The organism is Paenibacillus phytorum, assembly GCF_013141715.1.
Classification (GTDB): Bacteria; Bacillota; Bacilli; order Paenibacillales; family NBRC-103111; genus Paenibacillus_E; species Paenibacillus_E phytorum.
In genome coordinates, this window is record NZ_WHOA01000023.1 from 113,987 (window position 1) to 171,657 (window position 57,671).

Annotated in this window: 52 protein-coding genes and 1 riboswitch (1 of these 53 cut by a window edge); of the genes, 38 read left to right on the top strand and 14 right to left on the bottom strand. The window is 44.0% G+C overall.

Annotated elements, in window-relative coordinates; translation table 11 throughout:
- The first annotated feature begins 201 nt into the window (after window positions 1-201).
- Both GC098_RS03675 and GC098_RS03680 read left to right on the top strand, forming a co-directional pair.
- Window positions 202-1,392: an NAD(P)/FAD-dependent oxidoreductase gene (locus tag GC098_RS03675; protein WP_047681609.1), complete on the top strand. Its 1,191-nt coding sequence runs from the start codon at window positions 202-204 to the stop codon at window positions 1,390-1,392.
- 27 nt (window positions 1,393-1,419) lie between these two features.
- Window positions 1,420-1,701 (top strand): hypothetical protein, encoded by a 282-nt coding sequence (locus GC098_RS03680; protein ID WP_029194771.1) that lies wholly within the window; start codon window positions 1,420-1,422, stop codon window positions 1,699-1,701.
- A gap of 164 nt (window positions 1,702-1,865) precedes the next feature.
- On the opposite strand, the gene hemQ is transcribed toward GC098_RS03680, so the two are convergent.
- Window positions 1,866-2,612 carry a hydrogen peroxide-dependent heme synthase gene (hemQ, locus tag GC098_RS03685; RefSeq protein ID WP_171641054.1) on the bottom strand — a complete coding sequence of 249 codons (747 nt, stop codon included), beginning with the start codon at window positions 2,610-2,612 and terminating at the stop codon, window positions 1,866-1,868.
- A 190-nt stretch (window positions 2,613-2,802) separates the two neighbouring features.
- Here hemQ and GC098_RS03690 point away from each other — a divergent pair, with 190 nt between their 5' ends.
- The gene (locus GC098_RS03690) at window positions 2,803-3,087 is read left to right on the top strand and encodes a YuiB family protein (protein WP_171641056.1); all 285 of its coding nucleotides are present in this window, start codon (window positions 2,803-2,805) and stop codon (window positions 3,085-3,087) included.
- Window positions 3,088-3,177: 90 nt separating this feature from the next.
- A complete protein-coding gene (locus GC098_RS03695) occupies window positions 3,178-4,035 on the top strand; it encodes an alpha/beta fold hydrolase (protein ID WP_312879979.1) in 858 nt (285 codons plus the stop codon).
- Window positions 4,036-4,096: 61 nt separating this feature from the next.
- Here GC098_RS03695 and GC098_RS03700 read toward each other — a convergent pair whose 3' ends face one another.
- A complete protein-coding gene (locus GC098_RS03700; protein ID WP_246358403.1) occupies window positions 4,097-5,131 on the bottom strand; it encodes a zinc-binding alcohol dehydrogenase family protein in 1,035 nt (344 codons plus the stop codon).
- 127 nt (window positions 5,132-5,258) lie between these two features.
- On the opposite strand from GC098_RS03700, the gene GC098_RS03705 reads away from it, so the two are divergent.
- The 3 genes from GC098_RS03705 to dnaI all read left to right on the top strand — a co-directional run bounded on the left by GC098_RS03705 (window position 5,259) and on the right by dnaI (window position 8,376).
- Window positions 5,259-5,615: a winged helix-turn-helix transcriptional regulator gene (locus GC098_RS03705; RefSeq protein WP_171641059.1), complete on the top strand. Its 357-nt coding sequence runs from the start codon at window positions 5,259-5,261 to the stop codon at window positions 5,613-5,615.
- 171 nt (window positions 5,616-5,786) lie between these two features.
- Window positions 5,787-7,307, top strand: coding sequence for a replication initiation and membrane attachment family protein (locus GC098_RS03710; protein ID WP_171641061.1), 1,521 nt, complete (start codon window positions 5,787-5,789; stop codon window positions 7,305-7,307).
- A gap of 118 nt (window positions 7,308-7,425) precedes the next feature.
- Window positions 7,426-8,376, top strand: a complete 951-nt coding sequence (dnaI, locus tag GC098_RS03715; RefSeq protein ID WP_171641064.1) for a primosomal protein DnaI — start codon at window positions 7,426-7,428, stop codon at window positions 8,374-8,376.
- Between the two features lie 114 nt (window positions 8,377-8,490).
- Here the strand turns inward: dnaI and GC098_RS03720 are convergent, their stop codons facing one another.
- Complete coding sequence (locus tag GC098_RS03720) at window positions 8,491-8,634, bottom strand: YqzM family protein (protein WP_156410805.1); 144 nt, start codon at window positions 8,632-8,634, stop codon at window positions 8,491-8,493.
- Between the two features lie 210 nt (window positions 8,635-8,844).
- On the opposite strand from GC098_RS03720, the gene GC098_RS03725 reads away from it, so the two are divergent.
- The 3 genes from GC098_RS03725 to uvrC all read left to right on the top strand — a co-directional run bounded on the left by GC098_RS03725 (window position 8,845) and on the right by uvrC (window position 11,869).
- Window positions 8,845-9,228 carry a MerR family transcriptional regulator gene (locus tag GC098_RS03725; protein WP_029194766.1) on the top strand — a complete coding sequence of 128 codons (384 nt, stop codon included), beginning with the start codon at window positions 8,845-8,847 and terminating at the stop codon, window positions 9,226-9,228.
- A 142-nt stretch (window positions 9,229-9,370) separates the two neighbouring features.
- The gene (trxA, locus tag GC098_RS03730; protein ID WP_057307540.1) at window positions 9,371-9,685 is read left to right on the top strand and encodes a thioredoxin; all 315 of its coding nucleotides are present in this window, start codon (window positions 9,371-9,373) and stop codon (window positions 9,683-9,685) included.
- A gap of 186 nt (window positions 9,686-9,871) precedes the next feature.
- Window positions 9,872-11,869 carry an excinuclease ABC subunit UvrC gene (gene uvrC, locus GC098_RS03735; protein WP_171641065.1) on the top strand — a complete coding sequence of 666 codons (1,998 nt, stop codon included), beginning with the start codon at window positions 9,872-9,874 and terminating at the stop codon, window positions 11,867-11,869.
- Here the strand turns inward: uvrC and GC098_RS03740 are convergent.
- Entirely contained in the window at window positions 11,829-13,400 is a 1,572-nt protein-coding gene (locus GC098_RS03740; RefSeq protein ID WP_171641067.1) for a CPBP family intramembrane glutamic endopeptidase, read from the bottom strand. The genes uvrC and GC098_RS03740 overlap by 41 nt on opposite strands.
- Before the next feature lie 273 nt (window positions 13,401-13,673).
- On the opposite strand from GC098_RS03740, the gene GC098_RS03745 reads away from it, so the two are divergent.
- The 4 genes from GC098_RS03745 (at window position 13,674) to GC098_RS03760 (ending at window position 17,784) form a co-directional block, all read left to right on the top strand.
- The gene (locus tag GC098_RS03745; RefSeq protein ID WP_171641069.1) at window positions 13,674-15,026 is read left to right on the top strand and encodes a TrkH family potassium uptake protein; all 1,353 of its coding nucleotides are present in this window, start codon (window positions 13,674-13,676) and stop codon (window positions 15,024-15,026) included.
- Between the two features lie 14 nt (window positions 15,027-15,040).
- On the top strand, window positions 15,041-15,703 hold the full coding sequence (locus tag GC098_RS03750; RefSeq protein WP_060647541.1) for a potassium channel family protein: 663 nt from the start codon (window positions 15,041-15,043) through the stop codon (window positions 15,701-15,703).
- Window positions 15,703-16,953 carry a cation:proton antiporter gene (locus tag GC098_RS03755; protein WP_171641071.1) on the top strand — a complete coding sequence of 417 codons (1,251 nt, stop codon included), beginning with the start codon at window positions 15,703-15,705 and terminating at the stop codon, window positions 16,951-16,953. Before GC098_RS03750 ends, GC098_RS03755 begins: the two co-directional genes overlap by 1 nt.
- A 93-nt stretch (window positions 16,954-17,046) precedes the next feature.
- Window positions 17,047-17,784: a response regulator transcription factor gene (locus GC098_RS03760; RefSeq protein WP_171641073.1), complete on the top strand. Its 738-nt coding sequence runs from the start codon at window positions 17,047-17,049 to the stop codon at window positions 17,782-17,784.
- A 50-nt stretch (window positions 17,785-17,834) separates the two neighbouring features.
- Here GC098_RS03760 and GC098_RS03765 read toward each other — a convergent pair whose 3' ends face one another.
- The gene (locus GC098_RS03765) at window positions 17,835-18,731 is read right to left on the bottom strand and encodes a LysR family transcriptional regulator (RefSeq protein ID WP_171641075.1); all 897 of its coding nucleotides are present in this window, start codon (window positions 18,729-18,731) and stop codon (window positions 17,835-17,837) included.
- Window positions 18,732-19,019: 288 nt separating this feature from the next.
- On the opposite strand from GC098_RS03765, the gene GC098_RS03770 reads away from it, so the two are divergent.
- Genes GC098_RS03770 through sdhB form a run of 3 tightly spaced genes read left to right on the top strand, consistent with a single transcriptional unit; the run spans window position 19,020 to window position 22,220 of the window.
- The gene (locus tag GC098_RS03770) at window positions 19,020-19,673 is read left to right on the top strand and encodes a succinate dehydrogenase cytochrome b558 subunit (protein WP_171641077.1); all 654 of its coding nucleotides are present in this window, start codon (window positions 19,020-19,022) and stop codon (window positions 19,671-19,673) included.
- A 16-nt stretch (window positions 19,674-19,689) separates the two neighbouring features.
- Window positions 19,690-21,453: a succinate dehydrogenase flavoprotein subunit gene (gene sdhA / locus GC098_RS03775; RefSeq protein WP_171641079.1), complete on the top strand. Its 1,764-nt coding sequence runs from the start codon at window positions 19,690-19,692 to the stop codon at window positions 21,451-21,453.
- Between the two features lie 2 nt (window positions 21,454-21,455).
- Complete coding sequence (gene sdhB, locus GC098_RS03780; protein WP_047680827.1) at window positions 21,456-22,220, top strand: succinate dehydrogenase iron-sulfur subunit; 765 nt, start codon at window positions 21,456-21,458, stop codon at window positions 22,218-22,220.
- A 600-nt stretch (window positions 22,221-22,820) separates the two neighbouring features.
- Here the strand turns inward: sdhB and GC098_RS03790 are convergent.
- Entirely contained in the window at window positions 22,821-23,006 is a 186-nt protein-coding gene (locus GC098_RS03790) for a hypothetical protein (protein WP_171641083.1), read from the bottom strand.
- Between the two features lie 159 nt (window positions 23,007-23,165).
- A riboswitch (guanidine-I (ykkC/yxkD leader) is annotated at window positions 23,166-23,274 on the top strand.
- 64 nt (window positions 23,275-23,338) lie between these two features.
- Between GC098_RS03790 and GC098_RS03795 the strand changes: the two genes are divergently transcribed.
- From GC098_RS03795 to GC098_RS03805, 3 genes are read left to right on the top strand one after another with little or no spacing between them, the layout of a single operon-like run.
- Window positions 23,339-24,361, top strand: coding sequence for an ABC transporter substrate-binding protein (locus GC098_RS03795; protein ID WP_171641084.1), 1,023 nt, complete (start codon window positions 23,339-23,341; stop codon window positions 24,359-24,361).
- 32 nt (window positions 24,362-24,393) lie between these two features.
- Window positions 24,394-25,203 carry an ABC transporter permease gene (locus tag GC098_RS03800; protein WP_171641207.1) on the top strand — a complete coding sequence of 270 codons (810 nt, stop codon included), beginning with the start codon at window positions 24,394-24,396 and terminating at the stop codon, window positions 25,201-25,203.
- A 3-nt stretch (window positions 25,204-25,206) separates the two neighbouring features.
- On the top strand, window positions 25,207-26,013 hold the full coding sequence (locus tag GC098_RS03805; RefSeq protein ID WP_312879980.1) for an ABC transporter ATP-binding protein: 807 nt from the start codon (window positions 25,207-25,209) through the stop codon (window positions 26,011-26,013).
- Between the two features lie 372 nt (window positions 26,014-26,385).
- Here GC098_RS03805 and GC098_RS03810 read toward each other — a convergent pair whose 3' ends face one another.
- The gene (locus GC098_RS03810) at window positions 26,386-27,279 is read right to left on the bottom strand and encodes an EamA family transporter (RefSeq protein WP_246358404.1); all 894 of its coding nucleotides are present in this window, start codon (window positions 27,277-27,279) and stop codon (window positions 26,386-26,388) included.
- 189 nt (window positions 27,280-27,468) lie between these two features.
- On the opposite strand from GC098_RS03810, the gene GC098_RS03815 reads away from it, so the two are divergent.
- Complete coding sequence (locus GC098_RS03815; protein WP_171641086.1) at window positions 27,469-28,527, top strand: LacI family DNA-binding transcriptional regulator; 1,059 nt, start codon at window positions 27,469-27,471, stop codon at window positions 28,525-28,527.
- A gap of 60 nt (window positions 28,528-28,587) precedes the next feature.
- On the opposite strand, the gene GC098_RS03820 is transcribed toward GC098_RS03815, so the two are convergent.
- From GC098_RS03820 to GC098_RS03835, 4 genes are all read right to left on the bottom strand, one after another.
- Entirely contained in the window at window positions 28,588-29,553 is a 966-nt protein-coding gene (locus GC098_RS03820) for a cation diffusion facilitator family transporter (RefSeq protein ID WP_171641088.1), read from the bottom strand.
- Window positions 29,554-29,700: 147 nt separating this feature from the next.
- Window positions 29,701-29,913, bottom strand: coding sequence for a hypothetical protein (locus GC098_RS03825; protein ID WP_171641090.1), 213 nt, complete (start codon window positions 29,911-29,913; stop codon window positions 29,701-29,703).
- Window positions 29,910-30,191 (bottom strand): alpha amylase N-terminal ig-like domain-containing protein, encoded by a 282-nt coding sequence (locus tag GC098_RS03830; protein WP_171641092.1) that lies wholly within the window; start codon window positions 30,189-30,191, stop codon window positions 29,910-29,912. The genes GC098_RS03825 and GC098_RS03830 overlap by 4 nt, the downstream gene beginning before the upstream one ends.
- Window positions 30,192-30,207: 16 nt before the next feature.
- The gene (locus GC098_RS03835) at window positions 30,208-31,023 is read right to left on the bottom strand and encodes an SDR family oxidoreductase (protein WP_171641094.1); all 816 of its coding nucleotides are present in this window, start codon (window positions 31,021-31,023) and stop codon (window positions 30,208-30,210) included.
- A gap of 585 nt (window positions 31,024-31,608) precedes the next feature.
- On the opposite strand from GC098_RS03835, the gene GC098_RS03840 reads away from it, so the two are divergent.
- The 7 genes from GC098_RS03840 to GC098_RS03870 all read left to right on the top strand — a co-directional run bounded on the left by GC098_RS03840 (window position 31,609) and on the right by GC098_RS03870 (window position 43,329).
- Window positions 31,609-34,773, top strand: coding sequence for an ATP-binding cassette domain-containing protein (locus tag GC098_RS03840; protein ID WP_171641096.1), 3,165 nt, complete (start codon window positions 31,609-31,611; stop codon window positions 34,771-34,773).
- 292 nt (window positions 34,774-35,065) lie between these two features.
- The gene (locus GC098_RS03845; protein ID WP_171641098.1) at window positions 35,066-37,393 is read left to right on the top strand and encodes a helix-turn-helix domain-containing protein; all 2,328 of its coding nucleotides are present in this window, start codon (window positions 35,066-35,068) and stop codon (window positions 37,391-37,393) included.
- Between the two features lie 164 nt (window positions 37,394-37,557).
- On the top strand, window positions 37,558-38,520 hold the full coding sequence (locus GC098_RS03850) for an ABC transporter permease (protein WP_171641101.1): 963 nt from the start codon (window positions 37,558-37,560) through the stop codon (window positions 38,518-38,520).
- 24 nt (window positions 38,521-38,544) lie between these two features.
- Window positions 38,545-39,441 carry a carbohydrate ABC transporter permease gene (locus GC098_RS03855; protein ID WP_171641103.1) on the top strand — a complete coding sequence of 299 codons (897 nt, stop codon included), beginning with the start codon at window positions 38,545-38,547 and terminating at the stop codon, window positions 39,439-39,441.
- Window positions 39,442-39,493: 52 nt separating this feature from the next.
- Window positions 39,494-41,146 carry an ABC transporter substrate-binding protein gene (locus GC098_RS03860; protein WP_171641105.1) on the top strand — a complete coding sequence of 551 codons (1,653 nt, stop codon included), beginning with the start codon at window positions 39,494-39,496 and terminating at the stop codon, window positions 41,144-41,146.
- Between the two features lie 177 nt (window positions 41,147-41,323).
- A complete protein-coding gene (locus GC098_RS03865; RefSeq protein WP_171641107.1) occupies window positions 41,324-42,334 on the top strand; it encodes a zinc-dependent alcohol dehydrogenase in 1,011 nt (336 codons plus the stop codon).
- 116 nt (window positions 42,335-42,450) lie between these two features.
- On the top strand, window positions 42,451-43,329 hold the full coding sequence (locus GC098_RS03870; RefSeq protein WP_171641109.1) for an AraC family transcriptional regulator: 879 nt from the start codon (window positions 42,451-42,453) through the stop codon (window positions 43,327-43,329).
- Between the two features lie 24 nt (window positions 43,330-43,353).
- Here GC098_RS03870 and GC098_RS03875 read toward each other — a convergent pair whose 3' ends face one another.
- A complete protein-coding gene (locus GC098_RS03875; protein WP_171641111.1) occupies window positions 43,354-44,460 on the bottom strand; it encodes a glycoside hydrolase family 172 protein in 1,107 nt (368 codons plus the stop codon).
- 193 nt (window positions 44,461-44,653) lie between these two features.
- Here GC098_RS03875 and GC098_RS03880 point away from each other — a divergent pair, with 193 nt between their 5' ends.
- Window positions 44,654-45,499, top strand: a complete 846-nt coding sequence (locus tag GC098_RS03880) for an AraC family transcriptional regulator (RefSeq protein ID WP_246358405.1) — start codon at window positions 44,654-44,656, stop codon at window positions 45,497-45,499.
- Here GC098_RS03880 and corA read toward each other — a convergent pair.
- Window positions 45,492-46,442: a magnesium/cobalt transporter CorA gene (gene corA, locus GC098_RS03885; RefSeq protein ID WP_171641114.1), complete on the bottom strand. Its 951-nt coding sequence runs from the start codon at window positions 46,440-46,442 to the stop codon at window positions 45,492-45,494. The two genes, GC098_RS03880 and corA, sit on opposite strands and share 8 nt — an antisense overlap.
- Before the next feature lie 266 nt (window positions 46,443-46,708).
- On the bottom strand, window positions 46,709-47,980 hold the full coding sequence (locus GC098_RS03890) for an erythromycin esterase family protein (RefSeq protein ID WP_312879981.1): 1,272 nt from the start codon (window positions 47,978-47,980) through the stop codon (window positions 46,709-46,711).
- Between the two features lie 238 nt (window positions 47,981-48,218).
- Between GC098_RS03890 and GC098_RS03895 the strand changes: the two genes are divergently transcribed.
- The 9 genes from GC098_RS03895 to GC098_RS03935 all read left to right on the top strand — a co-directional run.
- Window positions 48,219-48,764, top strand: coding sequence for a GNAT family N-acetyltransferase (locus GC098_RS03895; protein WP_171641119.1), 546 nt, complete (start codon window positions 48,219-48,221; stop codon window positions 48,762-48,764).
- A 93-nt stretch (window positions 48,765-48,857) separates the two neighbouring features.
- Window positions 48,858-49,352 carry a CYTH domain-containing protein gene (locus GC098_RS03900; RefSeq protein ID WP_171641121.1) on the top strand — a complete coding sequence of 165 codons (495 nt, stop codon included), beginning with the start codon at window positions 48,858-48,860 and terminating at the stop codon, window positions 49,350-49,352.
- A gap of 404 nt (window positions 49,353-49,756) precedes the next feature.
- A complete protein-coding gene (locus tag GC098_RS03905; protein ID WP_171641123.1) occupies window positions 49,757-50,158 on the top strand; it encodes a hypothetical protein in 402 nt (133 codons plus the stop codon).
- 29 nt (window positions 50,159-50,187) lie between these two features.
- Window positions 50,188-51,669 carry a diguanylate cyclase domain-containing protein gene (locus tag GC098_RS03910; protein ID WP_171641125.1) on the top strand — a complete coding sequence of 494 codons (1,482 nt, stop codon included), beginning with the start codon at window positions 50,188-50,190 and terminating at the stop codon, window positions 51,667-51,669.
- Window positions 51,670-51,710: 41 nt separating this feature from the next.
- Window positions 51,711-52,298: an EAL domain-containing protein gene (locus tag GC098_RS03915; protein WP_312879984.1), complete on the top strand. Its 588-nt coding sequence runs from the start codon at window positions 51,711-51,713 to the stop codon at window positions 52,296-52,298.
- Window positions 52,299-52,445: 147 nt separating this feature from the next.
- A complete protein-coding gene (locus tag GC098_RS41095; protein ID WP_171641128.1) occupies window positions 52,446-53,150 on the top strand; it encodes a response regulator transcription factor in 705 nt (234 codons plus the stop codon).
- A 31-nt stretch (window positions 53,151-53,181) separates the two neighbouring features.
- Window positions 53,182-56,430, top strand: a complete 3,249-nt coding sequence (locus tag GC098_RS03925) for a response regulator (protein ID WP_171641130.1) — start codon at window positions 53,182-53,184, stop codon at window positions 56,428-56,430.
- 132 nt (window positions 56,431-56,562) lie between these two features.
- Window positions 56,563-57,306, top strand: a complete 744-nt coding sequence (locus GC098_RS03930; protein WP_171641132.1) for a phytanoyl-CoA dioxygenase family protein — start codon at window positions 56,563-56,565, stop codon at window positions 57,304-57,306.
- Window positions 57,307-57,502: 196 nt separating this feature from the next.
- A protein-coding gene (locus GC098_RS03935; RefSeq protein ID WP_171641134.1) for an amidase family protein crosses the window boundary here: on the top strand, window positions 57,503-57,671 show its start. Its footprint extends 1,337 nt past the window's final position; 169 of the gene's 1,506 nt are visible here — the first part of the coding sequence; it begins with the start codon at window positions 57,503-57,505; its stop codon lies beyond the right edge, outside the window.

Genomic DNA, 57,671 nt, shown 5'->3' on the forward strand with positions numbered 1-57,671 from the left:
TGATATTTACTTATGAAAATTATATTATATCATGAGAATCAGTTTACGCATGTTGTGACTAATTTCATCCTGTTTCATCATAATTCGCTGCGTCTGAGTGCAAACTAGAGGCAGTATACTACTTTTGAAGCTGTTTGTGTAATTTTTCACAAGATAGAGAAACCATAGGACTATAAATACGGATATGGAAGTGAGAGAGAAATGAGTAGAATACCAAGAATCGTTATTTTAGGAGCAGGCTATGGCGGGATTCTATCCGCAATTCGTTTGCAAAAAGAATTAAATTACAATGAAGCTGATGTAACACTTGTAAACAAACATGACTATCATTACATTACTACCCATCTTCACATGCCTGCTGCAGGGACAGATAATCCTGAAAATGCACGCGTGAACATTTTGAAATTGATTGATGAATTTAAAGTTGATTTCGTGAAATCGACAGTTACACAAATCCGTCCGCACGAGAAAAAGGTTATTCTCGAAGATGGAACGCTTTCCTATGACTACCTGGTTATTGGTCTTGGTGGCGAAGCTGAAACTTTCGGTATTCCAGGTCTTAAAGAAAACGCATTGAACATCCGCAGTATCAACAGCGTTCGTTTCATTCGTGAACATATTGAATATCAATTCGCGAAGTACAAGCGTGAGCCAGATCGCAAAGATTACCTGACATTCGTTATCGGTGGAGCAGGGTTTACTGGCATCGAGTTCATTGGTGAGCTTGCTGACCGTATTCCACAGCTTTGCAAAGAATTCGACGTGGATCCTTCTCTTGTGAAGATTTATAATATTGAAGCAGCTCCAACAGCGCTGCCAGGATTCGATCCTGAGCTTGTTGAGTATGCGATGAAAGTTTTGACTGACAAAGGCATTACTTTCAAAATCGGTACAGCAATTAAAGAATGTACACCTGAAGGTGTTCTGATCGCTGGCGATGAGTTCATCAAAGCAGCTACAGTTGTTTGGACAGGCGGTATCCGCGGTAACCATATGCTTGATGAAGCTGGCTTCGAAACGATGCGAGGCAGAATTAAAGTTGATGAGCACCTGCATGCGCCAGGTTTCGATAACATCTATGTTGTTGGTGACTGTTCCATCGTGATGAACGATGAAGGAAGACCATATCCTCCAACAGCTCAAATCGCTATGCAGCAAGGTGAAGCTGTTGCGCACAACCTGATTGCTTCCATTCGCGGTTCGCAAATGAAAACTTTCAAGTACTCCAACAAAGGTACAGTTGCTTCCTTAGGTAAAGGTCAAGCCATTGGTATCGTTGGTTCCCGTAAGCTTAAAGGTAACGTTGCAGCCATGATGAAAAAAGTGGTTGATATGAGATACCTCTACATTATCGGCGGTATTCCACTTGTTATACGTAAGGGACGTTTCTAGTCATCATTAGTAAACGGGGGGATCGCCATGCGGCACTGCAGTGTCCAAGTAAGAGGACTTCTTACCCGGGATGAACTGGATCGTTACAATGCCTTGATCGAGGTCGGTCACTTTCTAGAGACTGAGAAACGTTATGATCATGTAGCCGTTGTGCAAAAGGAAATTGATATCCTCATTCTTCCTGCGATTGAACGCTTGAAGGAAAAAGGTCGTCAGCGTGACCGTGATACGGAAGCGTATCTGGCTCGTAAAGCGCAGATGGAAGCTGAATTAGAGGCTGCCCTGCGTGACGACGAGGATGAGGAGTAATTCATTGATAAGAAAGCTTCGCTCTTCACTGAGCAAGCTTTCTTTTTTTTGCTTCATTCATCTGCAATGGCTGTTTACCCTCTTCCAAAAATGTGCACAATGTTGATTGTACAGGGATGCAAAAAGAGTGAAGGACACGGAGTCCTTCACTCTTGAGTTATCTCTTAAATTTGAATTAATTTAACAAATTTATCAGGTGTCAGCAGGTTACCGACGTAGAAGTCTCCGAACTCACCGAAACGTGCGCTCACTTCGTCGAAACGCATTTCATAAACAAGCTTTTTGAAATGAAGAGGATCATCGGAGAACAGGGTTACGCCCCACTCCCAATCATCAAGTCCTACGGAACCGGTAATGATTTGTTTGACTTTACCTGCGTATGTGCGCCCAATCATACCATGGCTGCGCATCATTGTTTTGCGATCTTCTGCAGGGAGCATGTACCAGTTGTCATTGCCATCGCGACGTTTATTCATCGGATAGAAGCAGATGTGCTTCGATTTAGGCAGGATAGGCTTCAAGCGGGCCTGAATTTCCGGATCTTCCGAAGGATCCACACCTGGCTTAGCTAGATAACTGCTTAATTCTACAATGGATACGTAGGAATAGACCGGGATTGTAAAAGCGGCGAAGCTTGATTTATTAAACGTATTTTCCAATTCATTCAGTTCTTCAAGCGTTTCGCGCATTTGCATGAATACAAAGTCGGCTTTCTGACCAACGATGCTATAAACGCCAGTACTGCCTAGTTTATCGTTCTCGAATTGCTGCCACTGGGACAGAAATGTATTCAGCTCGTCCGTTGCGTGTTTACGCTCCTGAGGGGTTGCGGCATGCCATGCGTTCCAGTCGATCAGACGGAAATCATGGAGCGCATACCAGCCTTCCAGCGTTTGTACGGCTTCACTCATTGGTTTTCCTCCATTCAAGGGCTAATATCCCCTACATTGTATCCAATTCATAGGGAAAGGGCAAATGAACAAAGGGTGAAGAGGGAAATGTTCAATTTGTGTACACTTTACCTGTGACATTTCGTGGATTACAATTATAAGGAAGTCAGATAGATGAACGGCTTCTTACATTGTTAAGGGGGAACATACATTGTTACAAATGGTCATTGCCACTGTCTTAATGATAGTGTTATTTTTTGGGATCGGGTTTATTTTGAATATGCTAATGAAAACAACATGGTTTCCACTTTATGCTTTTATTGCTCTGGTTATTGGTGTTGTTATTTATGGTTCAATAGGAGAGGCGTCTTTTCTTTCCAGCGGAGAGAGCTTCACAATTGTTGATATTGTTCCGGCTATCGGTGGTTTAGTTGGCGCTATTTTAAGTGGATCGGCCATTAAAGCGCTGCGGATTAGAGGCTTCAAAATGTTTTAAGGTTCTCATAGAAATAGGCAGAACTGGTCACTCTAAGGTTGAGTTGCCTAAATTGACCTTTCGGAGGAGACTATTTTGCCTTTGGCCCATGTGAACGGAACCCAATTGAATGTTGAGATTACGGGGACTGGCACCCCAATCGTCTTTATTCATCCACCATTATTAACCTTACAGACGTTTGCTTATCAAAGAGAGCAGCTTTCGGACCATTTCCAAGTCATTACTTTTGATATCAGAGGGCATGGTGCGAGCAAGTCTTCAGAACGTACATTTAGCTATGCGCTTATTGTTGAAGATATAAGACAATTGCTAGATTACCTGGGTATTGAAAAAGCGTTCTTATGTGGTTATTCCACAGGTGGCGCGTTAGTGCTGGAAGCGCTGCTTACGTACCCTAAACGTTTCTTTGGGGGAATAATGGTTAGCGGGATGTCGGAATTAACAGATCCTTATAACAAAAGCAGGGTATGGCTCGCCGCGCGGATGGCCGGTTCTGGTCTCTTTATGAATTTGTTGAAAAAAGCGATCACCTTCGGGAATGCGGATAATGCTTCTACTTATCACGCACTGTACCAAAGCTCCGTTAGCGATGATGCCAAAAATGTGAAGCCGTATTATGAACAGGCCCTTACCTACACCTGTACGCGCCGTCTTCGGGGGATCCAGCATCCGATCCTATTGATTTATGGTCAAAAGGACCGCACATTTCATCGGTATGCGAACATACTCCATGAAGAGCTGCCGCATAGCTCCCTCTATTTCATAAAGGATGCTAAGCATCAAATTCCGATTAAAAACCCTTCAAAGATGAATGACTTGATCCGCCTTTGGGTGGACAGCCTGGAAGATATTCAGACACAGCGTATACAGTTGGACTTAGCGATTGCAAAGAAGCTGAACCCAGACATGTATGGCGAGGACATCAAGGAAAGTCAGCTGCCACTTTGATAGATTGAAGAGCCTGTTGAGAAAACTCAACAGGCTCTGTTTTTATTTAATAAGTCCGAAATTAAAAGTGTTCCAAAACAACCTTTCCAACTGTGTCGCCTGCTTCGATCATAGCGTGGGCCTTCCGCAAATTTGTTGCATCGATAGGCTCCATCCTTACAGCCAAAGTGGTACGGATGGTACCAGAATCGATTAGTTGGGCTACTTCATTTAGCAGTTTATGTTGTTCGATCATATCTGCCGTTTGGAACATCGAGCGGGTGAACATTAATTCCCAGACAAACGTTACGCTTTTATTTTTAAGCAAAGTCAAATTGAGTGGATGGTCCGTCTCAACGATGGAGCAAATTTTGCCTTGCGGCGCAATCGCTTCGGCCATGTTCTGCCAGTGCTGCTCCGTACTATTTAAACACAAGATATAGTCGGTATGCTGTAAGCCGAGAGCGTTCAATTGAGGAACGAAAGAATTGTGGTGGTTGATGACATGATCTGCTCCCATTGTTTTCACCCAATCGATCGAAGTGGGACGGGAAGCCGTACCAATTACTGTCAGGCCGGCATACTTCGCTAGTTGTATTGCAATGGATCCTACACCCCCAGCAGCACCTATGATCAAAATAATCTTACCAGCGTTAACGTCTTTATTGTGGGACACACCTAGTCGGTCAAACAGTGCCTCCCAAGCTGTTATGGCTGTTAATGGCAGTGCTGCCGATTGAGCGAAATCAAGCGTTGACGGTTTTGTTCCGACGATACGTTCATCGACAAGATGAAACTCGCTGTTTCCGCCCGGGCGTGTAATGCTGCCTGCATAATAAACCTCATCGCCTGGTTGAAATAATGTGCATTCCGGTCCTGTTTGTTCCACTACACCCGCGACGTCCCACCCCAGGATTCTTGGTGGTACTTCAGTCTTATCTTTTGGAGCCCTTACTTTGGTATCGACTGGATTTACAGAAATAGCCTTAACTTTGACAAGGAGATCTTTACCTATAGGAACCGGCTTCTCAATTTCCACATCAATCAAGCTTTCCGAATGCTCCACATTTAAATACTTATATAGACCTACTGCTTTCATAGTCTCTTTTGCAATCATATTTCCCATCTCCTCATTTAAATAATTGTTCTTTGTTGTTAGTTTAATCGATTCGTTTTAAAATAGTAAGTACGCACAATAATGTTATGTAGTATCAATTTGTATACTGTTAAGGAGCTGAATCGTAATGCGTGATCGTAAAAGCGGGTACGGCAACCTTCATAATGATGAAGGCTGTCCAGTTGAATATACATTGGATGTTATCGGAGGCAAATGGAAAGGCGTTATTTTATATCACCTGATTGGAGGGACCAAAAGATTTAATGAATTCAGAAGAATCTGTCCATCCATTACGCAGAGAATGCTGACTCTACAATTAAGAGAACTGGAAGAGGACGGCATTGTCCACCGCGAGGTGTATCATCAAGTTCCTCCAAAGGTTGAATATTCGTTGACTGACTTCGGACAAACATTGGTCCCTATTATTTTACTTATGAAAGATTGGGGCAATGCTTACAAAAACAAGTCGGAGTGTCGCGTCTAATGGCTAAGTTGTCGGAATTTTGCCGTCCGAAAGGTTGGTTTTTTCAGATTAGGTAATATTATCTTTCTCTCGTAGATACCAAGCGTGTCGATTTTTGTGGTAGACTAATAGAGAGAAACCGAGAAGCTTACATAGCTGCAATCGGTTGAGGCAGGATGGTGCTGTAACGGAATGAGAATGACGAATATGCTGCATTTCACCGAGAACCACAGGTTTTGTGTGAACCGTGAGTTTTCTTTGAGCAGTCTGGATTATAAAATGTTAGCAATTATGTATCAGCCTATGATCGGCGGTTTGGCTATTAGTCTCTATCAAGCACTTTATCTGCAGATGAGTGCAGAAAAAGTCGGATATTCGCCGTTGGAACAACAACGAAAGCTATTTCTTCTGCTCGAGCTTGAGCAGGGGGAGCGAGGACGCAAATATCTAATAGAGCAATCTTCGAAGCTTGAAGCCATAGGGCTCCTGCAGACAACTCGCAAGTTTCTTCCGGGTGAAGAAGACTATGTCTTCGTGTATACCTTGTTCCCTCCGCTAGGGCCCAATGAGTTTTTCCGCAATCAGCATTTGACGCTGCTGCTCCGCGATAAGGTCGGTAAGTTCATGCTCCTGTCCCTTCGGGAAGAGCTGCTCTCGCCGGAGCCGGAAGAGTGCCATGATGCGAGTGAAGAGAACCTGTCTGTTCCGTTCTATGATCTATTCCGCCTCAATACTCAGGTGGTTGACTACGAACTGGAGCAAGCCCTGTATGAGGCCTCGGCCAGTAAACAGGGAGACGCTCGCATGGATGTGACAACCAAAGGCTTCCAGTATGCGGATATCATTATGAGGTTCCCGCGAGGAGCGAGTAATCGCGTTTTCGTTGAAGCTCTCAAGCATAAACCGGATCAGATGGCTGCAATTAATATCGTGGCGAAAAAATACAACCTATCGCTTCAGGAAACATGCCGTTTGCTGGATGAGGATGGCGCATTCACCGAAGAGGGCGAGCTGCAGATGGATCTTATGCAGTATAATGCGAATCTGTTCTACAGACAGAGCAAGAAACGGGATGAGGAACGAGAGCGCACGTTGTCCAGGTCGGAAGAGAAGTCGGAAGGCGAAGCGAATGAGGATATGCTAGACACGTCTGGAGACAAGTCAGTTGAGATGGCTTATTACCTAGAAGTGCCGCAGCAGCTGCGAGGCGAATGTACAGATCATCAATACAATTACATTATGCGAAATGAGCCGTATACGGCAGTTCTGAAAATGTTCTTTACTCAGGGCTCCATTCCGGACGGTGTACTTAATATATTTGAGAAGATTGATTTGAATTACAGATTGAAAGAGGAAGTCATTAATGTCTTGATCCACTTCCTACATATCGACCGCCGCTCATGGGCCAAGTCTTCGATTGAGGCGGTCGCATCGGATATGCTGGGCAAGCAAATTGTCACTTACGAACAAGCAGTGGAATATGTGCGTGAGAAAATCAGCTACAAACAGAAGGCTGCTTCCAAGGTTGAGGCCGCTAAAGCAGGCGGTGGCTCTGTAACTAGAGGCCGACAAGGCAAGACGCAGAAGCCTCACATACCGATCGTTGTGCCGGATGCCGGCACAGCGGCGGCATCGAGGCTGACGGATGAAGAGCTGGAAGCCGCGAGACGGATGGCGCAAAAGCTGGACGAGCGCTTTAATCGGAAGAGCTGACGGTTAGGGGTCTCAGTCTGCCTTTGATGTAACGAAAACTAACGCAATCGTAAAGAAAAGTATCGGAGAATGCTGTTTTAAACAACGAACTAGAGAATTATTAGGAGGTGCAGGAAGCATGGATTCCCTTTCTCACTTACTCAAATCAATGCCGCAATCCGAATGGAGACGGAAGGCAGAAGCGAAAATTAAAGTTGTCATGGATGACGCCTTAGTTCATAAATTTCGTCAAAAGTATCCATTTGTCGATGACTATACCATTAAGATTAATATGAACAAGCTGTATCAATATGTGACAGAGTTCAAAAACTGTTCGAACTGTCCAGGTTTAGAAAACTGTCCGAATGATATGACAGGGCATTATACGATGTTAACAGCCGATTCCGTCAATGAAAAGTCGTTTGTTCATGAGGAAAAGGTAGCTTGCAAGAAGTTCAACGCGAAGCAGCTGCAGGATGCCATTAGCAGCCGAATCCGCACCTTTCACGTGGATCCACGGATGATTTCGCGCAGTTACTCGTTTGGAGATATCCTTGAAACGGATCTAGATCGGGCGAAAGCCGTTATGCAAATTAACGACTATGTCAGCCTGACCATGGAAGAGGGGCTTCAGACTAGAGGACTCTACTTATCCGGATCATTTGGAACGGGGAAGACGTTCCTAATGGGCTATATGCTGCACCAACTGGCCAAAGTCGGTATGACAGGTGCAATCGTCTATATGCCGGATTTTGCCGAGGACTTGAAGGGTATGTTCCAGGAGCCTTACAAGCTTAAGGAAACGATTGATCTTCTGAAGGATACGGATTTATTAGTTTTCGATGATATTGGCGCGGAGAATTTGAATCCGTGGCTACGAGATCATGTTATTGGCGCTATCGTTAATCATCGGATGAATCGTAAGCCGACCTTTTTCACATCCAATTACGCACTCTCTGATTTGGAAAAGCATTTCAGCTTCACGAATAAAGATGGTGACGAGGAATACAAGGGACAGCGGATTATGGACCGTATTCGACCTTTTGTCGATGTGGTTGTGGTGACAGGTACGAACAAGCGCGGGAAATAATAAAAAGCTTTACAGATGAGTTCATCTGTAAAGCTTTTTTAAATTATTAAAAATTGGCATGAAAAACCGCTTCACACTGAGTGCAAAGCGGTTCTCTTTCAGGCTTGGACATTCCTATTTCATAACTTGAATCACGGTTGCAATAGCTGCAATTAGAAACAATACGCCAAAGAATGCGCCAAACCCAATGCCTACATCCATGAAATCATTACGCGGTTCTTCGTACACGTGAAGCTCAGGGTGTTTAGGATCGCTCATGTGGTTACCCCCCAACGTCCGACATTCGTATGTTTAAGTTTAGTATACCCAAATTCGTCGAAAGTTGTAAAGCTTATCAAAGTGACAATTGTGCAAACAATAACGGATAGCAGCGGAAAGTATTAAATAAGACTTGACTCTAACATTAGTGTCATGGTTTACAATGAGATCATCCTTACTTGATCAAGGAAAAGGAAAAAGGTGAAGGCCATGCGGATTAGTGAGTTATCCAAGCTTACCGGAGCCAGCATTCGTTCTTTGCGGTATTATGAGGCGAAAGGGCTAATCGCGACACAGCGTGAAGAAAACGGATATCGGGTGTTCAACCAGATGGCTGTTGAGCGCGTGAAGACCATTCAGTTTTATTTGAGCTTAGGCTTTACGACCGAACAAATTGAAAGCTTTCTGAACTGCGTCATGAAAAATCAGGAGTCGATGTGCGATGATTTGCTGCCACTCTACACAGAGAAGCTCGAAGAAATCGAACAACAGATGAAGATGCTGCAGCTGCTGCAAGCTAATTTGAAGGATCGTATTGCTTATATCGAGCAGCAAAGACTTCAGGGGCTGCCTGTAGGTTTACCTGCTAAGTAGATCTAATTTCAACCTTTTTGCTAACTTATGGCTTGGTTGAAATGACCCACTGGTGTGGTATACTTTACATGTTGACGTTCATCGGTAGCTAGGTACTACTTGATGTTATAAATCAAATCCATTCTTAGAAGGAGGAACTATCATGTCAATCGTGAATGTTTCTGATAACAGCTTTAAAGCCGAAGTTGAAGGAGAAGGTACAGTACTTGTAGACTTCTGGGCACCTTGGTGCGGACCTTGTAAAATGATCGCTCCCGTTTTGGAAGAGCTTGATAAAGAAATTGAGTCCTTGAAAATCGCAAAAGTAAACGTGGATGACAATCCAGAATCTGCTGCTCGCTTTGGTGTTATGAGTATCCCAACATTGATCGTTTTCAAAGACGGACAGCCTGTTGATAAAGTGGTTGGTTTCCAATCCAAAGAAGCGCTGAAAAATGTTGTTTCTCGTCATCAATAATTTGTTACAAACTAGAAACAATTGTTCGTGAGAAAAAGCTCTTTTTCTGCTATGCTGAAAAAGAGCTTTTTTTTGTTTTCTGAAAATAGGGGGGCGTTTAAATTAGGAGTACTTAGGTAACTAGGGAACTCCCGAACTTGGCGGGGAAATATAGTGTAAGTTTTTGCGCGAGAGGAGATTGGATGCATGACCGAGCATGAGCATGAGGACGCTGGAGTCCGCGAACAGAGTCTGGAAGTTATTAAACACAAGCTGAGCTTATTACCGGATAAGCCAGGCTGTTATATCATGAAAAACCGCGAAGGTACCATCATTTATGTGGGAAAAGCGAAAGTACTGAAGAATCGTGTGCGCTCCTATTTCACGGGGAGTCACAGTGCAAAGACGCAAAAACTAGTCAGCGAAATCCGCGACTTTGAATATATAATTACCTCCTCGAACATGGAGGCTTTGATTCTTGAGTGTAATCTGATTAAGCAGCATCATCCGCGGTACAACGTACTCTTGAAGGATGATAAGACGTTTCCATACATCAAGATTACACATGAAGAGCAGCCGCGCCTAGAAGTCACGCGGCGGGTGTTTAAAGATAAGGGCAAGTACTTCGGCCCTTATCCGAATGCTTTTGCTGCCCAGCAAACGAAGAAGCTGCTGGACCGGCTTTATCCACTGCGCAAGTGCAAGACGATGCCCGAGAAAGTATGCCTATACTATCATATCGGGCAGTGTCTGGCGCCTTGCGAATTCGACGTAACCGCCGAGACGAACGAGCGGATGGTGCAAGAGATCAGCCGTTTCCTGAACGGGGGACACGACGTTATTAAGGAAGAGCTGACGACCAAAATGCTGGCCGCAGCAGAGGAACTGAACTTCGAGCGCGCCAAGGAACTGCGCGATCATATCTTGAATATCGACGCCGTGATGGAGAAACAGAAGATCACGACGGCTGATGCGCTAGACCGCGATGTCTTCGGTTACGCGGTCGACAAGGGCTGGATGGCTGTGCACATCCAGTATATGCGGCAGGGCAAGCTTATCGAGCGGCATGTCTCGTTATTTCCGTATTACGGTGATGAGTACAATGACTTTATCACCTACGTTACTCAGGTCTACAGCGACAATCCGGCGCTGCCGAAGGAGATCTTCCTGCCGTCGATACCCGTACAGGTGGCTGTTACTCCCATGACGGGGTCCGAAGGAGAGGCCGATAAGCCTACAGCTGTACCTACAGATGTCATTGCCGAAGCTCCCGCTGAAGCCACAATTGACACCCCTGCGGAAATCCCTCCGGAAGTTGTGGCTCAAGTAGAGGCTGAAGAGAAGGATGTCCGCGAAGCACTGGAATCCTGGCTCAAGGTCAAGGTGCATATCCCGCAGCGAGGACTGAAGAAGCAAATGGTCGATATGGCCAAAGACAATGCCCGCAATGCGCTGGATGAGAAATTTCGCCTGGTGGAGCGCGATGAGCGTCGCACGACCAAAGCGGTCGAGAATCTTGGAGAATGGCTCGGGACGGGAACTATTCGCCGTATCGAAGCTTTCGATAACTCGAACATACAAGGGACGAACCCGGTTTCTGCGATGGTCGTCTTCGTGGACGGCAGGCCCGATCGTAAGGAGTACCGCAAGTACAAAGTCAAAACGGTCGTTGGCCCGGATGACTACGAAACAATGCGCGAGGTCATACGTCGGAGGTACGAGCGTGTACTTAAGGACAATCTCACGATGCCTGACCTGATTGTTGTGGACGGTGGGAAAGGGCAGATCTCAGCAGCCGTAGACGTACTTGAGAATGAATTAGGTCTGTTCATTCCGATCTGTGGACTCGTAAAAGATGCGAAGCACAAAACAGCGCAACTCATGATCGGAGATCCTGCAGAAGTTGTGCCATTGCCGCGTGACAGCCAGGAGTTTTACTTGCTGCAGCGGATCCAAGACGAGGTTCACCGTTTCGCGATTACGTTCCACCGCGAAACAAGGGCGAAGTCAATGGTTGTTTCACAGCTGGACGCGATTCCCGGCATCGGGGAGAAACGCCGGAAGGCATTGCTTAAGCACTTTGGCTCCGTACGCAAAATAAAAGAGGCTGAAGTCCAAGACTTCAAGCCTCTGGGTATAGGTGAGAAATTAGCTAACGAAATTCTCAAAGCGCTTCAAGGCGAGGCGGCGGCTCCCCAGGAATAAGGGGACCCCGCCTTTTTCCATGCAGCCAGGCTAGCAGCAAGCCAATCAAACCAGGCAGCAGGATATAGAAAATGCCAGCAAGCACATCGCTTACATGTCCGAGGTAGAAGAGGGACATCCCCATGAGGATGCTGTCCATGCAGGCATGAGCGAATACGGCGGTAATGAAACCGTACTTAAGGAAGACATAACCAAGAATAATGCCTATGATGGTGACCTCGATTAGCCGAGTATACACTGGATAAATGGGATACTGAGTGTGACTGGCCGCCCAGATCACGCTGGGAATAACAATTGCAATAAAGTTTGAGCGAAACAGCTTCTTGAATAAAATGATGCCGAGCAGTCGGTAGGTCGCCTCTTCAGATATGGCAGCAACCCAAGCCATAAGAGGGAAGAAGCGAGGTTCTACCATATTAAGAACTGAATCGGACGGATCGTTCACAGCCCAAACATCAAAATTTACTTCACCTGTGTAAAAGAGCACCTGCTGAACGCCTAAGATGAAGAGAGCAAGCAAATAGCCGCGCCCCATGCCGTTATAAATCTCAGTCCCAAATGATGATTCTTTCCAAGCCGGCCATTTCCGCGCTCCGATTGAATTCCACAATCCGTTACCTGCTACTAAAGCTAGGTAGAGAGATATGCCGAGGAGCACAGTCACTACATTCATGAAAATAATAGCTGCCCATGTTGCGAATTCATCGTTCAGAGCTCCACTCATAGACCTAAAAGCAGGGTACATATTAAAATTGTTGGTGATATAAATGGCTAAGAAAATGGCTGTCAAAAGCAGCCCTCTACTGAATTTCATATGTTTTCTATAGATGATGGCGAATACAATCGCGGCAATGGTCATGATGAGTGTGAAGCCCATGGAAATCCAAGTCATGATAGATGCGGAGCGATCCTGCTGATCGATCCAGATTTGATGCGACGCCGGTAAGCTGAAGAGCACGTTATAACCGGTCAGATTTTTATCATCGAAATCAACTCGAACCTGTAACTTTGCTTCGCCTAGCGGTTTCGTTTGCTTTTCATAAAATAAGGTTGTTCCATGCGCTCGCTCGTCTTCGGCGGTCCGTTTATCTATGGGTGCGAAGTCATCCGGCTCAAATCCTTGCTTCCGAATTTCCTGCTTGGCCAAAATGTCTGCTTTCTGCTTACTGATGATTGCCTGATCGGAGGGATTTTGCGTTTCACGCCATCCAATAACGGATGCATTCGTGTAATTAATCTCAACTTCAAACTTACGGCTGGTCTTGGTATCTTCTACGCTTACTTGATAGTAATCAATGGGGTAACGCTCCCCATAGTCCTTCATATAAGCTTCTAACAAATGCTCCTTTTGCAAATAACCGCTGCGATCCTTCTTGGATTGATAAACAACAAAGGTTTGCGGGTTATGCACATCGTAACGCTCACTTACAAATTGAGCTGCGCGATCCGCAGCCTGCTGCTTCGTAATTGATGGATTGTCTGCTGCCGGCGGTTCTTCGGCCTGAAGTCCGTACAATGCGGATATTCCCAAGTAAAGGGCTACTCCAATGCATGCAAGGAAGAGGAGAAAACGATTTAATTTTGGCCTGATCATAGTGAGTTCCCTTCTACATTCTCGATTCTGAAATCACATCTTTCACGTTATCATAGTTTAAAAAGAAAGCCAATTTAGTGGTAAAGAATTAAAAACAATTATATAATACCTATCAATTGGGTAACGTTCGGAATTTCTAAATAATAACGGGGGAACCCTACTGTTAACATTGGAAATCCTTATCTCTTTATTGTAAACACAGGAGGCACTATGATTAAAAAAATCAATATTTGGCGACTGACGCCTCCACAAATTCTCGTTCTCGGATTTGCTGCTATTATTTTCTTAGGAGCAGGTCTTTTGACGCTTCCCTTTGCTTCGGCAACGGGACATTCGATTGCTTTTATTGATGCGCTGTTTACAGCAACTTCGGCAACATGTGTGACTGGTTTGGTCGTAGTGGATACTGGGAGTACCTACACCATGTTTGGTCAGATCGTCATCGTGAGCTTGATTCAAGTTGGTGGATTGGGGTTCATGACGATGTCGACTTTAATTGCTTTTGCCTTTCGTAAAAAAATCACACTAAAAGAACGACTAGTTCTGCAAGAGGCTTTTAACCAAAGTAGTATGGAAGGTATCGTCCGACTTATCCGTAGAGTTATTATTTATTCATTAACGATTGAAGCTATTGCAGCAGTTATTTTGACGATTCGTTGGTCATTTGATATGGATGTTGCTCAAGCCCTTTATTTCGGAATCTGGCATGCGATATCGATGTTTAATAACGCTGGTTTCGATTTATTTGGAACTGTCGATGCACCATTTGTTTCCTTTACAGCCTATGCCGACGATTTCGTTGTAAACTTTGTTGTAATGGCGCTGATTGTGCTTGGGGGTATTGGATTTATTGTTATGTCCGATGTGATGGATTTCCGTAACAAGAAGAAGCTTTCCCTGCATTCCAAAGTTGTACTTAGCATGTCAGGTTTTCTTATTCTTTTGGGAGCCATTATCATCTTTATATTCGAATATTCCAATATCAGAACCATGGGGTCGCTTGATTTTAGTGGCAAAATATTAGCTTCCTTCTTTCAATCGATCGCACCACGTACGGCTGGTCCGAATACGGTAGATATTGGAGCTCTTCGTCAAGCAACTCAATTTTTTATTATCATCCTAATGTTTATTGGTGCATCTCCTGGCTCTACAGGGGGCGGTATCAAAACAACCACATTTACGATTCTTATTAGCGCTATCATTACCATGATTCGTGGGAAAGAAGACATTGTTATTTATCGTTATCGCTTGGCGAAAGACCGCATTCTCAAAGCAATTACATTAACGATGATGGCATTATTTCTGGTTATCTTAGTGACAATGCTCTTATCGACAACAGAGGATTCACAGTTTTTGAAAATTTTGTTTGAAGTAACTTCAGCTTTTGGTACTGTAGGTCTTTCTATGGGACTCACCCCCGATCTAACGACATTTGGCAAAGTTCTCATTAGTATGACGATGTTTGCAGGAAGATTAGGAACCATCACGCTAGCTTATGCCCTACAGCCGAAGCAAGAGAAAGAATTATATAGATACCCAGAGGGTAAAATCACGATTGGATAAGGGGAACTAGGAATATGAAAAAAAATCAATATGTCGTAATCGGGCTGGGTCGTTTTGGGGCCAGTATTTCCAAAGAACTCATAAAGCTTGGTTATGAAGTGTTGGGTATTGATAAAGATGAAGAAGTCGTAGATGAGCTGAGTTCTGTGCTTACCCATACCGTAGTAGCGGATGCGACGGATGAAGAAGTATTGAAATCATTAGGCGTACGAAATTTCGACTGCGCTGTTGTAGCCATTGGAGATGATATTCAATCGAGTATCCTAGCGGCCATTGTTCTTAAAGATTTGGGGATTAAGAAGGTTGTCGCTAAGGCATTGTCCGAATTGCATGGGAAAGTACTGAATAAGCTTGGTGTTGACCGTGTGATTTATCCAGAGAGAGACATGGGAATTCGTGTTGCACATCAACTGGTATCACCTAACCTTCTGGACTATATTGAGATTTCCAAAGAGTATACGATCGTGGAATTATCTGTCCCTAAGAATCTATGTGGCTTTGCTCTCAGAGAGCTGGACCCTCGTGCTAAGTATGGCTGCAGCATTGTGGCTATCAATAAACAAAATGGGATTATCATTGCACCTACAGCGGGTGATGTCGTGAATGAGAATGATGTGATGGTCATCATCGGAACCAATAATCAAATTGATAAATTTGAAAGTGAAGTCATCGGGTAATGGAAAATACAACCTCGATCCTAATTGAACATGTTATCATTTTACTCGTACTGATTTTTGGATTGGGCATGATATCTGGGAAAACAGCGCAATGGTTGAAACTTCCTGACGTTGCTCTATTTCTCATAGCAGGTATGTTGGTGGGACAAGCCTTTCATTGGATTACCGAATCCAGCACATCTTTTACAAATCAATTCATCCTTGTCATTGGCTCTACCTTAATCCTCTTCGATGGAGGTCGCAATATCAGACTTTCAGGTCTTCGCAAGGTATGGCTTACTGTAAGTTTACTCAGCGTTCCTGGCGTTCTTATCACATGCGGTGCAGTGGCAGTAGTCGCTCATTTGCTGCTGGATTTACCTTGGCTTTATGCGCTATTACTGGGAGCGATTATTGCTTCAACAGATCCTGCAACCCTGATCCCAGTGTTTAAACAAGTGAAGATACGTCCGAAAGTGCGTGAAACGGTTGAAAGTGAATCTGCTTTTAATGACGCGACGGCTTCGATTCTAACTTTTTCTTTATTAGCCATTATACTCGGCACACAAGAGGTTTCTGTTGCTTCGGGTGTCATTGATTTTGTGAAGACAGCACTGGGTGGGCTGCTAGTTGGAGCGGTAATTGGTTATGTAATGACGTTCCTGACGGCTCATTTGAAGCTGGGTCATCTAAGAGACTACGCAACGATAGCGATGGTTGTGACTTCACTTGGTGCTTATATCGCGGGAGAAGCAATAGGTGTAAGCGGTTTTATGGCAACCTTTACAGCAGGATTGATCTGGGGGAATGCGGGTACTTTTAAGCTGGAAATGAATGATAAACAGCTTGAAATGGAGCATTTTTCAGAAAATATTACGGTCATCATGCGCATGCTCATTTTCATCTTACTAGGCAGTCAAGTGAACTTCCCATTAATTCTTGAGCATTTCTGGACAAGCTTAGGTGTTATCTTTGTATTTATGTTTATCGCGCGCCCACTTACGGTTCTAATCTGTACTTGGCCGGATCGTAAAGCGAAGTGGAAACGAAATGAAATTCTGTTCATGTTCTGGGTTCGAGAGACAGGTGTTATACCCGCGGCGTTATCCGGTATGGTAGCTGGGATGGGCGTTCAGCACAGTGATCTTATTGCCAGCGTTACGTTCATGGCCGTGCTTATAACTATTTTGTTTCAAGCAAGTACAACTGCTTATGTGGCGCGTAAACTGGGTCTTGAAATAAAGCCCGACGATCCCGACAACCATGATTAAAATAAATTTCTTTGATCACCATTGGACTATTCAATTAATAAATTTGCGAGTACATATACAACAAGAGAATTTTTAACTGAAGGTGGACTCCCCATGTATAAGGTATTAATAATTGAAGACGATGCCATGATCGGCGATATGGTCACTATGTATTTAAGTGAAGAAGGCTTTCATGTCATAAGAAAGGCGAATGGGGCGGAAGGCATTGCAGCTGTCTCCCCGTTTGATCCAGATGTCATTTTGCTTGACCTGATGCTGCCTGATATGGACGGTCTTGCATTATGCAGACAAGTTCGGGAAACCTCAAAAATACCTATTATGATCGTCTCGATGAAAAGTAAAGTTGTTGAACGAGTTAACGCGCTAGGGGCAGGTGCGGATGACTATATGTGTAAACCGTTCAGTATGCATGAGATGAGTGCGAGAGTTCACGCTCTCATTCGGCGCTCCAACTTATATTTGAAATCGAGTGTGAATACTCGTCAAGTAACGGAAGCAGCAGGAGGATCAACAACTGCAGTATTAGAGGCAGTCTTGGATATCGATAAGAAGATTACCCTCAATCCGAATACGCGCTCTATGCGTGTTCATGGTGTTTTAGTGGAAACGACTTATTCGGAATTCGAAATTATGAAATGCTTCGTGAATCATCCAGGTCGTGTATATAGCCGAGAAGATTTACTGCAAACGGTTCGCGGATTTGACTGTTTAGTTACGGATCGGGCCATTGATGTACATATTGCTAACCTTCGTAAAAAGATCGAGGACAATCCCAAAGAGCCCAAGTGGATTCGGACGGTTTGGGGTGTAGGCTACAAATTTGTATATTAGAAAAAGAACCTCTAGCCTCAGCACCTTCTAGGATGCGTGGCATAGAGGTTTTATTTTTGCTTGGCGAAGTAATTGATCGCTTGAGTTATAAACTTCATAGACGCCATATTATCCGCTGTATGGTCGGAGTAAATGAGGGAAGTCGTTCGTTTCGTCTGTTCTAACTCGACCAGATTCCGCAAAATCAATTCATTATTACGAATTAAATCTTCACGTAAATAGGATCTTGGAAGCAAGGTTGCCGTTTTACAGGTTGAAACGAGTCGGATGATGGCTTCGAAGGAGTCGATCTCCATTTGTACATTGGGTAATATGGTATAACGGTTGAACAGCTCATCCATCAAAATGCGATACCAAGTTCCTTTGGAGAAGAGGATCATGGGCAATTCATTTAAATTGTTCATTGTGATGGTGGTGCGATCGATAAGAGGATGCCCTAGAGGAAGTACCAGACATAAGTGATCATCGAATAAAGGTTCACAATGAAGGCTGGAAGCATTAATCTGGGAAGCAACGATGCCGATATCCACTTTGTTTTCTTTCGCCATGGTAACGATCTCGTGCGTCTTCCCCGTAAGCAGCTTAATTTCTGTCAGTGGGTAATCCTGTAAGTAATCTGTGATGAGATCGGGGAGCGTTGTTTGCAGCGTTGTCAGGCTTGCTCCTATGGTAATCGAAGTGTGGCTGCCCGCTGCTTTGTAGGTTTGGATCGCTTGCTTGAACTTGCGCTCTAGATGACGTAGCTCCAAGGCATGGTCATAGCAAATTTGACCGACTTTGGTCAGCTCCAGCCTTTTCCCTTTGCGGATAAAGAGTTCAACGCCCAGCTCTTCCTCTAGCTTCATTATTTTGCGAGAGAGAGCAGGTTGAGAAATGTTTAATAGCTGAGATGCTTTATTGAGGCTTACTTGTTCGACAACTACAGCGAATACATCCAAAAGTTCCATGCTTCTATCGACTCCTTTTGCACTTAGCATATGTGTTAAAGTTATAAGTGTATATAAAAAAACGGCACTTCCATTATAAGCGTGAAAGAGGTACGATGTACATGTCACTTTTTATTCACATTTGTTGGACTTAGGTGTATAATCATTCACTGATTTGGCAAAATAGGCGTGGATGATTATGGGTTGACGCTCGTTTGCGGCGAGAGTACAATGATATGTGGCTTGTCTTGTCTGATAATGTCGGATAAATGATGAATGAATTTTTATGAGGGGGGAATTGGTTCAATTATGGGTAATTCGTATTACTTTCGAAAGATCCACTCTTTGCTTGGCGTAATTCCTGTGGGCTTCTTTCTTATTGAGCATTTGCTCACGAACTATGAAGCAACAAAAGGACCAGGCGCGTTCGTGGACCAAATTAACTGGTTAAATGGCTTGCCATTGGTGCTGTTTCTAGAAATCTTCGGAATCTGGATACCGCTTCTTTACCATGCGGTATATGGCCTGTATGTAGCGTATCAAGCGCGCAACAACGTGTCGCAGTATGGTTACTTCCGTAATCAAATGTTCATGCTTCAACGTGTAACTGGTGTGATTACATTCTTGTTCGTTGCTTGGCATTTCTTCGAGACCCGCTTGCAGGTTGCATTCGGTAACGTAGCGCATGAAGAGCTTGGCCGGACGATGCATGATATCGCGACGAACCCGGTTATGTTTACAATCTATGTCATCGGTACACTTTCCGCAGCATTCCATTTCTGTAACGGCATGTGGTCGTTCTTGGTTAGCTGGGGAATTACAATTGGACCGCGCGCGCAGCGCTTTTCATCCATCATCTGGATGGCTTTGTTCGTTGTCATGGCTGTGATGTTTATTATGTCTTTGACTGCATTTACAGATACGCAATTTCAGCTTCCGGTAGAAGCGCATACGGGGAAATAAGGGAGGGTGAACAGAAGTGGCTAATTCAAAAGTTATCGTCGTCGGTGGAGGCCTTGCGGGACTCATGGCGACAATTAAGGCAGCAGAGGCTGGAGTTCACGTGCAATTGTTCTCCTTGGTCCCTGTTAAACGTTCCCATTCCGTATGTGCGCAAGGCGGCATTAACGGAGCGGTGAATACGAAGGGTGAAGGTGACTCCACGTGGGAGCACTTTGATGATACAGTTTACGGTGGAGATTTCTTAGCGAATCAACCACCTGTTAAAGCTTTGTGCGATGCGGCTCCAGGGATTATTCATTTAATGGACCGTATGGGCGTTATGTTTAACCGTACACCAGAGGGTCTTCTGGATTTCCGTCGTTTCGGCGGTACCAAATATCATCGTACGGCTTTCGCAGGCGCTACTACAGGGCAGCAGCTTTTGTACGCACTTGATGAGCAAGTACGCCGCTGGGAAACAGCTGGTCTTGTAACGAAATTCGAGCATTGGGAGTTCCTAGGTTCCGTTCTCGATGATGATGGCGTGTGCCGTGGTATTGCAGCTCAAGATTTGCGTAGTATGGAAATTCAAACATTCCCATCCGATGCGGTCATCTTGGCTACAGGCGGTCCTGGTATTATTTTCGGCAAAACAACGAATTCGGTTATTAATACAGGTACGGCAGCAAGTGCTGTTTACCAACAAGGCGTTAAATATGCGAACGGTGAAATGATTCAAATTCACCCAACAGCGATTCCTGGAGATGACAAGCTTCGCTTGATGTCTGAATCTGCGCGTGGTGAAGGCGGACGTATTTGGACATACAAAGACGGGAAGCCTTGGTACTTCCTCGAAGAGAAATATCCGGCATACGGTAACTTGGTGCCACGTGATATTGCAACTCGCGAGATCTTCTCGGTGTGCGTAGACCAGAAACTTGGTATTAACGGTGAGAACATGGTTTACCTCGATCTTTCTCATAAAGATCCGAAGGAGCTTGATATTAAGCTTGGCGGTATTATGGAAATCTACGAGAAATTCATGGGCGACGATCCGCGTAAAATTCCGATGAAGATTTTCCCTGCGGTTCACTATTCCATGGGCGGAATTTGGGTCGATTACAACATGATGACGAACATTCCTGGCTTATTCGCTGCTGGTGAGTGTGAGTACCAACATCACGGTGCGAACCGTCTTGGAGCGAACTCGCTCGTTTCGGCCATCTATGATGGAATGGTTTCCGGTCCTAAAGCGGTTGAGTATATCCGCGGCTTAGAGAAGCACGCTGATGATACTTCCTCGATCGTATACGATCGCGAGAAGAAACGTCATACAGACCGTTATGAGAACTTGCTCAAAATGAACAATGGTACAGAGAATGCCTATGTTCTGCACAAAGAGCTTGGCGACATGATGAATGCCAACATGACGGTTGTTCGTTACAATGATCGTCTCGAAGATACAATTGGTAAGATCAAGGATTTGAAAGAAAGATACAACAACATCAACATCACAGATACAGCTCGTTGGAACAATCAAGGGGTGGCGTTCACACGTCAGCTTTGGAACATGTTCGAATTGGCTGAAGCGATGACACTTGGCGCTTTGCTGCGTAACGAGAGCCGCGGTGCGCATTACAAGCCAGAATTCACTGAGCGTGATGATGAGAACTTCATGAAAACAACAATTGCCGATTGGACGCCAGATGGTCCGAAAATCAGCTATGAAGAAATCGATGTATCTTTGATTGCACCGCGGAAACGTGATTACTCCACGGAGAAGAAAAAGGGAGGACATTAATCATGGCTGAGACACTAAGCGCACAAAAGACAGTGAAGTTTATCGTGACTCGTCAAGAGAGTCCAGATTCCAAACCTTATACCGAGGAATTTGAAATTCCTTATCGCTCCAATATGAATGTCATCAGCGGTTTGATGGAAGTACAGCGTAATCCGAAGAATGCCAAAGGTGACAAGACGACACCTGTATGCTGGGAATCCAACTGTCTCGAGGAAGTATGCGGAGCATGTTCCATGGTTATCAACGGCAAGCCGCGTCAAGCTTGTTCGGCTCTTGTTGATAAGTTGGAGCAGCCGATTCGCGTAGCTCCAATGAGCACTTTCCCTGTTATGCGTGACCTTGTTATCGACCGTGGACGCATGTTCACGGCTTTGAAGAAAGTCAAAGCATGGGTTCCGATCGACGGTACGTATGATCTTGGACCAGGACCACGTATGGCGGAGTCCAAGCGTCAATGGGCTTACGAGCTTTCCAAATGTATGACATGCGGCGTTTGTCTTGAGGCTTGTCCGAACGTGAATGACAAGAACTCCTTTATCGGACCGTCAGCACTTTCACAAGTTCGTCTGTTCAATGCGCATCCAACGGGTGAAATGAACAAAGACGAGCGTCTGGATACTTTGATGACAGATGGCGGTATCGAAGGCTGCGGTAACTCGCAGAACTGCGTACGCTCATGTCCGAAAGGCATTCCGCTGACGACTTCTATCGCAGCACTGAATGCAGATACAACGAAACATATGTTCAAAAAATGGTTAGGCGTTTAAACTTCGCCTAATAAGGATAAAGCTCGATACCCTGATCTTTAGGGTGTTGGGCTTTTTTTTAACATATAATTTATATGTTTGGGGTTTGGGGTAAGCAAAGCTTACCACTTTTTTATTCGTGTGCTCCTTCTCAGGCTCTGTCGGCTCAGCGAGCTCTCACTGTAAGCGCGGTTTTCGAACTTACTTGACGCCGGAAGTATTCATCCAGACTCTCGATGGATGTTGTTGTAAAAAATGCAACAATTGCTGCCTAGATCCCGACTATCTCCCTTGGTTGTTGCATAATGTACAACAATTCGGCGATAATCAGGCCGTTTCGGAACAAATGGGCTCGAATTGTTGTACAAACTACAACTTAAACATGCCAAATGGCCTTTAGGGGTGGGAATTGTTGCAGAAAATACAACATTGGGGTGAAACTCGAGTCCATAGATCCCCTGTAAAGTAGGCATAACTAATGAATCGACAGATTCTATTATTGCAGCAAATGCCTTTTAAATCGCCGGATGCTAGGGGGGTGGTGGTGTTTTCGACGGAAACTCAGCACACAGAAAAAGCCCATCAGGATAATCTCCCTGATGGCTTTGTAAGTTTATGAGGCTAGTCAGCGGGCAGGCTATCAGCTTGAGTGGCTGCTTGATTATTTATAGGGGAAATCAGGAGAGGATGCTCGGATAACGGGTGTCCTTCTTGTAGTTCAGAAACAGAAGGTCCTGTTAATACAACAGGTTTAGGTAGAACAGGCTGATTATCTAACATCGTGATGTGGAAATGAATCGAGTACATCGTATACACCTCCGTTTATTCGATCTATATGTTATATATTATTACACATATAGCTATTTTGACAACCAATTATTTATTTGTGTTATATATATTGACATACAAGTCGGATGTAAGTATGATTAAGACAAATGTAGGACATCGAAGTACCAACCTCATAGCAAACTTGTTTTCTAGGGTTCCGCGACAGAATGAAGGCTGTTGGTCAGGTCCAAGAGAAGACACACGGTGAGCTTCATCGTGCACACGGAGGGATAAAAGCCCGGGAGGATATCAGAATATGATATCGTTCCGGGTTTTTCTTTTTACCAGTACAAATGGAGAGGGAGATCGGAATGAGACAAAGAGTGGTATTTCTGATGATGGCGTTGCTATTGGTTTTTACAATAGTTAGCGGATGTACGAGCAAAGGGGAAACAAGCACGACAACAGGAAAAAGCGGAGAACCGATTAAATTGGCACTCAGTCCATGGCCGGGCTGGTTTGTGTGGTATTTAGTGAAGGAAAAGGGGTTCTTTGAGAAAAATGGGGTTAACGTTGATCTCGTTTGGTTCCCGGTATATAGCGATTCCTTATCGGCATTGGCGTCTGGTAAAGTCGATGCGAACAGCCAAACTTTAAGTGATATGCTTGCTCCAGCAAGTAAAGGGATTAAGCTCAAGGCTGTGCTTGTGAACGATAACTCCAATGGCGGAGACGGTGTTGTTGTGAAGCCGAGCATTAATTCATTGAAGGATTTGAAGGGTAAGAAAGTAGCGACTGAGCTGGGAACGGTTGATCATCTTCTGATGCTAACTGCACTTGAAAAGGGGGGGCTTGCCGAGAAAGATGTTGCTTATACGAATATGACAGTTAACGATGCAGGGCCTGCTTTCATTTCAGGCAATTTGGATGCCGCGGTACTATGGGAACCATTCTTAAGCAAGGCGGTTCAAGAGGGTAAAGGCAAGCTATTATTTTCCTCCAAAGATACACCGGGACTTATCCCAGATCTGCTAGTTTTCAAAGAAGAAATAACGAAGAACCGCCCGGAAGATGTGAAAAAAATCATTAACGCTTGGTTCGATGCTTTGGATTACTGGAAAGCCAATCCTGAAGAGTCATTGAAAATTATGGCAAAAGCGGCGGAGACGCCGGTTGATGAATATAAATCTGGCGTAGATAGCGTGAAAATTTTCCAACTTGAAGATAATGTGAAAGCTTTCCAAAAGGGTGATAACTTAGAATCCCTACACTTCACTTCGCAGAAGACGGCCGTGTTCTTAAAGGGATTAGATATGCTGACTTCCATTCCGAAGTCGGAAAGCTTCTTAGATGGACACTTTGTAGAAGAAGTGCTGAAGGAACGTAAGAAATAACAACTGGAGAGCGAGGGCTCTATATGGACACCATGGTGAAAAAAAAGCGCAAATCAACTTTGTTTGCCATACGGGGAGATATTAGCCGTAGAACCTATACATCCGGTGTCGTGCTCATTGTTGTGATAGCTTTGCTCTTCTGGAGTGTGCTCAGCTATGGCGGCTTTGTAAATCGTACGTTCTTACCTACACCGGATCAAGTACTTCGACAGTTTGCCATTCAACTTCAGAGTTCTGTTTTCTGGAACCATGTTGGCATAAGTATTTTTCGAGTAGGGGCGGGCTTTCTGCTTGCTTGTTTACTGGGTATTCCGCTTGGCATTCTGGCTGGTACGTTCCGCTTCGCTGAAGCGCTGCTTGTTCCTCCGACAGAGTTTATTCGGTATATGCCTGCGACGGCTTTCATCCCGCTCATTATGGTTTGGGCAGGGATTGGTGAATGGGCGAAGGTGATCGTCATCTTCATCGGCTGCTTTTTCCAACTCATGCTGATGGTTGCCGATAATACACGTTCGGTATCCAATGATTTGCTTCAAACCTCCTATACGCTTGGTGCGAACCGCTGGCAAGTAATCGAGAGGGTGCTTATTCCTGCTCTACTGCCGGATTTAATGAACACTATGCGATTAATCATCGGTTGGGCTTGGACATATCTCGTTGTAGCTGAGTTGGTTGCGGCTAGCAGCGGACTAGGGTTCTCCATTATGAAAGCGCAGCGGTTCCTCAATACGGATCTGATCTTCGTAGGAATTATCGCCATTGGCTTGCTTGGATTACTAACGGATCGCACATTCGCTTATTGTCACCGCAGATTTTTCCCGTGGTTGGAAGGAGGGCGTTAAACCATGCATGCTTTGAATATGGAGCCCTCAGATGACAGAGCTGTGTCTGTGAGTAAAATTACGGCGACGGATATAACGAAGGTGTATAGCACAAAGAAATCACAGTTTGTTGCGCTGGATCGCGTTTCATTCCATGTGGATGCGCATGAGTTTATCAGTTTTGTAGGTCCGTCTGGTTGCGGTAAATCCTCTTTATTGAGGATCCTTGCGGGTTTAGAGCCATTGACGACAGGCACGTTAAGCATTTCTGGTCATGAGATTGATGGTCCTGGGGCTGACCGTGGGATGGTATTCCAGTCGTACACGTTATTCCCGTGGCTTTCTGTGAGGGAGAATATTGAGTTCGGACTGACGCTCAAAGGCATTCCTTTATTCGAAAAGAGGGCCATTTCCGATCACTTTATGGAGCTCGTCGGGCTTCAAAAGTTCGCTAGATCCCTGCCGAAGGAGCTTTCGGGCGGTATGAAGCAGCGGGTCGCTATCGCTCGGGCTTTGGCGAACAATCCGGAAGTCCTGCTGATGGATGAGCCATTCGGCGCACTCGATCCGCAGACGAAGAATTCGATGCAGGAGCTGTTATTGCGTATTTGGGAAAAGGAAAAAACCACCGTCGTTTTCATTACTCATGACATCGAGGAAGCTATCTTCTTATCACAGCGCGTGTATGTGATGCAGGCGCATCCGGGAAGGATTCGCCAAGAAATCGTGATTCCGCAAGGACTTCGTGAGACCTTGGAGTGTAAAGATACGGAGTCATTTATTAAGCTGAAGAAGCAAATTATTTCGCTTATAGGGGATCATGAGGAGTAAGGAATTGAAAGAGACTTGGCCTTTAATGGCCGAGTTTTTTGCGTTTGGGGTGGGGAGTATGGTTTGCCTGGAGACGGCAGACCCTCGGAGAATCCCCAACCCTAGTCCCGCCAACCGACTTAGATGTAAAAAGATCAGCTAATTGTGCTCAAATCACTATTTTACTTGGAATAGCTGCATTTCCTACATCTAAAACCCCGGGAAATGAGGGTTTTAAACCTTATGGGGGAAATTAGCTGCACTTTTTGCAGGTAATCCATCCTGAGTACGCTCAACCTGAAATATAGATGTACAAATTGCAGTTAATTGTGAATCCTGGAGCAGCAAGAGCAGACCACAGACTACAGACGGATCTACGTACAAAAAAACAAGTTAGACGCTATAGCTTGACCAGGATAAGACCGGCAAAGAGGAGGGATAGGGCAATGGTTGCAAAAGGGTAAGTCGTTCTTTGTAGACAAGCACAGAGCCGACAACGACGACAAGTCCATAGGTAGAGAAAATGGGCGCGACGATGGACCCCGGCCCCATTTGCAGTGCGACGGAGTAAAGCTGAAGGCCACCGTAAGAGAAGCAGCCAGAAAGCAGCCCCCATAGAAGTCCTGTGCGACTTGGTGACGCATCAGATGTAGCGATGAGACCTTGTTGTACAGGCTTTTGCTGCTTCTTGGTATGGCTAGCTGCGGCTATGGCGAACCAAAATGCTGATAGCAGATAACTGATGAGCAGGATAGGCGTATTCGCTAATTCTAGCTCGGCAGTAACTTTCAAGCCGCCGTTGCGGAAGAAGAACAGAAGTCCGCCGAGCGCAACGAGTGCAAACCATTTCTTTTCTTTGATTGTGAGAGGCTCTTTGAGCTTTATGGATACAAGTACCGCTGAAGCAATGAGCAGGACGATGCCGCTGGCTTCCGTGCTATGTATGCGTTCACCGTAGATAGTGACGGACATGAGAATGACAAGCAAAATATTTAAGTTCATTAGCGGCGCTGTCAAGCTTGCCGGACCGTTATCGAGCGCCTTCATGAACACGACATTGCCCCAGCCTGACCCCACGCCAATGATGATGCCAGCTAACCAAACACGCCAATCGTCTAAGAAGAGGGAGCCTTCCCATAGACTGTTCACTGCGAAGCCAAGTGTCCCTGTGAGATAGAGTCCGAGCAATAGATGCGGTGTAGAGCCTTGGCGCATTTGACTCACTTTCATAAAAAGGCCGGTTAGACCAAATAGTACGGCACTGCCGACTGCAGCAATAAACCACATGATGTGTGAACTCCTTACGTTTTCTTTTCATAAGCGGGCTGCATGTATCTTCAAATAATTGATTTTTCGAATACACGAATCTATTCATTATAGCGAATTGCCGTAGGAATGCACAGATTATCGAAATTTGACGAGCGATTTGCTTATCGATAAAATGAGTTATAGCATTTCAAGAATGAGGGATTTCCTATGAAGAGAAGTAAACAGCCTACCATAGTCGATGTTGCTTCCGAAGCGGGCGTTTCCATTGCGACGGTTTCCAATGTTTTGAATCGGAGAAAGGTGCCGATGTCACCGGAGACGATACGCAAAGTGGAGGAGGCCGTTGTACAGCTGGGTTATCGCCGCAATGTGATGGCAACGAACCTTAGCAGGCGTCGATCCTATGAGTTAGGCCTTATCATACCGCATTTCGGCGGCTATTATGGCCGTTTTGCAGAGAAGCTGGAGCAGAAAGTACATAGTTTCGGCTACCATTTATCCGTATTTTCAGCAGCGGGTATGGATCCAGTGATTGAGAAGCGTCACCTGGAGCACTTGCTGCAGCGAAGAGTAGACGGTTTAGTGAGCCATGGTTTAGCGATGAGTATGCAATCGACCCAGCAGTTAGTCGGTGAGGGCACGCCGCTGGTTATCTTTAATGGCTGGGGCTGGCCTAGCGACATCGTCAAACTGGCGGTTAATTTGGATTTCGCGAAGGCTTCGACGGAAGCTGTCCAGCATTTTCTCGCGGGCGGCTGCCGCTCCATTATTTATGCCGGCAGGCGTAAAGGGATGGGGGCCAATGAGCAGCGTATTCAAGGGTTTATGGAAGGGCTAGGCGATAAGGCCAAGTCGACGGTTCATGCGCTTCTGGATGCGGGAGAGCTCGGTATCGAGGGTACACTGGAGGAAGCCCTGCGCATAAGCGGCGAGCAGCGGCCTATCGGCATCTACACCTTTAATGATGCGTTGGCGTTGGAGCTTCTTGCTGTGTGTCATGAGCGAGGCATTCGCGTGCCAGAGGATGTGCAGTTGATTGGAATGGACAATGAACTGTTTTCTAAGTCCAGCTTTCCTTCTATCACAAGCTTCGACATGCCAGTCGAGCTGCAAACGAGATTAGTTGCCGCTTTTCTGATGCGGCAGATTGGCGAAGACTTGGATGAGGAGAATACACAGCTGCTGGATGAGTACCTGCCGCATATTCACGGACACGAGCTATTTATTGATTTGGAGATGATTGTCCGGAAGTCTACAACAACATGAAAAGACCGTTATACTCTCGTTAAGATGAGAAGTATAGCGGTTTTTTTGGTATATCACTTATTAGATTTGAAGCTCATTTCTATTCGATTGTCTTTGATGCTTCAAGAACTCTTTGCCATAATCCCCATGGGGATTAATGTCGGCATGTTCAATTTGGATGGTGGAATGCTCGATACCATATTTACTTTTCAGAGTTTCATTAATCGCAAGAATAACACAGAAGGGTTGAATGTTAGGATTGATGAACACATGCGCAGTTAAAGAGTAGTGATCGGTCGAAACCGCCCACAGATGCATCTCATGCACATCTTCGACACCTTCAACGCGCGCGATCTCACTGCGAATTTCATCTAAGTTGAAGCGTTCAGGCACGGACTCCATTAGAATCAGGTAAGATTCTCGAATAATTTTGCTCCCACCAGTAAAAATAATGCCGCCAATGACCATCGAAATCAGCGGATCGAACAAGAGAAGACCTGTGTAATAAATGATAATAGAAGAGATAATGACACCTACCGAGCTGAGTAAATCACCGAAAAAGTGCCACAGTGCGCTTTTCACATTCAGATTGTCTTCCTCTTTCACACTGTTATGGAGAACCAATGTAAGCACAAGATTGACAACGAAACCGATGGAGGCAATTCCAAGCATAAGAGCCAGGCGAATAGGCTGCGGGTCAATGATACGTTGGATCCCCTCGATGAAAATTCCCAAAGCAATGATACAGAGGGCTAATCCATTCAGAAAAGACGCGATAATCTCAAACCGTAGGAAACCAAAGGTGAATCGCGCATTAGGCTGACGAGTAGCCAGCTTCAGAGCAACCATACTAAGTCCCAAAGCGATGACGTCGGAGATCATATGAGCAGAGTCGGATAGTAAAGCAAGGGAATTCGATAGCACCCCACCTACAATTTCTACAATAGTGAAAAAGGCGGTCAGTATGAGAGTCACCCATAACGTTTTTCTGGATTTGCTCTGTTCTTTAACATGATGGAGATGGTGATAGTCGTATTCGATACTCATACGTTTCCTCCTTGTTTATAATAATTCTAATTAAGATAATTATATGCTAGAGCTTCGTCAGGTGCAACTTATTTTGTATAAAGAGTATATGAAGAGCGTGAGAGGTCATGTTGGGCATAGTAAAAGCCTGATTTCTCAGGCTTATGTTTAACTATGATTCCGGTTGGGATCTGTATAAAGTACACCATCGGGATCAATGTTTTTGTCGCCATTGGCAAAACGGTCTGGCATAATTTGATAAAACCCAGCGGATTTGGCCCATTCTGGCGCCTTAAATCCATCAACTTCATGCATATAGGGCATTTCATAATAGGCTGCGGGCGGGTTGGGCTGCTCTTCGAAGATACCGGATTCGCTCATCCATAGCGTTTCATCACGAGATTGCAGCCGAAAGCGTAAGAGAATCTTTTCTGTACCGGCGACAATTCCGTTTCCCAGTAGTCAAAATAGCGATCCGTTGCTATTTTTTTCATCTCATAATCATTGTGGAATTTCTTCCAATCATATTTATTGCCCGTCACCGCGGTTACTTGGTCTACGTCATTCTTTTTGGTACGGACTCGAAGATGAAACGTATCCTTGTCATAGGAGTAAGCCCATTTGGTATGGGGGGAATGGTACAAGCTCTCGATCTGCATGGGAAGTTCTCCTTTATCATCCATGGATTAAGGATTCTGCGCCGTCGATAAAGACGGAAGTTCCGGTAATATGGTCGGATTGATCCGTAGCGAGGAACAGCACCAGATTCGCGACTTGACTAGCGGTTCCGGATTTGTGTCTGAGCGGATGATCTCCTTCGGGAAATTCAATAGGGATCGTGATTTCTTCCAGCTCGGGTCTGCGGTCCGTATTCTCATCAATATTCGTTTCGATAGCTCCTGGACAGATGGCGTTTACACGAATTTTGTAACGTGCCAATTCAAGCGCAGCCATTTTCATGAAAGCGACTTGTCCGGCTTTGGAAGTACTATAAGCGCTCATTCCAAAATTCGAGAAAACCCGGTTGCCGTTAATGGAGCTAGTAATGATAATGCTGCCACCATGCTGTTTAAGAGGCTCGATGGCATGTTTGACGCACAAGAATGTGCCAGTCAAGTTAATATTGATCGTTTGGTACCAATCCTCAAGTTCCATATGTTCGATAGGAGAGAGAACACCATTAATCCCTGCGTTGGCTACCAGTACGTCCAGCCGCCTCCATTTATCCATAACCGTTTTAACGGCCTGTTTCACTTCTTCTTCGACGGAAATATCCGCTTCTAAAGAGATCGCTTCTCCTCCGGCAGCCTGCACTTTGGCTAATGCTTCTTCCAGCTCGCCGCTTGGTCGGTTAAGCAGCCCGATTTTGAACCCTTTTTCAGCCAAACGTATAGCGGATGCTAAGCCAATGCCGGACGATGCGCCCGTCACAATGGCGACTTTCTTCGAAATATCGTATGATTCTGGATGGTTTTGTTCTTGTGCGGTCATTGGAAAAAACCTCCTAAATGAATGGCATACATGTATAAGGTCATTACCCCGGCTTTAGGGGATCGAATCTTAGTGGTGAAGGGAAGAAAATAAAGCGCTTTCTAATTTGTAACATAATTGAAATGTTCCTGTTATGGTTTCATAATGTTGGCGAGGTATTATAATAACCAAGACCCCCTTTTTAATATAAACTTTTGAACCTGGCCCCGTTGGCTGGGTTCCTTTTTTTTGTGTATGACAAATAACCCTTATACATTAAGCGTTTACGGGCCGTTTTGTTGTAGTTTTACATTCCTAAAGGGAGTCTTGGTAGGATTTTGCAAATTCCTTTCAGAGTCCATGATATGCCTCACAGATATAATCCCCCCTTTTCAGATCGATATCTGAAAACCTCAACGCATGAATTTCACCCATACGCATACCGCAATGAATGGCTAACACGAAAATAATTTCATGTCTGTGACCATCAATAGCTCTAAAGAAAGTTGTAGCTTCTTCTTCCGTCCAAATAAAAGCAATTCATACATTTAACACTGTGATAATATGGAAATAATAAGTTTATAAGTATAGAGAAAGGATGTACATATGAAAATAAATCAATTAATTTCGAACAATATTAATCTATTAGATGCAGCACTACCAGTAGATAAATCGTTAGGTATAGCTGGTTTGTCTGGATCTGGTAAAACAACTTTTTGTCAAACCATTGGTGAAGAATCCAAGAAGCGTCTCGTTTCCTTATTGCCAAAGGCTGAATATCAGTATTTATTTCCTGAAATTATGGAAACCAATTTTAGTGCCATCAAGATGGAAGAAATGCCTTTAGTCCTTTTTCTCGGAAAATCTTCGATATCATCCAATCCGCGTTCAACCATTGGCACACATACTGGCGTTTTTAAAGAGATTCGCGTGCGTCTTGCAGAAAAGTTTGATCTTTCACCAGAGGTTTTTTCCTTTAATAATGCCTTAGGCTGGTGTCCAGATTGTAAAGGGCGCAGTATGACCCAAAATGTCGATTGTCCAAAGTGCAAGGGTAGGCGCTACAATCAAGAAGTTGAGCAATATAAGATGGAATTATTAAATCAACCACATAGTATTTCCGATATGAATAACTTAAGTATTGAAACGATTCTTTCTCTTGCAGAGGAATTACAAATTAGTGAAGCGAAGCAGCATATTCTCCAAAATATAATCAATATGAATATGGGTTACTTAACATTAAATCGTATTATGGGTACATTGTCAGGTGGAGAAATAACACGACTTTACTTGGCCGAATTCATGGCAACAAGTGAAAATACGGTTATTATCATTGATGAAATCTCCGTGGGTCTTGATCACCAAACATTATTGAAAATTTTAGATGAGATTAAACAATTGGGCTATAAGAATCAAATTTGGCTCATTGACCATTCTGACACCGTGCTCGACACAGCGGATGATCAATTGTTCTTTGGACCTGGTAGCGGTAAATACGGTGGGAAAATTGTTGAAGAATCACCACGTCCAAAACCAATCCATTGTGAACTAAATAAGGCAATGCCAACAGAATACTATCAATTTCATGATCTTTACTGCCGTAATATTCAAATGGCTGAAATTCAGATTCCCAAGAATAGACTTGTAACCTTTACGGGTGAGTCGGGATGCGGTAAATCTACACTTGTCAATGAGTGTATGGTCAAAGATTTTCAGAAGCGTTATCCAAAAGATAAACTGGTCGTGGTTGGGCAGGATCGAAACCAGTCGATTTCCAGTCGGTCAACCGTTGCGACGTTTCTTGATATTAAAAAGAAACTCACCAAATTTAGCGAGGATATTGATGATATTTTTCAGCGCTCGATTGAAGATATTATTGATGAACTGCCAAATGAAGACATCGCTCATAAACGCTTGAGTTTATTGATTAAACTTGGACTTGGTTATTTAACGTTGGAAAGAAAGACACAGTCCTTATCGACGGGTGAGTTTCAATGTGTTCATTTGGTTTCTGAGCTGTTTACGAATTCAAGAAACCCACATACCCTTTTTATTTTTGACGAGCCTTCAAAAGGTTTATCCCAAAATATTTTAAACCAATTCATTGATAGTGTTAGGGACATTCTGGAAGATGAATCTGTCTCTATCCTGATGATTGAACATAATGCCTATATGATGGAAAGCTCTGATTTTATCATTGATTTTGGAAAAAGGCAGCCTGAACCTGTGAAGCAGCTTGATGTTGTCAGTCATGATGATTATTATCGTCAAAAAGATAAGGAAGATAGCAATGCCCCCATGCTTATTTCTTCCACACTAAAGCCGCAAAACGGTATTCACTACTTACAAGAAAATCAGTTGGACTATTTTAAAAAGGCAGAAAACGTCTATAAGGGTGGTATCTTAAAGAGCTTATCGCCAATTGCCCATGTGATTTATGGTGAATATGAATCTGAAAAGATTGCACCTGTCATCGCCATTGATCTTGAACGACATCTGTATAGTCAATATAGTTTTCTCTATGAAATAGGTGGACTGATCAACCATATTGTGGCTGCTCATCCGACCAATAAAGATACAAGAAGCTTCGATTTCTATTATCAAGACAATCACTGTCCGAGTTGTTCGGGTCGTCGTGTCATTGAACAATTTGATATGGATGTTCTCATTCAAGATAAAACAGTCCCATTCTGGGATGGTATGTTACTTCCAGAAGTCATGGATGTCTTGAAATATTATCAACATGCTAAATTGCACTTCCTATTTGATGAGATAAAGAACGAACTTGGTCACGATATGAATAAAAGCTTTAATGAGATGTCTGAAGCAGAAAAGCGTACTCTCTTATTTGGTTATTGGGAAAAGTCATTTTATGATAAAGCAGGGAAGGCTTCGAGAACATGGGAAGGCTTTAATCTCATCCTTGGGCGTTATATGGTAATTTCGAAGAACATTCCTCTTAAAGAGCAAATGAAAGCCTCAAAAGAAATGATTACCTGCCCAGTTTGTCACGGAAGCGTGTTAAACCATCATAAAAAGCTAAAATTTGGTGATACGGATATTCGTGAGATAATTCAGCAACCGATTGATCAGGTCATTAAAACCGTAGGGAAGTTACCAGAGCTAGATAAATTAAAATCTATTGTTGGCGGCGATCTTGCACTTACGGAAGAAGTCTCCTTACTTCCAAGGGAAACACAAGTTGCGCTAAAAATGCTTGAATTGGATCTTGCAAGCTTTGTTGGCTATGAAGTGGTTTTACAAAATGCTGTACCCTTCTGGGACAAGATTAAAGGTAACCTCGAGGCGATCAGTAGTAAAAACTTGATTACCATCTGTGATTTTGCCAATATTGCTGAAACTAGAGAAACCATTATTGATAAGTATTTCACTAATGGAAAATATAAAAAACTAACTTATGTCTATGAAGCGTTTGGTTACAATAAAATTGTTACCCAGATTAATAAGATTAAAGCAAGTCATCCATGCCCATTCTGTGGCGGGAAGAAAGTAATTTCAGAAGATGGTCTTCATGACGGCGTATTTAAGTTATCGGTGCCATGTGTTAGCTGTTATGTAAGTGGCATCAATGATGAAGGGCGCAAGGAAATCGTCGATGGTATAGATGTACAAACATGGCTTACTGGCAAAGTAAGTGATGTTGTTGCTGAAAGTTTACTTACTGAGGCAGTTGCAGATATTCCTATCTTCAATCGTATTCGTGAGTTGAATAAACGAGATATGATGGCGGTTTATCATTGCCTGAAGTAGAATACGCTCCAGTTTCCCTTGCTCAAACCTTTAAAAATCATCAAAATCTCGTAACCCACGCCCCGTTGGCTGGGTTCCTTTTTTTTGTTAAGTACAAAAAATTCTCATTTCAATAACTAGCGATGTATTTCAAGCTTCCGATTACCAGCACAGCAAGGTATACTGGAAGTATCAGTTTTCGGGATGAACGCCACAATGGATTGCAAACGCATACATAAATGCAAATCATGTACAATGATTACTCTCAATATGATCGTAACACGGAATCGTAAAGGAAATGGGGACATTTACTATGCTGTTCAAGAGAGAGAGAAGCGTTAATGTTAACGTTAACAAAGGAAGGCACCGCGTGTTTGCGCGTATTCTCGTTCCTTATCTTGTTTTTCTGATGCTGCCGATGATTATTGGCTGGGTCATTTATGAGAAGACGACGGCGCTAATCGAAAGCGAAGCAACCGCGAGCCATATGAACCTGCTGGAGCAGAGTAAAGATATCCTCGATCGAAGACTGGAGGAAATCGCCTCGATTACTCAGCAGTTAGCGGCGGATACAAGAATTATGCGGTTTCAGTCTGTCACCGATCCATTTGAGGGGACGAATACGTACCGGATTTTGGATACGAATAAAAGCTTGTACGATTACAGGATGTCTAACAATTTCATATTTAATTATTATGTCTTGTTCAAAAATAGTGAAATGGTGTTAACTCCGGGAGCTAGTTACTCTTTTCAGCATTTTTTTGATCGGGTAGCTCATTACAGCAAGCATGATTATGATTCATGGTATGACTTTGTCTCCAAGCAATTTCATACCCGCAAAACCTTTGCGTCTGAGGAAGTCATCGTACAAGGTGTGCCTTATTCTATGCTGACGTATATGCAATCGCTTGGGTACCCCGGCAACCCCCAGGGCGCCATTGCTGTCATGATTGATCAAAAGGAAATCCAGAAGCTGTTTCAAGGGCTGAACATTTCCGAAGGGGGGTGGGCCTATATTGTGGATGGCGAGGGGAAAATCATCAGTGAGCTATCGGCGAGTAAAGCCCCCTTACCGATCGAGATCGGCAATCTTATTGGCAATAAGGGCGTAATTGAGAAATCGCTGCAATCGAAGCAGATGATGATTACCTATACGAAATCCTCCTATAACGGTTGGACGTATCTGGTGGGAGAGCCTACTTTTGTTGTACTGGAGAAGGTTCGTTATATTCAGAAAATCATTTTCTCTTTGACATTCGTTTTTCTTGTCGTGGGTGTCTTCATCGCGTATGTGCTGGCTTATCGCAACAGTAAACCGTTAAGGAATATCGTAAACATGATTCTGGAAAAAGCGGACGTAATCTCGCACCAGAGAGATGCCTTTGGATTAATCGGAGAAACGGTAACCGGTTTGTTCCACAATAACCATAGAATGAAGTCCGAGATAGAGCAGCAGGTTCCTTTGCTGCGGGCTGCGTATTTTCAGCGGCTGTTGAACGGGCAATTTATTTCGGCGCGTGATGCCGATGCACTGTTAAAGCATGTCGGTATGGATTTGCAAGGGATGTCATATCGGGTCGCGGTTGTTCATTTGCGAGGCTTCGATAACGGCTATAACAATGACCTGTTGGAAGAACTGGATATGAAGCGTTTGCTGGCTAAAGAAATGTTGAGAAGGACGATCGATCAGGAAGGCTTCGTTTACGATATAGCGGAGGATCAATTCGGGGTGCTTTTCTGTTATAGAGCTGAACAGCCGGAGCCCTACAAGGAGCCTATTGAGCTGAAGCTTAAGGAAGTCAATGAGGAGATGAAAAGCCAGTTAAAGCTGGTGTCCGTCTATGGTGTAGGCGGCTTATGTGATAGCATCACTAGCATCTCCAGATCGTATGAACAGGCCAGAGAAGCATTGAACGTACAATTATGGAAAAATGAGAACGAAATCGTGTGGTATGACGAGCTTCCGACAGATATGAACAACTACTATTTTCCGCAGGATGTGGAGATCCGCTTAATTAATTTGGCTAAAGCAGGGGATCATGCTGAGGTTCAGCATACGCTCGACGAGATATACCATGAAAATTTCGAGCTGAGGCACCTTTCCTTCGCGGTTATGCAGTTGTTCTTGTTCGAAATGTGGGGAAGTCTGGTCAAGCTGTTGCCGCAAATGGAGCTCGATCAGCAAGAGGTTTACAAGCGGATCCAATCACTTAGCAACGAGATTGATTCCTATGAAAATATGCGCAAAAATTATCAGTCGATCCGCGCAACCTACAAATGGATATGCGAAAGCGTGAACGAGCATAAGAAAAGCCAAAATGTGCAGCTGATCCAAAGTATTCTTGGCATGCTGCAGAACGCATATATGGACAGTGAGCTTTGTCTGGATGTAGTGGCCGATCGCTTTCGCATCTCGAAAGTGTATCTCTCCCAATTCTTCAAAGAGCAAACGGGCATTAATTTCTCCGACTATTTGGAAAATCTGCGCATGGATCGGGCCAAAGATCTACTGCAGACAACGGAGCTAACCATTCTTGAAATTTCCGATAAGGTTGGCTATAGCTCCTCCAATACGTTTTGTCGGGCATTCAAGCGGCTGCATGGCGTCAGTGCGACCTCCTATAAGAAATTACACGGATAAGAATGCGGCACTTAGGTGCCGTATTCTTTACTTTTGCACATCCATTTAGAAGTGCACATGGCCGAATCTTAATATTTGCACATATAGAGAGCGCTTTCTAATTTACGGCTTGAGGCGATTTCTTGTATCGTTAAGGTATCAATTGAAAGGGGGAAGAGCGCACAATGAAAGAGGTTGTATTAACCAAAGTAAGCACGGGAGCAAGCAGTCGTCTATTAATTGTCGCAAGGAAGCAAATGAAGAAAAGTTGGCAATTATATGCCCTGCTTGCGCTTCCAGTCATCTATGTCTTTGTGTTTAAATATTATCCGATGTACGGGGCGCAGATTGCCTTCAAGGATTATATTGCATCCAAGGGAGTCGCTGGGAGCGAGTGGGTCGGGATGAAGCACTTCATTCGATTTTTCAACTCTTATGAATTTGTGAAATTGATGAAAAACACGTTGATCATCAGCTTGTACAGCTTGCTTGCCGGAATTCCATTTCCGATTATTCTGGCCCTATCATTGAATTATGTGAAAAACCAGCTGTTCAAAAAATCCGTACAGATGATCACTTACGCACCCCATTTTATATCCGTCGTCGTGATGGTAGGGATCGTTATGGAGCTGCTCGACCCCCGCAATGGATTAGTGAACATGCTGCTCGGTCAATTGGGCTTCGAACCGATCAATTTTATGGCTAAGCCGGAATATTTCAGCTCGATTTATGTCTGGTCAGGTATTTGGCAAAATGTAGGGTTTTCCTGCATCATTTATTTAGCTGCATTAGCGGGTGTCGATCCCGCACAGCATGAAGCGGCTGTCATTGATGGAGCAAGTAAATTTCAGCGCATGCTGCATATCGATCTGCCGAGCATCATTCCGGTTATGATTATTCTACTTATTTTGAACACCGGTCATATTCTGGATCTGGGCTTTGAAAAGGTACTGCTATTGCAGAATCCGCTGAATGCGCGAACCTCAGAAGTCATTGATACGTTCGTGTATAAGGTCGGGCTTGCCTCTCAGGCGATGAATTACTCTTATTCCACGGCCATCAATTTATTCAAATCGGTCATTGGTTTGATATTACTGATCTCGGTTAACCAAATGGCAAAGAAAGCTAAGCAGGAAAGCCTATGGTAAGAGTGACAAGGGGAGGAAGTCATCATGGAGCAAGCTAACATTCGGGAAGCCAGCAATGACCGTTGGTTTAACGTGATCAATTACACGGTGCTTACCTTATTTCTCATTATAGTGATGTATCCGCTAGTGTTTATTGTAAGCGCATCCTTCAGCAGCCCAGACGCGGTTATCTCGGGGAAGGTGTGGCTGTGGCCGGTTCAACCTACACTCGACGGTTATGAGGCTGTATTTAAACATAAGCTGATCTGGAGCTCGTTTCGTAATTCCGTCATTTACACGGTTCTAGGTACAGTCATCAATGTCGCACTAACGATTATGGCCGCTTATCCGCTCGCACGTAGAGACTTGTATGGGAAAAATGCCGTCATGCTCTTGCTTGTGTTCACCACCATGTTTTCTGGCGGGCTCATTCCAAGCTACCTGCTGGTCAAAGATCTTGGCATGCTTAATACGATCTGGTCGATGATTTTGCCCGGGGCGATGAGTGTCTTCAATGTCATTATTACGAGAACCTATTTCAAAACGACGATACCGGAAGAGCTGCTGGAAGCCGCTCAGCTGGACGGCTGTAACGATTTCAAGTTTGTATGGAACGTCGTGATACCGCTGTCCGGTCCGATCATTGCTGTCATTACCCTGTATTCGGCGGTAGGCTATTGGAATCAATATTTCAATGCACTGATCTATTTGAAGCAGCCAAGCCTATATCCATTGCAGCTTGTACTTAGGGAAATACTCGTTCAGAATGAGGTGGATCCTGGCATGCTGTCCGATCTGGGACAGGAAGCGAATCGGGAGGGCCTGCGGGCACTGCTTAAATACTCTCTCATTGTCGTCTCATCGCTACCGCTCATGATGATTTATCCTTTTGTACAGAAGCATTTTGTTAAGGGGGTCATGATCGGTTCGTTGAAAGGTTAGTCATTCATTGAAAAATTTTTCTAATGAAAAATGCTAGGGAGGGTTCTTTTAGATGAAAAAATGGATGGTAGTAAGCTTAGGTTTAGCCTTGTGTACAGTCTCGATATTAAGCGGTTGTTCAGATAAGGAAGCAGCACAACCAGATGCGACTCCTAAAGTAGCAGAGGATCGGGTGACTGCAGCAGGGGAATTACCTATCACGAAGGAAAAAACGACCTTAAAGGTTCTTGTAAAGGGAAGCGCATTTGTTGAAGACTTTGCAACGAATGAATATACGAAGTACCTGGAGGAGAAGACGAACATTCATATTGAATGGGATGTTGCCCCAGAGAAATCAGCGGTAGAAAAGCTTAATTTGGTGCTCGGAAGCGGAGATTTGCCTGATGTGATCATGGGCTTTGACGTTAGCCCTACGCAGCAGCTGATCTATGGCAGCCAAGGGGATTTCCTCGATCTAACGCCCTATATCGCTAAGTATGGCATCGAGACCAAGAAGATGTTTGAGCAGGTTGATGGAGTGAAAGATGCTATTACGGCGCCTGGCGGTAAAATATATGGGCTGCCGCTAGTGAACGAGTGTTTCCACTGTTCAATGGGGCAAAAAATGTGGATTTACAAGCCATGGCTGGATAAATTGGGGCTTGCTGTGCCAACAACGACCGATGAGCTATACAAGGTGCTAAAGGAGTTTAAAACGAAGGATCCGAATGGCAACGGAAAAGCGGATGAGATTCCGCTTGCAGGTGCAGCGGTGGGACCTGCCGTCAATATCGATTCGTTCATTATGAATGCTTTTATACTAAATCCTAACAATACCAATCGTTTATACCTCAATAATGGCAAAGTCACTGTGCCTTATAACAAGCCGGAATGGCAAGAGGGTCTGAAGTACCTGCACAAGCTGTATGCCGAAGGTTTGATCGCGCCGCAATCCTTCACACAGGATCGGGATCAAGCGAAGCAGATGGGGGAGAATCCCAATATTAATATATTGGGCGCGGCGATAGCCCAGCATAACGGGACGTTTACAGCCTTCAATGGACCGAGCGGAAGATGGCTTGAAGTTACCGCTGTTCCAGTGCTTAAAGGGCCGAAAGGCTTGCAAGTTGCACCGTATACCAATAGTGTTTCTCAAGGGCGTTACGTGATTACGAAAGCGAGTAAAAATCCAGAAGCCGCCTTCCGTCTAGCGGATTTAATGTATACACAGGAGATGACGCTGCGTAATGCAGAAGGGCGTCCAGATGTGGAGTGGAAATATGCGGCTCAAGGCGAACTCGGTATCAATGGCAAGCAAGCCATTTGGAAATATACCGAAGCCAAGCTGGCAAATGTGCAAAATATAAAATGGTCTCAAACCGGACCATCGCTTAGAACGAACGATTTCCGTTTAGGCTTGGTCGCCGATCCGAAAAACCCATTGGAAGTTATTTTGTACAATGAAACGAAAAACAAATACGAGCCTTATAAGCAGAAGCTGGATACTGTTCTACCACAGTTGTTCTTCACGAACGAGCAAGCGATGGAGCTAGCCGATCTCGAGAAGACGATTACTGATCATGTCAAAGAGATGACCGCACGTTTCATCATCGGGGATGCAAATTTGGATAAGGAATGGGACGGCTACCTGAAAAATCTGGATAATATGAACCTGAAGCGTTATCTGGAAATTTACCAAGCTGCCTATGATGCGAAGAAGAAGTAGATTTGAATGATCAATAGACGGGTCGACAATCCAGCGAATAACTCTGGAAAGTCGGCCCTTTACTTTGTACATCCCTTCCATCGTTGTTTTTGATAAAAAATCATTATTTACGTCAAAGACGCCTCCTATGAAAACGTTTATATTGAAAATGAGTTCAATACAAAGGAGTGCGTTGCGATGAATAATACGAAGGTTATGTTTCTCAGTCCATGGCAGGTAGAAACGGTAGAAGAGAAGTTCTCCCCACAAATTGGCGATCAGGAAGTTCTGGTCAAGAAGCTCTATACATTAATCAGTCCGGGAACTGAATTGGCCATGCTGTCAGGGAACGAAGCTTGGTTCCCGATGCCGGGTATTCCAGGTTATGCAGCTGTTAGTGAGATCGTGGAAGTAGGGGGAGGAGTTACGGAGTTTAAGACCGGTGATATTGTTTTTCATTATGGGAACCACACGAAATATGAGGTTGTTTCGATCAGAGGGACTTTTCTTAAAGTTCCGGAGAACTTGGATTTGAAATGGGTACCGTTTACTCGCATGGCCACCGTCGCAACGACTGCGATTCGTGTTTCAAATATTGAGTTCGGAGATTATGTAAGCGTAACGGGGCTTGGACTTATAGGAAATATGGCCGCTCAGCTAGCGCATTTACAAGGTGCTACTGTGATTGGTATTGATTTATCGGGGGAACGCCTTCGAATTGCTGAGCAATGTGGTGTCATTCATGTCATTAGTGGTGGAAAAGACAGCGTGAAGGAACAGATTGCCGAAATCACGCATGGAAAAGGAGTCTCAACCCATATCGAGGCAACAGGGGTGCCTCAAGTAGCCGTCCAAAGTCTCGAGTGGATCGCCAAATTAGGTGAGATCATTTTCCTGGGCAGTCCTCGCGGTGAATATAATACAGATGTTACTGAAATTTTGAACTACTGCCATCTCTATGGACGAGGTTGTATTACGTTCAAGGGAGCGCATGAATGGCGGTATCCAACCGAACCTAATGAGTTTGTCAAACATTCTTTGGTTAGAAACTCAAGCATCGTATTCGAGCTAATGAAGCAGAAACGGTTGCAGGTTGAACCATTAATCAGCCATGTGCTGAAGTCGGAGCAAGCAAAGAAAGCTTATGAGGGTCTCCGATTGGATAAGGATCAGTACAGCGGTGTTTTATTTGACTGGAGCGAGACTTGAGTCTTAAGAGAAAAGTTCGCAACGGCATGTTGAAATATGGAAAAGATGAATACGCTTCAGTTATACTTGGGAAATAATAGCATTAGGTCATCACTCATTCCGCAGGAGGAAAGTACATGGAGACTTGGATGAACAGCATCTCGCCTTTCGTCAGAATGGTCAAAATTCATAAATCCTTCTCTCTGGCGGGTGAGTGGATGGATTACGACCATGTGTATACCTATATCGAGCAAGGGGAAGCGGAGGTTTTTTTGGACGGGGTCAAATATCAAGTGAAGGAAGGAGACATTCTCCTTATGCCTCCCTTCATGGCGCATATTATTCGCTCTACGTCAGAGGTGCCATTGATCCAATATATCTTTCATTTTGATTTGTATTATGACGCAGAACGAAGTTCTTGGAAGGACCAAACGGTTACTGAAGAGCGTAAAGCAATTGCAGAAAAGGAGATGCAGCTAGCAGCTACCATCCCAATTTCCCACCTGCAGCTCACGGACCGGATCGAAATAAAGAAAAGATTCCTGAGCATGCAGAAGGAATTTCTGGATAAGAGATCGGGTTATTCGTTGATCCTTAAGGGGATTTGTTTGGAATTATTGGTCCTTTTTATGAAGGGACAAGTGAGCCATAACGATAAAGAAGGTAAAATGACAAAGGGTTGGGTGTTCATTGAAAACACCATTAATTTGATCAATGAAAGATATTGGGACCCTGAACTGGATAATCATACGATTAGTAATCATGTCGGAATTTCGACCAATCACTTATCGTTTTTATTTAAAGATCAACTGGGCATTACGATTCATAAATATTTGACCCATATTCGAATTGAGCAATCGAAAATAAGAATGATCGAGGGGAATCAAACCTTAACCGCTATTGCTGAGCAGGTGGGCTTTTCAAGCATTTATTTATTCAGCCGATCCTTCAAGGCTACTGTCGGGGTTATGCCTAGCCTATTTATGGCGATGAATTCTCAGCCAACCATTTCTTAGAATAAGATCATACCCCCGTGTTCACTATCGCGGCCATCTCCGGTGAACGGGAAGCAATATGGGGAAATCCGCATGAGGCTCCATCTGGTACCAATAGGCAACGGAAGAAACATCGTCAGTTCGTTCGAAAAGCTCTCTGCTGTTATGTCCAATCTGTTGAATCGTGACGCGCAAATCGCTCTCGAAATGGATAGGGTCTGGAAGATGCCAACGATACAGTCCATGCATAGGCACGGAATCTTCGCCAAACTTCTCTTTGAGGGTCGTATCAGATTTGGAATAGAAGGGGTATCCAAGATAGGGAGTGCTGTATGGCACCTCGACGGGGATCCCGTTTTCTTTTTCGTAAAAGCACCAGGCTCCACCGAAATAATCCTCCGTCCCCGTCCCGCAGAGAGTTGGCCATTCTTCATCTCCATCCATATAAAATTTAATTTCCCCCTCACCCCACCAATAACGCTCTAATGCCGCCCATGCCAGATAGGTGCCAACATATTTTCCCTTGCCCTTAACTCCGTCCAGAATCGTGTAATCTTTTCCTTCCATTGTGATATTCTCTCTTCTCCATTGGGCGTGAAAGTATGCCGTATTCTCCGGGAGCAAATCTACTAGCGTATAATGAAACTGATAGAAGAAGCCGTGAATATCCTCGGCGTGCTGATTCTCGATCGTAATTTTGGCTGATTGCCGGAAAGGCATGGGGAAGTAGCAGTTCATGCCGCCTGTGGGATTCACGACGATCGGCTGCGAATTCACCTTACAGCGTTCACCGAACCCATTGCAAAAGAAATCGCCAAGCGGCACCTCCACGGAAGGTGAGGCTTCATCATCCCAATAGATGCGGAGCACTAAATCTCTAAGGACAAAATTCCCCTTGGAGGTAGCGTTCGTACAAGTGATCCAGAAGTGCTGCAGGATGCCGGTTCCATGAATGTCGGCCAGAACGACCGTTTCTCCTTGAGGTAAAGTGATGCACGGCTTGCCTTTGCGGGCAATACCTAAATTGCTTGCTGCTTTCCCTCCTTGTCCCTTCTCACCGGTCGGATTCTCTGCTGTGATCCAGCGAGTTCGGCCTTGTGTCAGGAATGGAGCTGCAGAGAGTTCTGGGATAAAGCCTTGATTTTGCGACATAGGAACATCCACCTTTATCATTATAGTTATGCGAACTTGAAAACATTATATAATGAAGGTAAGCGCGTTCATTTAGCCAAAGTTAGTTAAAAGTTAACCATTATTGCTGAAAGGAAGGATTCTTACTTTGAGCTTTCAAACTGTCTCCCCATACGTTCGTATTGCGATGGATAGTATCATACAATCTCCTTGGATGTTAAAAGAAAGAATGCTTTGGGACTATGAGCTGTTATATCTAATGGAGGGCCGGGTGGACATAACGATCGAGGACAAGACCTATGAAGGTAAACCAGGAGACTTGTTTCTGCTTAAGCCTGGACATAGGCATTCCATCCAGCTCGTAGGTGATAAGCCGATTCGTCAGCCGCACGTGCATTTTGATTTGTTCCAGCTGGAGGATAGCGGAGACGTAAAGGTATCGTTCAAAATGCTGCAAGACATGGATGAGAGGGAGCGAAGCTGGTTTCGTAAGGATGAGCTGTCGGGCGCGCTCGTTGATCTCCCGAATCATATTCGTTTAAGGGATCCGAGTCGCGTGGAGCAGCAGCTTTTTGGAATCATAGCGGAATTTGAAGCGAAGTTGCCATTATATGAATGGCGTTTAAAGGGCAGTCTGCTGGAATTAATTACATATATAGTGAGGGAGCATGCGTGGAACGGGAGATTATTTGAAAACAGTCTTCACCAAGAACTGTTATTGGATATAGAGCGTTACATCGCGGCTCACGTTCACCGTGATTTGAAATTGGATGAGCTATCGGAGCGATTCCATATCAGTAAATACTATTTGATCCATTTGTTTAATAAAGTATTCGATGTTAGTCCGATCCAATATCACCAGAGAATCCGGCTGGAGCGAGCCAAAAATATGATCAGGCATACCTTAATGCCGCTTCAGGAAATCGCAGATCAATTAGGATTTTCCGGTATTCATGCATTCAGTCGAGCTTTTAAGAAAAAAGTGGGGGTTTCGCCTGCTGGCTTTCGGAAGGAATTCCGTGATGAGCATCGCTCAGAATCTGTAAGGTCTTCTATTTAAACCAGCCTTTTTTCCAAAACCAAGCGAACATGCCGAATCCAATTCCGAACATGATCACGATAATTGCAAAATATCCCCCGTGCCACTTCAGTTCAGGCATATAAGCGAAATTCATCCCATAAAGACCAGCAATGAACGTTAATGGCATGAAGATCGTCGTGATTACCGTCAACGTTTTCATGATGGTATTCATTCGGTTAGAATTTAGGGAGATGTAGCTGTCCCTCATATCAGCCGTCATGTCGCGGTTTGAATCAATCATTTCAGACAGCTTGAGCAGATGATCATGAATGTCCGTGAAAAAGACGAGCTGTTCGCGAAGATGTTCGATTCGATCTGTATTGATGAGTCTGTACAGCAAGTCACGCATGGGCACGATGGTGCGACGTAATTTTAACAATTTGGCCCGAATACCAAAAATATGTTTCATGAGGGCTTCAATGGATTCGGAATCAAAATTGTTCTCGATATCATCCAATTGATCTTCGATTTGGTAAACACTTGGGAAATATTGATCCACCAAATTATCAAGAATTAAATAAGCCGCATAAATATGACCTTCATTCCGCAAATGTTCTTGTTCTGAAATTCGGCTCCAAGCATCCTCAATTTCCCGTGATTCATGCAAATGAAAGGTCACAATGTAGTTACTTCCCAGAAACATGTCCACTTCTTCGGCATCCAGTGTCATAGCATTAATTGCATGCATCACAAAAAAGTGAACGTTCTCATAGTGATCCATCTTCGGTCGTTGAAGTAAGAAAAAGCAGTCCTCTATGGCCAGCGGATGAAAATGGAAATGCTCTTTCAGATGCAGCGCTTCCTCTTCGCTCGGATTATGAAAGTCGACCCAATACCACTTAATGTTCGGGCCAAGAAGCTCCTCGAAGGGGACATTATGGAGCACTTTGAAGTCCATGGTAATAGCAAGGGAACGAATCATCATTAAAACTCCTTGGCTCATATTTTCATCTGCTTAATTTTACCATACAATTGTGAGGTTTTAGAAATGCTCGGTCCCCCGCTAAAGCTAGATTATCCTTGAGTTTTGAAGGTGGAGAGCAAGAAATTGTACGCTGTACAACAATATCTTGTTTTTCTTCCTTCCAAGCTGAAGATGTTGTATTTGATGCAACAATTCGGCCATGTTTTTTACATTAATTAGAGTGTGAAGCATCGGCGGGTGAGATAGGTAGTGCTTGTGTGAATTCACACAAGCACTTTTTTTATGGTTAGGGGATGAAGCGCATGGCTTTCATCCACATGCACGAAGGCGTCATACCGCCGAGCCATAAGAGAGGGAACGTAATTCCCTCTCTCATGAGCAGGGCGGTACACGACCCCGATGGCACGGTGCCCCAGCACCTCGTGCCCGAGAATGGGATCCTCCTTGCTCAGCAGGAGGATTTGATCGTGCGCGCTGGCGCGATGCATGAGCTCCTCCCAGCTGCCCGGCTGGGCAGGTGGCACTTGCATCGTCGCCATCGGCGCGCCCCAGGATGTCGCGGCGACGACCGTGCCGCGGTAAGTGCCGAAGCCGATGGCGAACACATCGGCTTCGCCGTGCGCTTCGCGCACGAGCTGGCCGACGTTCACCATACCGTCGGCCAACATATCTGTTGCACGCGCGTCGCCGACGTGCGTGTTGTGCTCCCAGACGATGACTTTGGCGTCTGGGCCGTGGTGGCCCGCGAGGCGGCGCAGCGCCTCGACCATGTGTCGGTCGCGGACGTTCCACGAGTCCGCGTCGTGACGAACCATGGTGCGGTAGTAATCCTCAGCGTTCACAGCAACAAGCGCGTTCAATTCCGCGCTGAGAGCTGCTTCGCTGTCTTCTTCGTACCGCACGCGTTTCGCGTGAAGCGCTTGAAGCAGCTTCACTACCTCATCCTTGCAGCTTTCGCCGTAAAAAGCCGCGGAAACCCCGTAATTTTGTCCCTCCTTCTCATAAGAGTCGAAGCACTCAAATGCCTTCCTCGCCAGAGCTAACTGCTCAGGTGTGCCTTTTTCCTGTAAATAACGTTCGATCTCTTCTAGTGACTCCCATAAACTATAGACGTCTAAACCGTAAAACCCGACTCGCTTTGCCATCGGCTTATCTGCGTTGTGTTGGTTGAGCCACTCCATCAACTCCCCTACCTCTTCATTGGCCCACATCCAAGTCGGCCAGCGATTAAAAGTTTCCAATACCTCACGGGAGCTCGGCTTTGCATCCTTGTACTGCTTCACATAGCGGTTAATCTCATAACATGACGGCCAGTCGCCCTCGACAGCAATAAAAGAAAAACCTTTTGTTTCAATCAATTTACGGCTTAGCTCCATGCGCAGCTTATAAAATTCCGATGTACCATGCGTTGCCTCACCGAGTAAAACGTACTTCTTGTCTCCGATTGCTTCTACTAATACATCCAAATCTTCGGGGGTGCTTAGCTGCACGGCTTGTTGTCTAATCTGTTCCACAATGGCGTCTTCAACTTTCACTTGTTTGACTCCTATTCCTAAAGATTTACATTCTGTAGTATGTACAAAAGTACATACAAAAAAAGCGATTCGAATGGATTCGCTTTTTTTGTAACACAATTGGAACATTCCTGTTACAGTTCTCTAACATAGTAGGTGTATTATAATAAACAAGACCCCCCTTTTTTAATATAAACTTTGGACCTGGCCCCGTTGGCTAGGTCCCCTTTTTTTGTTAGAGAGAAAGGATGATGCCAAAATGATTCGCACAGGAGAACGGCTATACATCCGCCACTTTGAAGTTGGAGACTCGGAAGCACTTCTGGCGTTGATGCTGCGCAACCGGCAATTGTTTGAACAGGTGGTGCCGTCCCGGTTGGAGTCGTTCTACACGCTGGATCACCAAGCCAGCAGCATTGAACTCTGGAAGCAGGCGGAACAAGAGGGGCGACGCTATTCATTCGGTATCTTCCTTAAAGGTACCGATGAACTCATAGGGGAAGCTTCGCTTTTCGAAATCGTTCGCGGACCGCTGCAGAAAGCGATGCTAGGTTATTGCTTGGATGCAGGGTACAATGGCAAAGGTTATATGACAGAGGCCATCCACCTTGTGCTGGATTACGCTTTCCAGGAGGCGGGACTTCATCGGATCGAAGCTGGGGCAATGCCGCATAATACCGGTTCTATCCGGGTGTTGGAGAAGGTTGGTTTCCGTCAGGAGGGCCTAGCCAGGGAGAATGTGAAGATTCAAGGCGTTTGGCGGGACCACGTGATGTTTGCCATATTGGAAAGCGACTCTCGCTAAGAAGGGGGAGAGCTTCCTTTATGGGAGTCTTTTTCATGATTGCGTGGTAAAATGGTGAAGAAAAAATGATTTGTTTGGAGAGGGGTCACACCAATGAGTGCCGAAATCGAAAGAAAGTTCCTATTACCCGCATTCCCTGTGGCAGAATTGGATAATAATGAAATCACGCTAGTTTCAAAGCAGTACATTTATCAAACCTATTTGGCCTTCTCGGAGGATCAAGAAATCAGAGTGCGCCAGCTGGTGGATAGTTCTGGATTGTCGCATTTTACCCATACGTTCAAATCGGGGCATGGCATGGTTCGGGAAGAGATTGAATACAACATATCGGAGCCTATATATAAGCAACTGCTTGAACGTACGGGGTTAATTCCATTGGAGAAGATTCGCACCACGGTTGATGTTCGGGGGCTCCATTTTGAAATTGATGAATATAAACAAGTAGACCTCTTGGTTGTTGAAGTCGAGTTTCCAAATGTTGAAGCTGCGCGGCTCTTTGTAGTACCTTCTTGGTTTGGGAGAGAGTTAGGAGCGGAGGAAGAATTTCGAAATAAGTCAATGTGGGTAAAGCTGCAGACGACACGATAAACGAAGTTTTGTTTCGATTTCCTTACAATTGGTTAATAATTTTCATCAAGATATTTCCAATTGTAAGGAGGGATATGACGTGAAAAAAGGACTTGTAAGGCGCAGGAAATCGCCTCTAGCCTTTTATCTAGCGGCTCTCGCTGTAACGATTGCCATGAACAGCAAGCATGTCTGACAGAATATGTAACAACTATAAGATAAAGGCCGAGTTTATGACCCAATTGGGGTCAGATCTTGGTCTTTTCGCTTTTTTCTGAAGAGTGAAAGTGTTAGATTCGTTAGCGAACTATTAGGAAAAATAATGTTTAGCTAAGATTTAAAATAGATGTTTAACAACAATTACAAAGTATGATGGATGTACAGAAATGATAGCTAACATTTTCAGGAATTGTGAGGGGTCACCTATGAACCTGATACATTATTACCGTCAGCAGTTTCTCGAATTAATCTCTCAGTTCGAGCCTAATTGGGAAGAGGATCATACCTATAGATTTGGATTTCGTTGGAATTCGTATGCGAAGTCTTCTTTTAAAGAAATTTTTCAAATGACTCAATTTCCGAGCGAGCCCTTGTACTTAGTGTATGCGGTTGAGCTTCCTGAAAAATACAAAAAGACGAATATTAGTGAAGTAGTCAAAAACGTTTCGTCCTCGTATGAACTGTCCTTGTATTTATTCTCGGATAAGATTCAGTTAACCTCTTGTGTTTCTATAGAAAGCCTGCAGCAGACAACATTAGGTTATGTCAATCAAGCCCGAGGGGAAATCATTGATCTTGTTTTCTCTTCGATTCAAATGCGAGTCTAGACGAATTCAGAAGAATTTAGGTGATAAGTATGAGGAAATACCGGGTATTAATCGTTGATGACGCCATCGTAATGAGAAATAGGATTGCGAATCTTTTTGAACAAGATGAACAATTTACAGTGGTAGGATTCGCGGTTAATGGTGCCAATGCGCTGGATAAAATTGTAGAGCTGCAGCCAGACCTTGTAACACTGGATGTAGAGATGCCCGAGCTCGATGGACTAGTTGCTTTGCGTCAAATTATGACCTTCCATCCTGTGCCGGTTATTATGCTGAGCAGCTGCACGGAAGAATGTTCAAATGTTGCCTTGCAAGCTCTGGAGCTAGGGGCTTTGGATTTTTTCCAGAAGGAGACACTATTCCAAAGAACGCAGAATGCGCTGATGGAAGAAGAATTTCTATTACGGTGTAAAACCGCAATGAGGAAGAAACTGTTCCTACGGAATGAGACGAGTATGCTGGGGAAAGAGCAGTCGATAAAAATTCACTTGGAAATGCTTACATTCCTACTTAAAATGGAAGAGGATATGCTTCATTTTCACGATGAGCTGCAGGATCAAATTAAACAACAGAATGGACTTCTCGTTAAATTTCATAAAGAGGATCATAAATTTATCTATACAACTTGGCAGGGCTCACTATTTAACCGACTTGGTATCAAGGAGAATCTCGCGGTAGGCAAGGATTTGTTTACGATTTTCCCGAAAGATAAAGCCGACCTCATGGCTCCCTATTATCAAGCGGCATGGGATAATGAAGAAGTTATTAATTTCGAAACGGAATGGCATGGTTATTATTACTTAACCGTTCTTCGCCCAATCAAACGAGATGGTGTAATGACAGAAGTCATTTCGCTAACGGTAGATATTACGGAGTCGCGAAGCATGGAGGAACGTATCCGCTTTTTAATCCATCATGACCCTCTGACGGGGCTTCCGAATCGACATGGGTTAAGTAAATGGATCGAGGACGCTATTGCACAGCAGGAACGTTTTGCTGTTGTATTCGTGAATTTGGATCACTTCAAACTGGCCAACGAAACGTTAGGTCATGATACAGGGGACAGAATTCTTCAAGTTATGGCCCGCAGATTGAAAAATAGTACCATGATCAAAGATCTTTCTGTTTTCAGAGTGGGCAGTGACGAATTTATTGGTTTGGTTAAGCACCATTCGTTAGCTGAACTGGAAGGGTTCGCACATACGATTGTTCAGACTATTAATCAGCCCATTCACATCCAAGATCATGAAATATATATGTCTCCCTCCATTGGGATTAGCCAGTATCCGCAAGATGATATAGACCCTGACAATCTGATTCGCTTTGCAGATATTGCTATGGAATACGCCAAAGAATTGGGCGGTAATCAAGTTCAATATTTCAATTCGCAAATTTATGCAAAAATAGAACGTAGAATTAAGATTGAGAAGCATTTGCGAAAAGCTTTGGAGAAAAATGAGTTTATTCTGGTGTACCAACCGCAGGTCAATCTATTAGTGAATCACCTCTAGAGTTTATTCCTATTGCAGAGGAAACGGGATTAATTTATCCGATTGGAAAATGGGTACTTAGAGAAGCATGCAGCCAGAATAAGAGCTGGCAGGAGTTAGGTTTTCCCAAGGTTTCAATGGCTGTCAACTTATCTTCTAAGCAGTTCTATGATCAGTCACTCAAAGATCAGATTAACAGCATACTTCAAGAGACAGGACTCGAACCGCAATATCTAGAATTAGAGATAACGGAAAGCATGACGATGGATGTTCAAGTTGCCTTAACGACTTTGAATAGTTTTAGAAACATGGGTCTGAAGATAGCTATGGATGACTTTGGAACAGGTTACAGCTCGCTCAGCTACTTGAAAGAATTCCCGATCCATCATTTGAAAATTGATCAATCCTTTGTGAAGGATATCTCGGTTAATCCTACCAATGCAGCCATTGTAAATACGATCATTGCGCTAGCACGTAATCTAAAGCTAGTTGTGATTGCAGAAGGGGTAGAGAACGATGACGATTTAAAGATTCTGCAGGAATTCGATTGTGACACCGTACAGGGATATTTATTTAGCCGCCCGGTAGAAGCAAGCGAAGTACCCGAGATATTTGACAGGTTTTCATGCAATCGAATTGCGAATACATAAGAATCATCCTAACGCCAAGACAGCCACTATCGGTTCTGTGGCGTTTTTGTTATTTCATATTTCTGGTAAAAAATAGTGTAGACCTGCCATAATTCGACATATTATAATAGATGATAGGAACAAAATAGGTATAAAGGAGGGAATTTAGTGATTAAGGTGCTTATTATCGAAGACGACATCATTATTGGACAAATGATAAGCATGTATTTTTCGGAAGATCATTTTGAAGTGAAGCAATCGGTAAATGGACATGACGGACTGAGGGAAATTGTTCAGTTTCAGCCCGATGTGATTTTATTAGATCTCGTTTTGCCAGATTATGAGGGGATAGAGCTATGCGGTGCCATTAGGAGACTAAGTTTGGTTCCTATTATTGTGATATCCACGAAAAATAACATTAAGGAGAAGGTGGAGGCCTTTAATATTGGGGCTGATGACTATCTTTGTAAGCCGTTTAGCATGCAGGAGTTAAAAGCACGGATCAAAGCCTCGCTTCGTATGGCGGACATACAGGTTCCTGCTCCCGGTATGTCGGAAGGGACAGAGTCACAATATCATGACTTTACACTGGATGTAGAGCGCAGGTTGATTGTGATCAAAGATCAAAAAATTGATATCACCAATTCCGAATTTGAAATTATGAAACGTTTTATTCACTATCCCGGCAGAGTGTTTAGACGCGATGAGCTTATAGATACTTTATATCGGATGGGCGATATCGTGAATGATCGCGCCATTGATGTACATATTACGAATCTCCGTAGAAGAATAGAGCGGAATCCAAAGGAACCTCAGTATATTAAAACCGTCTGGGGTGTTGGTTATAAATTTGTGCATCTTTCAGCTATTTAAGGTGTGTAAATAAGCGATGAGGTGAATAGATGTGCTCAAAGATCTACTGAACAATTTCTCGATATTGGCTGTTTTTATATTCTTGTCTATCGAGATTTTCTATTCTCCTAGATTAAAAGCCGCATCAAGGTGGAAATATCGCATAATAGTTGGTTTGATGCATGGTATCTATGGTGTCATTCTAACTTTTCTGGGTGTACATGTTACTGCAAGACATATATTGGATTTAAAAGCGATTGCCATTCTGATGGCTACCTTCATTGGTGGAGGAATTTCTGGTTTTATTGCCACTATGATCATGATTATTGGCAGGACGTTGATAGATCCTTCTGTTTTCTTTCGAATCTCTACACTGGGACTGCTCATATTTGCAGGAACCGCGCTAACCAATCATTACGTTCACGGTTATTGGAGAAAATGGACATTATTAATTATGTGTCCTATCAGCGTTTTGTTCGTTGATATGGTACTCATCTATCATATTCCTGTTTTCGAGTTAGTCATTCCAGCTTTACTTCTGCATTTGGGAGGGGGCTTATTCGCAGCAGCGCTAATCCACTATTTCTTAAGGGCAGAAGAGCTAAGGAGTCAGGTAAGTCATATCCAACAAGAATTGATGGATATTCTTCGGCTGCAGCCCGGCATTACATTTAAACTTAAGAAAATTCATAATCAATTTATTTATTCGATGGTTGATGGTCGGTTGTTACGAAATCTCGGACTATATCCACAAGATTTATTAGGTAGAAATATACAATCAATCAAAGGTTTTACTACTGAATTCACAACGTTTATCATAGGGAAATTCGAAGAAGCGTGGAAAGGGAACAAAGTTGCTTTTGAGAATCAAATAAAGGGCAAGATCGCCTTTACAACCTTACAGCCTATATTTGAAGGTGAGCAGGTGGTCGAGATCATCGGCTCTACGACAGATATTACAGAGAGAACAACAGCAGAGCGGCGTATTCAGGAGAGTGAAGCGCGATATCGTATCCTCGTTGAGAATTCACAGGAAGGAATTCTTGGGTTCACGAAGGAAGGCGATATTACCTCTGTTAATCAAATTGTTTCCCTGATGACCCATGCGACAGCTGCGGACATGTTGGGCAAAAAAATAACCGAGTTTCTCCCGGAAGCCGAGCAAATTCGTTGGGATTCCCATTTCCAAGAAGTCATCCTGAATGGTGGTAATGTACGGTTTGAAATGAGACTTCCGTCCTCAACGGGTGATCAAAGAGATTTATGTGTTACACTTTCAGCCTACCTTGATGCGAGTGGCGAATTGGAAGGTATTGTTGGAACCGTACATGACTTCACTGAGGTTACCATGCGGCATGCCGCCGATCAAGCGAATCAAGCTAAAAGCCAATTTATTGCCAAAATGAGTCATGAAATTAGAACTCCCCTGAACGGTATCATTGGACTTTCTCAACTTCTCGGGAAAACCTCGCTCTCAGACCATCAAAAGGATTATCTACATAAAATAACATCATCATCCCATACGCTGTTAGGCATTATTAACGATGTTCTTGACCTTTCCAAAGTAGAAGCGGGAAAACTCGAAGTAGAACGTACCGGCTTTCAGTTAGATGAACTTCTTAAGGATCTCTCCAGCATACTAAGTGTCTTATCTGATAGTCGCCAGATCGAACTTATTTTTAATACAGCCGCTGAACTGCCCAACCATATTCTTGGGGATCCGCTGAGACTGAAACAAGTACTGCTTAATCTTTGCAGCAATGCGATCAAATTTACTTCAGAGGGCTATGTGATGCTCCAAATTGAATTGGAACCACACACGTCCATAGAAGAAATTATGCTTAGCTTTACCATAGAGGATAGTGGAATAGGTATATCTCCAGATCGTTTAGCCTTTATTTTTGATCCTTTTTCTCAGGCAGATGGATCTACGAGTCGTGAATATGGGGGAACTGGACTGGGACTTACGATCAGCCAGCATTTGATTGGGCTTATGGGTGGGTCTTTAACAGCGGAGAGTGTAGAGGGTAAAGGAAGCAGATTTAAATTTACACTGCCTTTTCAAGTCATAGAACTCGCTGATCCAGATGAATGGGACTTAACGAAAGATCATACGACATATCAAATTTTGCTGGTCGAAGATCATCCCCTGATGCGCAGCAGCTTACGGGACACGTTGGAGTCGTTTGCTTTAATCGTTTCGGAGGTGTCTTCCTGGAAAGATATGTTTGAACGGATGAAGGGGTTTTGGACCAATGACGACAGGTACGATTGTATCCTGCTTGATATGGAAATTGAAGATATGTATGGCATAGATACATGGAATACTTTTATCGAGTCGATCCAAAGAGATCAAACGCTTGTTGTTTGCTTAACTTCACCGCTTGGTAAAGAAGAAATGCTGAAACTTCCGAATAGCGCAAGACCTGATGCCGTCATGGTTAAACCGATTTGCCGTTTAGAGCTTTATCAAACGTTGGAATCCCTGTTTAATCCACACAATCAATCTCCAAGAAGCGGCAGGTCTTTGCAGGCTATGTCCTCCAGAGTTAGCAAGACAGGGCGAATTCTTCTCGTGGAGGATAACGAAATTAATCAGCAGGTTGCCATGGAGTTTCTAAAGGAGCATGGATTTGAGATCACGATAGCGGAAAATGGTCGGGAAGCCATTGAAAAACTGGAACACGACGAATACGACTTGATTTTGATGGATATTCACATGCCGATCATGGACGGTGTTGAAGCGACAGCGCACATTCGTCAAATCCCCAACTATATGAATATCCCCATCATTGGACTGACGGCCAACGTAGTTAAACAGGATCATGAAGATTATATCCATTACGGTATGAATGACGTCATTAGTAAACCTTTGGATGTAAAGCGTCTCTTTAGTGTGATTAGTAAATGGATAGAACCATCTACTTCAATAGGGGCTAGTCAGACGAAAACAACCCATTTTTATAAGCATATTGAAGCGATAGATTGGCAAGCTGCACTTGCCCGTCTAGAAGGAAAAGAAAGCATTTTAATCGTCATGCTTCAGTTGTTCAAGAAAAATTATACAACTTTTGTTGAGCAACTAACGCGGAGTATCCTTGATGAGGATTGGAAGGCTGTCAAAAGGGCTATACATACACTTATCGGAGTTGCCGGAAGTATTTCCGCAAATCGATTGCATGAAGCAGCAAGCTACCTGGAACTTGCCGTTGTGCAAAAAGAGGATTTCCATGATCAGCTCATCGAAGTGGCAGAGGAAATAGAGCGTATTATCACATTTATCCCAAATAAAGCTTCTTAGTGAGTGGAACTGCCAATATCAATTTCAGATACAAACGTGATAATTCCAGCCATTGTTGAATGATGACCCCGGCAGTATGATGAAGGTAAAGAAAGACTTTTTACTTTCATAAACAGGAAGGGGATAGCTGCCATGTTTGTTAGGAAACAAGATCGTATGTCACCTATCACAGAAGAGCAATATGAGCAGTTCGAAAGAGAGGGGTATTTGCTTATAAAGAAAGGCTGCAGCAGCGATCTCATTGATGCCTTTAATGGACACATTTTTGATATTCGTAACCAAGCAGAAATACCCAATTGGGCAGCCTGTGAAGAAAGCAAAAAGTTCTCGCTGCGGTTATTTAATCCGCATAAGCATGACAGCTTTTCTCGCCAAATGATGAAGCTTCCCATCATCCGAGGTGCGCTAGCTCAATTAATGGGCAGAGAGGCTAACTGTGTGCAAAGTATGTACTTCTACAAGGAACCAGGTTCACCGGGACAGGCCTCGCATCAGGACTATTACTACATTAAGAATGATCCCATGACGATGATCGCCGCTTGGGTCGCTTTGGAAGAAGTCGTGGATATCGAAAATGGATGCCTCTGGGTCATCCCTGGCACACATAAGCTTGGACTGCTGCCTCATGGTGCAGTGAAAAATAAAGAAGAGCACGAATCATGGACAGACGAGACAGAAGGCATTGACCTTAGTAAGCAAATCCCGGTCGAGATGGAAAAAGGAGATATCCTATTCTTTAGTGAGCTGCTCATCCATTCGTCCAATAAAAATCGAAGCAAGGATCGTTGGCGACGTTCCTATGTATGTCATTACATTCGCGAGGATTCGTTTGTTACTCAGAGGGAAGATTTGAGAGAGAAATTTCCGTTGTTCTAAGAACGTTGATAACAAGAAAGCTAACTCTTTTTTACAGCCAAGGCTGGAAAGGGTTAGCTTATTTTATTTACACAAACACATGTATATGAACGTTCAAAATTAACTATAATTAAACTCCCCAACTTACACATACAGGAACTTCATACCCTACAGAGAACAGTGTTAATAAGACTGAGAACTAGAAGGAGATAGATGAATGGAAAATGAGTTGGAGAAATGGATCATAGAAGCAGATATAGCAAGTATGCAGCATGCAATGAGTGCAGGTAGGATTACTTCGGAACAATTGGTTCATATATATCTAACCCGTATAGAAAAGTACGACGCCATATTAAATACCATTTTAGAAATAAATCCAGATGCTA

Coding starts and splice junctions, on each gene's coding strand:
- GC098_RS03880 (WP_246358405.1), top strand. CDS start 44,654: ATGTTAAAAGAAAGAATGCTTTGGGACTATGAGCTGTTATATCTAATG.
- GC098_RS03770 (WP_171641077.1), top strand. CDS start 19,020: ATGGGTAATTCGTATTACTTTCGAAAGATCCACTCTTTGCTTGGCGTA.
- GC098_RS03930 (WP_171641132.1), top strand. CDS start 56,563: ATGTTTGTTAGGAAACAAGATCGTATGTCACCTATCACAGAAGAGCAA.
- GC098_RS03720 (WP_156410805.1), bottom strand. CDS start 8,634: ATGAGCGATCCTAAACACCCTGAGCTTCACGTGTACGAAGAACCGCGT.
- GC098_RS03750 (WP_060647541.1), top strand. CDS start 15,041: ATGAAAAAAAATCAATATGTCGTAATCGGGCTGGGTCGTTTTGGGGCC.
- GC098_RS03835 (WP_171641094.1), bottom strand. CDS start 31,023: ATGACCGCACAAGAACAAAACCATCCAGAATCATACGATATTTCGAAG.
- GC098_RS03900 (WP_171641121.1), top strand. CDS start 48,858: ATGAGTGCCGAAATCGAAAGAAAGTTCCTATTACCCGCATTCCCTGTG.
- GC098_RS03910 (WP_171641125.1), top strand. CDS start 50,188: ATGAGGAAATACCGGGTATTAATCGTTGATGACGCCATCGTAATGAGA.
- GC098_RS03860 (WP_171641105.1), top strand. CDS start 39,494: ATGAAAAAATGGATGGTAGTAAGCTTAGGTTTAGCCTTGTGTACAGTC.
- GC098_RS03815 (WP_171641086.1), top strand. CDS start 27,469: ATGAAGAGAAGTAAACAGCCTACCATAGTCGATGTTGCTTCCGAAGCG.
- GC098_RS03865 (WP_171641107.1), top strand. CDS start 41,324: ATGAATAATACGAAGGTTATGTTTCTCAGTCCATGGCAGGTAGAAACG.
- GC098_RS03870 (WP_171641109.1), top strand. CDS start 42,451: ATGGAGACTTGGATGAACAGCATCTCGCCTTTCGTCAGAATGGTCAAA.
- GC098_RS03705 (WP_171641059.1), top strand. CDS start 5,259: ATGCGTGATCGTAAAAGCGGGTACGGCAACCTTCATAATGATGAAGGC.
- GC098_RS03830 (WP_171641092.1), bottom strand. CDS start 30,191: ATGCAGATCGAGAGCTTGTACCATTCCCCCCATACCAAATGGGCTTAC.
- GC098_RS03675 (WP_047681609.1), top strand. CDS start 202: ATGAGTAGAATACCAAGAATCGTTATTTTAGGAGCAGGCTATGGCGGG.
- dnaI (WP_171641064.1), top strand. CDS start 7,426: ATGGATTCCCTTTCTCACTTACTCAAATCAATGCCGCAATCCGAATGG.
- uvrC (WP_171641065.1), top strand. CDS start 9,872: ATGACCGAGCATGAGCATGAGGACGCTGGAGTCCGCGAACAGAGTCTG.
- GC098_RS03820 (WP_171641088.1), bottom strand. CDS start 29,553: ATGAGTATCGAATACGACTATCACCATCTCCATCATGTTAAAGAACAG.
- GC098_RS03895 (WP_171641119.1), top strand. CDS start 48,219: ATGATTCGCACAGGAGAACGGCTATACATCCGCCACTTTGAAGTTGGA.
- GC098_RS03850 (WP_171641101.1), top strand. CDS start 37,558: ATGAAAGAGGTTGTATTAACCAAAGTAAGCACGGGAGCAAGCAGTCGT.
- GC098_RS03680 (WP_029194771.1), top strand. CDS start 1,420: ATGCGGCACTGCAGTGTCCAAGTAAGAGGACTTCTTACCCGGGATGAA.
- GC098_RS03745 (WP_171641069.1), top strand. CDS start 13,674: ATGATTAAAAAAATCAATATTTGGCGACTGACGCCTCCACAAATTCTC.
- GC098_RS03810 (WP_246358404.1), bottom strand. CDS start 27,279: ATGTGGTTTATTGCTGCAGTCGGCAGTGCCGTACTATTTGGTCTAACC.
- GC098_RS03725 (WP_029194766.1), top strand. CDS start 8,845: ATGCGGATTAGTGAGTTATCCAAGCTTACCGGAGCCAGCATTCGTTCT.
- GC098_RS03805 (WP_312879980.1), top strand. CDS start 25,207: ATGCATGCTTTGAATATGGAGCCCTCAGATGACAGAGCTGTGTCTGTG.
- GC098_RS03755 (WP_171641071.1), top strand. CDS start 15,703: ATGGAAAATACAACCTCGATCCTAATTGAACATGTTATCATTTTACTC.
- GC098_RS03800 (WP_171641207.1), top strand. CDS start 24,394: ATGGTGAAAAAAAAGCGCAAATCAACTTTGTTTGCCATACGGGGAGAT.
- GC098_RS03700 (WP_246358403.1), bottom strand. CDS start 5,131: ATGATTGCAAAAGAGACTATGAAAGCAGTAGGTCTATATAAGTATTTA.
- GC098_RS03765 (WP_171641075.1), bottom strand. CDS start 18,731: ATGGAACTTTTGGATGTATTCGCTGTAGTTGTCGAACAAGTAAGCCTC.
- sdhB (WP_047680827.1), top strand. CDS start 21,456: ATGGCTGAGACACTAAGCGCACAAAAGACAGTGAAGTTTATCGTGACT.
- GC098_RS03790 (WP_171641083.1), bottom strand. CDS start 23,006: ATGTACTCGATTCATTTCCACATCACGATGTTAGATAATCAGCCTGTT.
- corA (WP_171641114.1), bottom strand. CDS start 46,442: ATGATTCGTTCCCTTGCTATTACCATGGACTTCAAAGTGCTCCATAAT.
- GC098_RS03760 (WP_171641073.1), top strand. CDS start 17,047: ATGTATAAGGTATTAATAATTGAAGACGATGCCATGATCGGCGATATG.
- GC098_RS03825 (WP_171641090.1), bottom strand. CDS start 29,913: ATGAGCGAATCCGGTATCTTCGAAGAGCAGCCCAACCCGCCCGCAGCC.
- GC098_RS03855 (WP_171641103.1), top strand. CDS start 38,545: ATGGAGCAAGCTAACATTCGGGAAGCCAGCAATGACCGTTGGTTTAAC.
- GC098_RS03875 (WP_171641111.1), bottom strand. CDS start 44,460: ATGTCGCAAAATCAAGGCTTTATCCCAGAACTCTCTGCAGCTCCATTC.
- GC098_RS03840 (WP_171641096.1), top strand. CDS start 31,609: ATGAAAATAAATCAATTAATTTCGAACAATATTAATCTATTAGATGCA.
- hemQ (WP_171641054.1), bottom strand. CDS start 2,612: ATGAGTGAAGCCGTACAAACGCTGGAAGGCTGGTATGCGCTCCATGAT.
- GC098_RS03845 (WP_171641098.1), top strand. CDS start 35,066: ATGCTGTTCAAGAGAGAGAGAAGCGTTAATGTTAACGTTAACAAAGGA.
- trxA (WP_057307540.1), top strand. CDS start 9,371: ATGTCAATCGTGAATGTTTCTGATAACAGCTTTAAAGCCGAAGTTGAA.
- GC098_RS03905 (WP_171641123.1), top strand. CDS start 49,757: ATGAACCTGATACATTATTACCGTCAGCAGTTTCTCGAATTAATCTCT.
- GC098_RS03710 (WP_171641061.1), top strand. CDS start 5,787: ATGAGAATGACGAATATGCTGCATTTCACCGAGAACCACAGGTTTTGT.
- GC098_RS03795 (WP_171641084.1), top strand. CDS start 23,339: ATGAGACAAAGAGTGGTATTTCTGATGATGGCGTTGCTATTGGTTTTT.